Origin of the sequence: Achromobacter mucicolens (assembly GCF_902859725.1) — a bacterium.
Lineage (GTDB): Bacteria > Pseudomonadota > Gammaproteobacteria > Burkholderiales > Burkholderiaceae_B > Achromobacter > Achromobacter mucicolens.
Genome location: NZ_CADIJP010000008.1, coordinates 54,797 through 110,816, shown reverse-complemented (window position 1 = coordinate 110,816; position 56,020 = coordinate 54,797). Strand labels below are relative to the sequence as shown.

Below are 56,020 nucleotides of genomic sequence, written 5' to 3'. Positions count from 1 at the left end.
CGGTGGCGCTGGCGCGCCATCCCGATGCGCGGGGCCGCGGCCCGCTCGTCGTCATGAACGAAGACATCCATTACGCCCGCGAAATCCAGAAGATCGCCAGCGCCGGCCTGTGCGCCTTTGCATCGCCCAATCGCGGCCGCGCCGGCGTCATGCACGGCGGCGTGCCTTGCTTTTACTCGCGCAATGCCACTACCTATGGCGCACAAAGCGAGTTTTCACTCGCATTGTTGGAAAAGGCTGGCTGGCCGCGTGTGGACATCGTCTATGCGTATGCCAACCTGCAGGCCGACCTGATCGATTTCCTGGCCAGCGCCGCCGACGGCATCGTGCTGGCGGGCGTGGGCGACGGCAACGCCACCGACCTGGCCATCGAAGGCCTGCGCCGTGCCGCCGACGACGGCGTGGCCGTCGTTAGGTCCAGCCGCACGGGCAGCGGTTTCGTGGCGCGCGATGTCGAAGTCGACGACGCCAGCTTGGGCTTTGTCGCCGCGCGCGACCTGAATCCGCAGAAGGCGCGCATCCTCCTCATGCTCGCGCTGACGATCACTTGCGATCCGGATGCGTTGCAGCAGGTTTTCGACCGTTATTGAACCGTGGGCGGCGGCTCCGTCGCCGCGCCTTGCTGCGCAAGACCCAGGTTGGTCCGCAGCATGTCGTACACCTGCCGCGTCAGCGGATTGATGAGATCACGCCTTATCCACAGGAAGTAGGTCACGTCCGGCAGGGGCGGCAGCCCTTCCTTTTCTCCCAACACCCGCATCTCCGGCCCCAGCAGTTCCACGCTGCGCGCCGTCACGCCCAGGCCCGCGCGCAGCGCGGCCTTGATTCCCACCAGATTCGGCGCCACGTAGTTCGTGTGCCAACGCACCTGCGCCTGCTCCAGCGCATTGAGCGCCAGTCGGCGAAAGATGCTGGGTTCGTCCGCCAGCACAAGCGGCACGGGCGCATGGGAATCATGCACGTAATCGGCGGATGCCAGCCAGACCGTCGGCGACGTACGCAATGCCACGCCCTCGAAGTCCTGGTCAAAGCGCGTGGAGATCGTCAGGTCGATCTCGCCTGCACGCAGGGCATCCATCAGGAAAGGACTGCGATCGACCCGGATCTCCAGCTTCACGCGGGGCGCCACGCGCGCGATGTGCGTGAGCAGGGTGGGCAGGATCGTGTCCGCCACGTCCAGGGGCGCACCCAGGCGCAGATCGCCTTCCAGCGGCCCGTCCTGCAACGCCCGCAGCGCTTCATCGTTGATGGCCAGCATGTGCCGGGCGTATTCGACCAGCCGCCGGCCATGCGAGGACAGCACCTTGTTGCGGCCCTGCTTTTCAAACAGCGGCAGACCGATCATCGCCTCAAGCCGCTGCATCTGCTGCGTGATGGCCGACTGTGTCTTGTGCAGCCGGTTGGCGGCCTCGGAAAACGTTTCATGCTGCGCGATGGCCGTCAGCGTGCGAAGCAGGTCCAGGTCTAGATTGCGCATCCGTTCAGCGGGAAATGGGTTCAGGGATAACCCGACACATTAGCAGTCCTAATGGAATGTTCAAGCAATTTAAATTGTTGGCATTCACACCGGGCGATACAGTAAGTGCAATAACTCATGAAACAAGAGGGAACAACGACGTGAGCACTGAACATCCCCAACAGGCCGGCATCGACAGCGCGGTCGAAAATATTAAAAAAACTGTAGGAAATAAGGGCCTGAACCGCGACAGCCTTCAGATCGTCCTGGATGAGCTGGTGGCGTTGGCCGGCAATACCGCCTGGTGGGGCGCCGACCGCTATCCGCCGCCCGAGGGCGACGAACGCCAGGCCCGCTATCTGATCGCCGAAGACGCCGACAAGAGCTATGCGCTGTACTTGAACGTCATGCGCCCGGGCAAGAAGATCGTGCCGCACAACCACACCACCTGGGCGTGTATCGCGGCGGTCGAAGGCGTCGAATACAACTACGTGTATGACCGCCTGGACGATGGTTCGCAGCCGGGCGTCGGCAAGCTGGCGCAGATCGATACCGTGGTGGTGGGCCCTGGCACCGGCATCGCGCTGATGCCCGACGATATCCACGCGGTGGAAATCCAGGGCGACAGCGTCATCCGCCATCTGCACATGTACGGACGCGCGCTGGAAACGCTGGACCAACGCCTGGGCTTCGACCTGGAGACCGGCACCTGCAAGATCATGCCGATTGGCGTGCAGACGCGGCGCTGATCATGAGCAAGCCCTTCCGGTCCGCAACGCGCCTGCTGCGCGCAGGACGTCCTCATCAAGGCTGGGTCAACACGCCGGTCACGCGCGCCAGCACGTATGTCTTTGATAGCGTAGAAGCGTGGCGCGACACACGGGCGCGCCGCGAACAGGAGCGTCTGCCGTCCTATGGCGCGCGCGGCACCGACAGCACGCACGCCCTGGACGACGCGCTCGTCGAACTGGAAGCGGGCTATCGCGCCAAGCTTTATCCCACGGGCCAGGCCGCAATCGCCACGGTGCTGCTTGCGTATCTGCGCGCGGGCGATCATGTGCTTGTGACAGACGCCGTGTATGAGCCGGTGCGCCGGTTCTGCGCCGAACACCTGACGCGCCTGGCGATCGAATTCACGTACTACCGGCCGGATGCCGCGGGCATCGAGGCGCTGATCCGGCCCAATACCCGCATGATCTACGCGGAGTCGCCGGGGTCGCTGACCTACGAAATGCCGGACCTCACCGAGTTATCCACAACCGCGCGAAAACACGATTGCTGGCTGGCTGTGGACAACACGTGGGCGTCCGGTCTGGTGCAAAAACCGCTCGCATTGGGCGCCGACATCTCCATTCTGGCCGCGACCAAGTATCTGGGCGGCCATGCCGACGTGATGATGGGCGCCGTCGTCACGAACGAGCGCGCATGGCGGGCGCTGGAACGCGCAACCATCGATTTCGGCCAGACGGTCGGCGCCGACGATGCCTTTCTGGTGTTGCGCGGCATGCGCACGCTGCCCCTGCGCATGGCGCAGCACGCCCGTAGCGCGCTCCTGATCTCCCAGTGGCTCAAGGCGCGTCCCGAAGTCGCGCGCGTTTTGAACCCTGCGCTGCCAGGCGATCCCTCCCACGCGATCTGGCGGCGCGATTGCAGCGGCGCCAACGGCCTGCTGACGCTGGAACTGTCTGACACCTATACCGAGGCCGACGCCGAACGCTTCATCGACAGCCTGCAGCTTTTCGGCATCGGCGCCTCGTGGGGCGGCTTTGAAAGCCTGGTGATTCCGGTGAACTTGCAGGCTGCGCGCTCGCTGCCGGGCCGTGAGGCGCGCGGTCCCATGCTGCGCCTGCACATCGGCCTGGAAGATCCTGACGACCTGATCGCCGACCTTGACCGCGGCCTGGCCGCACTGACTCAACCTATCCGTTCCCTCCGAATCTCATGATGCAGCCGTATAACGACCCCACCTTCGCCGACGTCGATTCGCACACGCTCAAGCAGTGGTTGCACGACGGCCGCGAGATCGCGCTTCTGGACGTGCGCGAGCATGGCCAGTATGGCGAGTCGCATCTGTTCTACGCCGCGCCGGTCCCGTACAGCCGCCTTGAAGTCGACATCGTCCGCCTCGCGCCTCGCCGCGGCGTGCGCGTCGTGGTCTACGACGAGGGCGGTGAGGACGACACCGCGGCCCGCGCCGCGCGCGCCCTTGGCGTGCTGGGCTACACGGATGTGCACCGCCTGGCCGGCGGCATCGCGCAATGGCAGCGCGACGGTTATGCCGCATTCGCAGGCGTGAACGTTCCCAGCAAAACGTTTGGCGAACTCGCCGAAGAGGTTTTCCACACCCCGCGCATCGGCGCTCGCGAACTGGCCGAACGCCAGCGCCGGGGCGACGACCTTATCGTGCTGGACGGCCGGCCCTTCGCCGAATACCAGAAGATGAGCATTCCCGGCGGCATCTGCTGCCCCAATGGCGAACTGGCGCTTCGCGCCCACACGCTGGCTGCGCGGCCGGACACCACCATCGTGGTGAACTGCGCGGGCCGCACGCGCAGCATCATCGGCGCGCAGACGCTCATCAACCTGGGTGTGCCCAATCCGGTCTACGCCCTGGAGAACGGCACGCAGGGCTGGTACCTGGAAGACCTGCAGCTCGAGCATGGCGCGCGCCGCCGGTATCCGGATGACGTCACGCCCGAAGACGTGCCGGCGCTGGCGCAGCGTTCCGCGCAACTCGCCCAGCGTCACGGCGTGCCGTCGGCCAACGCCGCGCAGGTGCAGGACTGGCTGCGCGACCCGCAGCGCACCACGTTCCTGTGCGATGTGCGCAGCGCCGAAGAGTTCGCGAAGGGATCGTTGCCCGGCGCGCAGCATGCGCCTGGCGGTCAACTCATTCAGGCGACGGACCAGTACATCGCCGTGCGCGGCGCCCGCATCGTCGTGTTCGATGGCGAAGGCGTGCGCGCGCCGGTCGTCGCCAGCTGGCTCCGTCAGATGGGATGGGACGCCTGCACGCTCGAAGAAGGCACGGGCGCCGTCCTGGCCCACGCTCCGGCCCAGCCCGAGGCGCCCGCGCTTGCTCTGCTGTCCGATGCGGCCTTGGCCGATGTGCTGAAGCAGGGCGCCCAGATTGTCGACATTCGGCCCAGCATGCGGTACCGCGCGAGCCACGTGGCCGGCGCCCGCTGGTCCATCCGTCCGCGGCTGCATCGTCTGGCCCTCGATCCCGCGCGTCCGGTCGTGCTGCTGGCCGAAGACGCCGCATTGGCGGCGTGGGCGGCACGCGATCTGGCTGCCTTGGGCATCGATGACGTCAAGGCCAATACGGGCACGCCGAACAGCTGGTCCGCTCAAGGCATTTCGCTGGAGACGACGCCCGCCGATCCGCCGGACAGCGATTGCATCGACTACCTGTTTTTTGTGCACGACCGCCACGACGGGAACAAGGCCGCCGCGCGGCAGTACCTCGCCTGGGAAACCAATCTCGTCAAGCAGATCGACGACCGGGAACGCGCCGCGTACCGGTTCCCGGCCAGCTGACACCGCCGCCGCGCGTTTGCGCGGCGACACCCGCTTCAACCTGATCAGTACGCCCTGGCGGCAATTGCCGCCGGGGTGCGGACGGTTCATGGCGAACCGGAATGCAAAGGACGGCCGAGTATCCGGCCGCCATCTCAAGGGGAAATCCAGATGAAGCAACACGCATTGCAAGCTTGCAAGACGGCCGCGGTGGCAGCGGCAGCCCTCGCGTGGGGGTTCGCCGCCCATGCCCAGACGCCGGCGCCGCTGGCGGACTATCCGAAGCAGGCCATCACCGTCGTCTCACCGTTCCCGCCGGGCGGCGGCAACGATGGCGTCGCACGCTTGATCGCACAGGAACTGGGCACCATCACGGGTCAAAGCGTGGTTGTCGAAAACCGCTCGGGGGCGGGCGGCAATGTCGGCACGGCGCAGGTGTCCCGCGCCAAGCCTGACGGCTACACCCTCGTGATGTCGCAGACCAGCGTCATGGCCGTCAATCCGCGCCTGTACAAGAACGTGGGCTTCGATCCGCTGAAGGACTTCGTGCCCATTTCGCAGATCACCTCGGCGCCACTGGTGCTCGTCGCGCGCGCGGATGGCCCGTACAAGACGCTGGACGATTATCTTGCGGCCGCGCGCAAGCAGCCTGGGGTCATCACCTACGCGACGCCGGGCAACGGCACGATGAGCCATCTGATGGGCGCGCTGGTTTCCCAGAAGGCCAACGTCAAGCTGGTGCATGTGCCGTATCGCGGCGCGGCGCCGGCGGTCACGGACCTGCTGGGCGGCACCGTCGACATGCTGATCACCTCGCCGGCATCGGCCGAACCCATGGTGGCGGCCGGAAAACTGCAGATTCTCGCGATGAGTCACGGCGATGGCGTGGGCATCTTCAAGCGCGCGCCCACGTTGAAGCAGGCCGGTCTGGAAGGCATCACCGCGGATGACTGGTATGGCTTGTTCGCGCCTGCGGGAACGCCGCCCGAGCGCATCGCTTATCTGGCTCAGGCCGTGGAGCAGGCCATGAAGTCGCCCGCCGTGATCGCCAAGATCAACAGCGGCGGCAGCCAACCCGTAGGCAGCGCGCCCGCGGCCTTCAAGAGCCGGCTACAGCAGGACACCACGTATTGGGCCGACATGGTGAAGACGGCGGGCGTGTCGCTCGATTGAAAGGCATGTTTGCCAACGCGGGGCAAGGTGTCTAGACTGGAAACGCCTGCGTGCAGGCGTTCCGTCGGCGCACTGATCCTCCGCGCGCCCCTCCTGGAGGGCATCGATGCAGACTTCCTCGGCCTTGTCGGCGCCGCAGCTCGCGGCGTATGCCGCGTTCGCGCAGTCGCTGGCGGATCGCGCCCGGCCCCTGTCGCGCAAGTGGTTCCGGCATCCGCTTGACGTCGACAGCAAGGCCGATGACAGTCCCGTCACGCAGGCAGACAGGCAGGTCGAGGCGGCGCTGCGCGAGGCCATCGCCACGCATCATCCCGGCCACGGCATATTCGGTGAAGAATTCGGCGCCTCTCATGCCGATTCCGAATTCGTGTGGTCGCTCGACCCCATCGACGGCACCCGCGCCTTCATCTCGGGCAATCCGCTGTGGGGCACGCTGCTTGCGCTGCTGCACCGCGGCAGGCCGGTGTTGGGGGTGATCGACATTCCCATGCTCGACGAACGCTGGATCGGCGTGGCGCACGCGCCATCGCAATTGAACGGCAAGCCGTGCACGACGCGCGCATGCACCGACCTCGACAGCGCCATCCTGTATGCCACCGCGCCTGACATCTTCACGGGCGCCGAGCTGGCCGCTTTCGACCACTTGGCAGCCAAGACACGCATGCGCCGTTATGGCGGCGACTGCTACAGCTATGGGCTTCTCGCCAGCGGTCACGTCGACCTCGTCGTGGAGGCGGGGCTGCAACCCTACGATTACCTTGCCCTTGCGCCCGTGATCGAAGGCGCGGGCGGCGTCATGACGGATTGGGCAGGGCAGCCGCTCGGTCTCGCATCGAACGGCCGAGTGATCGCGGCCGCCACGCCTGCGCTGCATCGCCAGGCGATGCAGGTGGTGGGGGCGGCCATGGCCTGACCGGCGCGCCGCCCGCCCGCAGTTCCACGCAACGCTTCAGCCATAAGGTGAACGAGCATGCATGCACTAGGGGTAGCAACGGTGGAAGACGCAGAGCGGCTGGTGCAGGCCAGCCCGCTCTCGCATATCAAGATCGGCCTGTCCGATGTGGACGGCGTCATGCTGGGCAAGTACCTGAGGCGCGACAAATTCCTGGGCGCGCTGCGTTCCGGGCTCGCGTTCTGCGACGTGGTGCTGGGGTGGGACCTGGACGATCAGCTCTACGACAACACCCGGTACACCGGCTGGCACACCGCATACCCCGACGCAAAAATGCGCATCGTGCCGCAAAGCGCGCGCCGTCTCACGCTGGAACAAGGCCCCGGCGGCGAAGACATGCTGCTGTTCCTGGCGGAATTCGAGGGCGATGCCGCCGCCATCTGTCCGCGCCGCCTGCTGCACCGCGTGATCGATCGCGCGGCGGACATGGGATTCGATGCCTATGCCGCGCTGGAGTACGAATTCTTCATGTTCCGCGAGACGCCGCACTCCGTGCGCGCCAAGCACTACCGCAACATGGAGAACTGGACGCCCGGCAATTTCGGGTATTCGGTTCTGCGCAGCACGGTCGAGGGCGACTTCTATCGCAAGCTGCTCGACATGTGCGAGCGCATGGACATGCCCATCGAAGGCCTGCACACCGAGACCGGGCCGGGCGTGCTGGAGGCCGCGCTTGCCGTGGACCATGCGGCGGCGGCCGGCGACAAGGCGTTTCTGTTCAAGACGTTCGCCAAGGCGCTTGCGCAGCAGAACGGCCTGATGGCCACCTTCATGGCGAAATGGTCGCATGACCACCCGGGCCAAAGCGGCCACATTCACCTGTCTCTGCGCCACCGCAAGACGGGGCGTTCGGCCTTCTACGACGCGTCGCAGCCGCATGGCGTTGGCCACCTGCAGGCCGCCTTCATGGCGGGCGTGCAGCGATACCTGCCCGAGTTCATGGCCTTGTACGCGCAAACCATCAACAGCTATTCGCGCCTGGTGCCCGGCTATTGGGCGCCGCTGGACGCCACGTGGGGGATGGAGAACAGGACGACGGCACTGCGCCTCATCCCGGGCAGCGACAAATCGCAGCGTGTCGAGGTGCGCATCGGATCGGCCGACGCCAATCCCTATCTGGCGCTGGCCGCGGCGCTCGCCTCCGGGTTGTACGGCATCGAGCAAGGGCTGTCGCCCGAACCCATGGTGCAGGGCAATGCCTATACGCAGGAGTTTCCCGCGCATCTGCATCTGCCCACGACCTTATGGGAAGCCGCGCAGCGTCTTCGCGGCTCCGACGCCGCGCGTCGGCTGTTCGGCGACGCATTCGTCGAGCACTACGCCGCGACGCGCGAATGGGAAGAACGGCAGTTCCGGCGTCATGTGACCGACTGGGAGCTTGCGCGCTACTTCGAAATCATCTGAACCCGTCCATTGCCATCAGGGTAGCCATGACCCACGAACTCATCACCATCAGCCCCATCGACGGACGTCCGGTCGTGCGCCGTGCCTACGCCAGCGAAGCGCAGATCTCGCAGGCACTGGCCAACGCGCAGGGCGCGCAGCTGGCGTGGCATGCGCTCGGCATCCAGGCGCGGGGGCGCATCGTGGCGGCTGCCGTGGACCATGTCGTGGCGGCCAAGGACGAGATCGCGCGCGCGATCACCATTCAGATGGGCCGTCCGCTGCGCGACGCACCCGGCGAAGTCGACGGCTTCGCCGCCCGCGCGCGCCACATGATCGCAATCGCCGACGATGCCCTCGCGCCCATTGCCGCGCCCGCGCAGCCAGGCTTTACGCGCTTCATCAGCCGCGAGCCCATCGGCGTGGCGCTCACCATCGCGCCGTGGAACTATCCGCTGCTGACCGCGGTGAACAGCATCGTGCCCGCACTGATGGCGGGCAACACCGTCATTCTCAAGCATTCCGACCAGACGCCGCTGTGCGCCGAGCTCATCGATCGCGCATTCCGAGACGCGGGGGCGCCAAGAGGCGTCTTTCAGTACCTGCACGCCAGCCACGACATCACGCAACGGCTTATCCGCGCGCCGGAGATCGGCTATGTGTCCTTCACGGGCTCGGTGCGGGGAGGGCGCATCGTCGAGGAAAGCGCGGCGGGTCGCTTTATCGGCGTCGGACTTGAGCTGGGCGGCAACGATCCGGCCTATGTGCGCGAGGATGCCAACCTGGACGCCGCGGCAGAGACGCTCGTCGACGGCGCCTTCTTCAACGCCGGCCAGTCCTGTTGCGGCATTCAGCGCATCTACGTGGCGCGTGGCGTGCACGACGCGTTCGTCGAGCGCGCCGTTGCCCTGACGCAGCGTTATGTGCTGGGCAATCCGTTGCAGCCGGGCACGACGCTTGGCCCTGTCGTGCGCGCCCGCGCGGCGGCCGATATCCGGGAAGTGATCGCGCAAGCCGTCGGCGCCGGCGCCGTAAACGTGATCGATAACTCGCATTTCAAGAAAGCGAGTGAAAGCTCACTTAACGCGAGCGAAAGCTCGTGTTATGTCGCTCCCGCGTTGCTGACGCAGGTCGACCACCGCATGCGCATCATGAGCGAGGAGTGTTTCGGTCCGGTTGCCGGCATCATGCCGGTAGACAGCGACGAACAGGCCATCGCGCTGATGAACGACAGTCCGTACGGATTGACGGCTGCCGTCTTCACGCAGGACGAAGCGGCCGCCCTGCACATCGGCGGGCAGGTGCGCGCCGGCACATTCTTCATGAACCGATGCGACTACCTCGACCCGGCGCTCGCGTGGACGGGCGTCAAGCAGTCGGGCCGCGGCGTGTCCTTGTCCAAGCTCGGCTACGAACCGCTCACCCAGGCCAAATCCTTCCATTTGCGCAGCCTCTGAGCGCGGCGCCACCAGGAACCGAATCATGACCGTCCCCCACGTCAACTGGAACTATCCCACCGCCATCAAGGTGGGTCCCGGACGCATCAAGGAACTGCCCGCGTGCTGCCGTGAGCTGGGCATGTCCCGACCTTTGCTCGTGACCGATCCCGGACTGGCCGCGTTGCCCATGGTCCGCGATGCCGTGGGCATGTGCCACGATGATGGCGTCGATTGCTCGGTCTTTCACGACATCAAGGGCAATCCAACCGGGCGCAACGTTGACGACGGCGTGGCGGCGTTCAAGCGCGGTCGTCATGATGGTGTCATTGCGTTCGGCGGCGGTTCGGCGCTCGATGCGGCGAAGGCCATCGCATTGATGGCGGGGCAGAGCAGGCCACTGTGGGATTTCGAAGACATCGGCGACAACTACCTGCGCGTCAATGCCGCCGGCATGGCGCCCGTCGTGGCCGTGCCCACCACCGCAGGCACCGGCTCCGAAGTCGGGCGCGCATCCGTCATCACCGACGAGGCCGCGCACATCAAGCGCATCATCTTTCACGCCCGCATGCTGCCGTCCATCGTGATCCTGGACGCCGAGCTCACCGTGGGCCTGCCGCCCAAGATCACGGCAGCCACGGGCATGGACGCGCTGTCGCACAACCTGGAAGCCTACTGTTCGCCGTTCTTTCATCCCATGGCGGCTGGCATTGCGCTGGAGGGCATGCGCCTTATCAAGGCGTATCTGCCGCAGGCGGTTGCCGATGGCGCCGATCTGCAGGCGCGCCAGCAGATGCTGACGGCATCGTGCATGGGCGCCACCGCCTTCCAGCGTGGCCTAGGCGCCATGCACGCGCTGGCGCATCCGCTCGGCGCGCTCTATGACGCGCATCACGGCCTGCTCAACGCGATCTTGATGCCCTACGTGCTCAAGGCCAACGAAGAAGCGGTGGCGCCCCGGCTTGAAGCGCTTGCGCGTTATCTCGGGTTGCCGCGGCAAAGCCCGGGCGCGGTGCTCGACTGGGTGTTGGCGCTGCGCGAGGCCGTGGGCATCCCACATACGCTCGCCGAGATCGGCCTGGATGACGGCCAAGCCGAGCGGGTGGGGCGCATGGCCAGCCAGGATCCTTCCGCCGCCACGAACCCCGTCAATTTCTCCGCCGAAAAATATTCTCAGCTTTTTCGTGCAGCAATTCGCGGAAACCTGTAAGCTTCGCCCCCTCTGCGCGGAAACGCGGCGGAGGTGGAACTGAAATTATGAATTTTTCATCCGAATGGTTTGACAGCGGATTTGAAAGTGTTCATAATCTCAAGTTCTCCGCTGGAGGGGTGCCCGAGTGGTTAAAGGGGGCAGACTGTAAATCTGTTGGCCTTGCGCCTACGTTGGTTCGAATCCAACCTCCTCCACCAGAGACCCATACCTAAATCCAGGCGCGGTTGGCCTGGATTTGCAATGTAAGGCCCGGTGGCCTTGTGCAGCCTTCGCAAAGAAGGTGGCAAGGTTTCCCCGGCCTTCATTTCGAAGGGTTGGGATGAGAGAAGGTGAAAGGGTTTGCCGCGGGTGTAGCTCAATGGTAGAGCAGAAGCCTTCCAAGCTTACGACGAGGGTTCGATTCCCTTCACCCGCTCCAAGATTTTTAAATGCCCATGTGGCTCAGTGGTAGAGCACTCCCTTGGTAAGGGAGAGGTCGCGCGTTCGATCCGCGCCATGGGCACCACAAATTCCAAATTCTTTTCTTCAGTCAGAAGCGCAATCCAGGTCAGGAGTCAGCCATGGCAAAAGGCAAGTTTGAACGTACCAAGCCGCACGTGAACGTGGGTACGATTGGTCACGTTGACCACGGCAAAACGACGTTGACGGCGGCGATCACGACCGTTCTGTCGACCAAGTTCGGCGGCGAAGCCAAGGGCTACGACCAGATCGATGCAGCTCCTGAAGAAAAGGCACGCGGCATTACCATCAACACGGCACACGTCGAGTACGAAACGGAAACGCGTCACTACGCGCACGTTGACTGCCCGGGCCACGCCGACTACGTCAAGAACATGATCACGGGCGCTGCCCAGATGGACGGCGCGATCCTGGTCGTGTCGGCCGCTGACGGTCCCATGCCGCAAACGCGCGAGCACATCCTGCTGAGCCGCCAGGTTGGCGTGCCGTACATCATCGTCTTCCTGAACAAGGCTGACATGGTTGACGACGCCGAGCTGCTCGAGCTGGTGGAAATGGAAGTTCGCGAACTGCTGTCCAAGTACGACTTCCCGGGCGACGACACCCCGATCGTCAAGGGTTCGGCCAAGCTGGCGCTGGAAGGCGACAAGGGCGAACTGGGCGAACAGGCCATCCTGGCGCTGGCTGCTGCGCTGGATTCGTACATCCCGACGCCTGAGCGTGCCATCGACGGCGCGTTCCTGATGCCGGTTGAAGACGTGTTCTCGATCTCGGGTCGCGGCACCGTGGTGACCGGCCGTATCGAACGCGGCATCATCAAGGTCGGCGAAGAAATCGAAATCGTCGGTATCGTTCCGACGGTCAAGACGACCTGCACGGGCGTGGAAATGTTCCGCAAGCTGCTGGACCAAGGTCAAGCTGGCGACAACGTGGGCATCCTGCTGCGCGGCACCAAGCGTGAAGACGTCCAGCGCGGCCAAGTGCTGGCCAAGCCGGGCTCGATCACCCCGCACACGGACTTCACGTCCGAGGTGTACATCCTGTCCAAGGAAGAAGGCGGCCGCCACACCCCGTTCTTCAACGGCTATCGTCCCCAGTTCTACTTCCGCACGACGGACGTGACGGGCACGATCGACCTGCCGGCCGACAAGGAAATGGTTCTGCCGGGCGACAACGTGACGATGACCGTCAAGCTGCTGGCCCCGATCGCCATGGAAGAAGGTCTGCGTTTCGCCATCCGTGAAGGCGGTCGTACCGTCGGCGCCGGCGTCGTCGCCAAGATCCTGAAGTAAGCAATACCCGGATGGGTAGGGTGGGCATTCATGCCCCTCTATCCATCTTTGCTGTAAAAGTAGTACTATGTATGGTTCCGCGAGCCGATGCAGGGCGGAACAAGATTTTGATGTGTTTAGGGGCATAGCTCAATTGGCAGAGCGTCGGTCTCCAAAACCGAAGGTTGTAGGTTCGATTCCTACTGCCCCTGCCACCGCCAGGATAAACCCGCGGGAGATCATCGCGAGTTACGCATTCACGGCGGCTCGCGTCGCAATATGTCTAATACCAGCGTAGAAACCGTAACCAGTACCGCCGACCGGGTCAAGCTCGGGCTGGCGGTTCTCGTCGTTATTGCTGGCATCGTCGGGTTCTCCGTGCTTAGCGCGCAGCCGATGCCCGCTCGGATCGGTGTGTTCGTCGGCGGCCTCGTGATCGCAGCCGCGATCGCCTGGTTCAGCGAACCCGGTCGCCGTACCCTGAGCTTTGCCAGCGAGTCCTACAACGAAGTCAAGCGTGTCGCATGGCCCACTCGCAAGGAAACGACCCAGATGACGGGTATCGTTTTTGCCTTCGTGGCGGTCATGGGCATTTTCATGTGGGTGCTCGACAAGGGCATCGAATGGATTCTCTACGGCCTGCTGCTGGGCTGGAAATAAGGACGGCAAATGAGTAAGCGTTGGTATGTCGTCCATGTGTACTCCGGCATGGAAAAAAGCGTACACAAGGCCCTGAATGAGCGCATCGAGCGCGCGGGCCTGCAAACGTCTTTTGGCCGCATCCTCGTGCCCTCCGAAGAAGTCGTCGAGGTCAAGGGTGGCCAGAAGTCGATCACCGAGCGCCGCATTTTCCCCGGTTATGTCCTGGTTGAAATGGACCTGACCGACGAAACGTGGCACCTGGTCAAGAACACCAACCGAGTCACCGGCTTTTTGGGTGGCTCGGGCAATCGTCCGACCCCGATTTCCGAAAAGGAAGTCGAAAAGATCCTCTCCCAGATGGAAGAGGGCGTCGAGAAACCCCGCCCCAAGATCCTGTTCGAGGTGGGCGAGATGGTTCGGGTCAAGGAAGGTCCGTTTGCGGACTTCAACGGCAACGTCGAAGAAGTCAACTACGAAAAGAGCAAGGTGCGTGTGTCCGTCACCATTTTTGGTCGCGCCACGCCCGTCGAGCTCGATTTCAGCCAGGTCGAAAAGACCTGAATATAACCCCCGGGGAGCCCTGTCCTTATCGGCCAGGGCGATATCACCCGCAAGGAGCAAAGCATGGCGAAGAAGATCGTCGGCTTTATCAAGCTGCAAGTACCGGCTGGTAAGGCTAACCCCTCCCCCCCGATTGGCCCGGCCCTGGGTCAGCGTGGCCTGAACATCATGGAATTCTGCAAGGCGTTCAACGCCAAGACCCAAGGCATGGAGCCTGGTCTGCCGATTCCGGTGGTGATCACCGCTTTCGCCGACAAGAGCTTCACCTTCATCATGAAGACCCCGCCCGCGACGGTCCTCATCAAGAAGGCCGCCGGCGTGCAAAAGGGTTCGGCCAAGCCGCATACCGACAAGGTCGGCACGCTGACCCGCGCGCAAGCTGAAGAAATCGCCAAGGCCAAGGGTCCCGACCTGACCGCCGCCGATCTGGAAGCCGCAGTGCGCACGATCGCTGGCAGCGCCCGCAGCATGGGCATCACGGTTGAGGGGATCTAATCATGGCAAAGTTGTCCAAGCGCGCCGCCGCTATTGCACAAAAGATCGACCGCACCAAGCTGTACCCGGTCGCTGAAGCCCTGACCCTGGTCAAGGAAACCGCCGTCGCCAAGTTCAATGAATCCATTGACGTGGCCGTGCAGCTCGGCATCGACCCGAAGAAGTCGGACCAACTGGTCCGTGGCTCGGTCGTTCTGCCCGCCGGCACCGGCAAGTCGGTCCGCGTCGCCGTGTTCGCCCAAGGCGACAAGGCTGAAGCCGCCAAGGCCGCTGGCGCCGACATCGTTGGTCTGGACGACCTGGCCGACAGCATCAAGGCCGGTCAAATGGACTTTGACGTTGTCATCGCCTCGCCCGACACGATGCGTGTCGTCGGCGCCCTGGGTCAGATCCTGGGCCCGCGCGGCCTGATGCCGAACCCGAAGGTCGGCACCGTGACCCCCGACGTCGCAACCGCTGTGAAGAACGCCAAGGCCGGTCAGGTTCAGTACCGTACCGACAAGGCCGGCATCATCCACGCAACGATCGGCCGCGCGTCGTTCGGCGTGGAACAGCTGCAAACCAACCTGGCCGCTCTGGTCGACGCCCTGCAAAAGGCTCGTCCCGCAGCTGCCAAGGGCATTTACCTGCGTAAGCTCGCCGTTTCGTCCACGATGGGCGGCGGAGCGCGTGTGGAAATTGCCTCGCTGTCGGCTTCCAACTAAGCCAACAGCAGTAAACGTACTTTGGGCTGCATCCGGACCCCTCCGGATGTTGCTGTCAAAGACCGCTGGAGCAGGGCAGTGGAAGGGATTGTTCCTTCCGCAAGGAAAGCAGCATCGCCGCTGCCCCGCTTAATCCCGGAGCTCACCTAGTCCGGATCCAGCGTAGACGGCGTCCCCAGGAAGAATTCTTTACCCGAAGAACTCGTCCAGGCGCCGCATTCGGTTGACGCGCAAGGCTCCGGCCCCAGGCGTCTTTTGATGGAGTGTTCAAACCGTGAGTCTCAATCGTCAAGAGAAAGCGGTGGTAATCGAGGAAGTCTCGGCGGAAGTCGCCAAGGCCCAATCGATTGTTATCGCTGAGTACCGTGGTCTGGACGTCGCCTCTGTCACCGTACTGCGCAAAACTGCGCGTGAATCGGGCGTGTATCTGCGTGTTCTGAAGAACTCGCTGGCCCGTCGTGCTGTTGCTGGCACGGCTTTCGAGCCGTTGGCTGAGCAACTGACCGGTCCGCTGATCTATGGCATCAGCACTGATCCGGTAGCGGCGGCCAAGGTCATTGCTGGTTTCGCGAAGAGCAACGATAAGCTGGTCATCAAGGCGGGCGCTCTGCCCAACAACTTGCTGAACCAAGAAGGCGTGAAGGCCCTGGCCACCATGCCCTCGCGCGAAGAGTTGCTGTCGAAACTGCTTGGCACCATGCAAGCCCCCATCGCGCAATTCGTGCGTACGCTCAACGAAGTTCCGACCAAGTTCGCCCGTGGCCTCGCTGCCGTGCGCGACCAGAAGGCAGCGGCCTAATCGCCCTGTTGTCCGGAATTCGCTGAACGACGAAGCGACACCCAAACCCTGGCATTACCAAAATATTTGGAGTTCTGAAAAATGGCACTTAACAAAGCTGAAATCCTTGACGCCATCGCTGGCATGACCGTGCTCGAGCTGTCCGAGCTGATCAAGGAAATGGAAGAGAAGTTCGGCGTGTCGGCTGCTGCCGCTGCCGTCGCTGTTGCTGCTCCCGCCGCTGGTGGCGCTGCTGCCGCTGCTGAAGAGCAAACCGAGTTCACCGTCGTCCTGCAAGAAGCCGGCGCGAACAAGGTCAGCGTCATCAAGGCCGTGCGCGAGCTGACCGGTCTGGGTCTGAAGGAAGCCAAGGACCTGGTCGACGGCGCTCCGAAGCCCGTCAAGGAAGCTGTGGCCAAGGCTGACGCCGAAGCCGCCAAGAAGAAGCTGGAAGAAGCTGGCGCCAAGGTCGAAGTCAAGTAAGACCTGCGTCAACTGCCCGGGGACAGCACAGTTTGCAGTCCCCGGGCTTTTGCGTTTCCAGGAAACCCCTACTGGGGGTATGCCCATTCAGTGGGGTTTCCTGGAGTCGTATCACCTGGGGCCGTGGTTGACGGCCCATGCAACCTCGAGTCGGAGTGCTCATGCCTTACTCGTACACCGAAAAAAAGCGCATCCGCAAAAGCTTCGCCAAGCGTGAAGACGTTCAAAACGTTCCTTTCCTTTTGGCGACACAGCTTCAATCCTACCTAACTTTCCTGCAGGCGGATACCGCCCCGTCCGAACGCGTAGCCGACGGTTTGCAGGCGGCGTTTACGTCGATTTTCCCGATCGTTAGTCACAACGGTATGGCGCGCTTGGAGTTCGTGAGCTATGTGCTCGGCGAACCGGTGTTCGATGTCAAGGAATGTCAGCAACGTGGCCTGACCTATGCCTCGCCCCTGCGAGCCAAGGTCCGCCTGGTGCTGCTTGACCGCGAAGTCAGCAAGCCCACCGTGAAGGAAGTGAAGGAACAGGAAGTCTACATGGGCGAAATTCCGCTCATGACGGGCACGGGTTCCTTCGTCATCAACGGCACGGAGCGTGTCATCGTTTCGCAGCTGCACCGCTCGCCTGGCGTGTTCTTCGAACACGACCGCGGCAAGACGCACAGCTCCGGCAAGCTCCTGTTCTCGGCCCGCGTGATTCCTTACCGCGGCTCGTGGCTGGACTTCGAATTCGACCCGAAGGACGTCCTGTTCTTCCGCGTCGACCGCCGCCGCAAGATGCCTGTCACGATCCTGTGCAAGGCCATCGGCATGACGCCGGAAACCATCCTGGCCAACTTCTTCGACTTCGACAACTTCGAACTTAAGAGCGAAGGCGCGATGATGGAGTTCGTGCCTGAGCGTTGGAAGGGCGAAATGGCCCGTTTCGACATCGCCGACCGTTCGGGCAAGGTGATCGTCGAGAAGGACAAGCGCATCAACGCCAAGCACCTGCGTGACCTGGCTGCCGGCGGCATCCAGCGCATCTCCGTGCCGGAAGATTTCCTGTACGGCCGCGTGCTGGCCAAGAACATCGTTGACGAAGATACCGGCGAAGTCATCGCCAACGCCAACGACGAGATCACGGAAAGCGTGCTCGGCGCCCTGCGCGCCGCCAACGTGCACGAGTTCCAGGCGCTCTACACGAACGACCTGGACCGCGGTCCGTACATCTCGCAAACGCTGCGCACCGATGAAACCGCCGACCAGATGGCCGCGCGCGTTGCCATCTACCGCATGATGCGTCCTGGCGAGCCGCCCACCGAAGAAGCGGTGGAAGCGCTGTTCCAGCGTCTGTTCTACAGCGAAGAGACGTACGACCTGTCGCGCGTCGGCCGCATGAAGGTCAACAGCCGTCTGGGCCGTGGTGAGGACATCACCGGCCCGATGACGCTGACCAACGAAGACATCCTTGAAACCATCAAGGTGCTGGTTGAGCTGCGTAACGGCCGTGGCCAGATCGATGACATCGATCACTTGGGCAATCGCCGCGTGCGTTGCGTGGGCGAACTGGCCGAAAACCAGTTCCGCGCCGGTCTCGTGCGCGTCGAGCGCGCCGTCAAGGAACGTCTGGGCCAGGCCGAGACCGAAAACCTGATGCCGCACGACCTGATCAACTCCAAGCCGATCTCGGCTGCCATCAAGGAGTTCTTCGGTTCGAGCCAGCTCTCGCAGTTCATGGACCAGACCAACCCGCTGTCGGAAATCACGCACAAGCGTCGTGTTTCCGCACTGGGCCCGGGCGGTCTGACCCGCGAGCGCGCCGGCTTTGAAGTCCGCGACGTGCACCCGACCCACTACGGCCGTGTCTGCCCGATCGAAACGCCGGAAGGCCCGAACATCGGTCTGATCAACTCCATGGCGCTGTACGCTCGCTTGAACGAGTACGGCTTCCTGGAAACGCCTTACCGCAAGATCATCGACGGCCGCGTCAGCGAGCAGATCGATTACCTGTCGGCCATCGAAGAAAGCCACTACGTCATCGCGCAGGCCAACGCCGCGCTCGACGAAGAAGGCCGTTTCGTGGACGACCTGGTCGCCTGCCGTGAAGCTGGCGAAACGATGCTGACCGCCCCGGCCAACGTGCACTACATGGACGTTGCCCCGTCGCAGATCGTGTCGGTCGCTGCCTCGCTGATTCCGTTCCTGGAACACGATGACGCGAACCGCGCACTGATGGGCGCCAACATGCAACGTCAGGCCGTGCCTTGCCTGCGTCCGGAAAAGCCGGTCGTGGGTACGGGTATCGAGCGCACCGTGGCCGTTGACTCGGGCACCACCGTGCAGGCGCTGCGTGGCGGTCTGGTCGACCACGTCGACGCCGAGCGCGTCGTGATTCGCGTGAACGACGAAGAGAACGTCGCTGGCGAAGTGGGCGTCGACATCTACAACCTGATCAAGTACACGCGTTCCAACCAGAACACGAACATCAACCAGCGTCCGATCGTCAAGCGTGGCGACCGCGTTGCCAAGGGCGACGTGCTGGCTGACGGCGCATCGACCGACCTGGGCGAACTCGCCCTGGGTCAGAACATGCTGATCGCGTTCATGCCCTGGAACGGCTACAACTTCGAAGACTCGATCCTGATCTCCGAAAAGGTCGTGGCGGATGACCGCTACACCTCGGTGCACATCGAGGAACTGACCGTTGTCGCTCGCGATACGAAGCTCGGACCGGAAGAAATCACCCGCGACATCAGCAACCTGGCTGAAACGCAGTTGAACCGTCTGGACGATTCCGGCATCACCTACATCGGCGCCGAAGTCAGCGCCGACGACGTGCTGGTCGGCAAGGTCACGCCCAAGGGCGAAACCCAGCTGACGCCGGAAGAAAAGCTGCTGCGCGCCATCTTCGGTGAAAAGGCGTCCGACGTTAAGGACACCTCGCTGCGCGTGCCCTCGGGCATGACCGGCACCGTGATCGACGTGCAAGTGTTCACGCGTGAAGGCATCGTGCGCGACAAGCGCGCCCAGTCCATCATCGACGATGAACTGCGCCGCTATCGCCAGGACCTGAACGACCAGCTGCGCATCGTTGAAAACGACCAGTTCGATCGTATCGAAAAGATGCTGATCAACAAGACCGTCAACGGCGGCCCGCGCAAGCTGGCCAAGGGCGCGACGATCACCAAGGCCTACCTGGCCGATCTGGATCGCTGGCAGTGGTTCGACATCCGTCTGGCCGACGAGCCGCACGCCGTCGTGCTGGAACAGGCCAAGGAATCGCTCGAGCAAAAGCGTCACCAGTTCGATCTGGCCTTCGAAGAGAAGCGCAAGAAGCTGACGCAGGGCGACGAGCTGCCCCCGGGCGTGCTGAAGATGATCAAGGTCTACCTGGCCGTGAAGCGTCGTCTGCAACCTGGCGACAAGATGGCAGGCCGTCACGGCAACAAGGGTGTGGTTTCGCGCATCACCCCGGTGGAAGACATGCCCCACATGGCTGACGGCACGCCGGCCGACATCGTTCTGAACCCGCTGGGCGTGCCCTCGCGGATGAACGTCGGCCAGGTGCTGGAAGTTCACTTGGGCTGGGCTGCCAAGGGTGTTGGCCATCGCATCGCCGACATGCTGCGTGACGAGCGCACGGCGCAGGTCAAGAACGTCCGCGCCTACCTGGACAAGGTCTACAACACGACCGGCACCGGCGCGCGCATCGACGAGCTGACCGATGACGAAGTCATGGAAATGGCCCAGAACCTCAAGAACGGCGTGCCGTTCGCGACGCCCGTCTTCGACGGCGCGACCGAAGAGGAAATCACCAAGATGCTGGAACTGGCCTATCCGGACGACGTCGCCGAACGCATGGCGCTGACGCCTTCGCGCACGCAGGCATGGCTGTTCGACGGCCGCACGGGCGAGCAGTTCGAACGCCCCGTGACGGTCGGCTACATGCACTACCTGAAGCTGCACCACTTGGTCGACGACAAGATGCACGCCCGTTCCACCGGCCCGTACTCGCTGGTCACGCAGCAGCCGCTGGGCGGCAAGGCGCAGTTCGGCGGCCAGCGTTTCGGGGAAATGGAAGTGTGGGCGCTGGAAGCATACGGCGCCGCCTACACCCTGCAGGAAATGCTGACGGTGAAGTCGGACGACATCAACGGTCGTACCAAGGTTTACGAGAACATCGTCAAGGGCGACCACGTGATCGATGCCGGCATGCCGGAATCGTTCAACGTTCTGGTCAAGGAAATCCGCTCGTTGGCCCTGGACATGGATTTGGAGCGTAACTAATGAAAGCGCTACTCGACCTCTTTAAGCAAGTCTCGCAAGACGAGCAGTTCGATGCCATCAAGATCGGCATCGCCTCGCCCGAGAAGATCCGTTCGTGGTCCTACGGCGAAGTTCGCAAGCCCGAGACCATCAACTACCGCACGTTCAAGCCTGAGCGTGACGGTCTGTTCTGCTCCAAGATCTTTGGCCCGATCAAGGACTACGAGTGCCTGTGCGGCAAGTACAAGCGCCTGAAGCACCGTGGCGTGATCTGCGAAAAGTGCGGCGTTGAAGTCACCGTCGCCAAGGTTCGCCGTGAACGCATGGGCCACATCGAGCTGGCCAGCCCCGTCGCGCACATCTGGTTCCTGAAGAGCCTGCCGTCGCGTCTGGGCATGGTGCTCGACATGACCCTGCGCGACATCGAACGCGTGCTGTACTTCGAAGCCTGGTGCGTGATCGAACCCGGCATGACGCCGCTCAAGCGCGGCCAGATCATGTCGGACGACGATTTCCTGGCCAAGACCGAGGAATACGGCGACGACTTCCGTGCCCTGATGGGCGCCGAAGCCGTGCGTGAACTGCTGCGCACCATCGACATCGACCGCGAAGTGGAAACGCTGCGCGGCGAGCTGAAGGCCACCAGCTCGGAAGCCAAGATCAAGAAGATCTCCAAGCGCCTGAAGGTGCTGGAAGGCTTCCAGAAGTCCGGCATCAAGGCCGAGTGGATGGTCATGGAAGTGCTGCCCGTGCTGCCGCCGGACCTGCGTCCGCTGGTGCCGCTGGACGGCGGCCGCTTCGCGACCTCCGACCTGAACGACCTGTACCGCCGCGTCATCAACCGCAACAACCGCCTGAAGCGCCTCCTGGAGCTCAAGGCGCCTGAGATCATCCTGCGCAACGAAAAGCGCATGCTGCAGGAAGCTGTCGACTCGCTGCTGGACAACGGCCGCCGTGGCAAGGCCATGACGGGCGCCAACAAGCGCCAGCTGAAGTCGCTGGCCGACATGATCAAGGGCAAGAGCGGTCGTTTCCGTCAGAACCTGCTGGGCAAGCGCGTCGACTATTCGGGCCGTTCGGTCATCGTGGTGGGTCCGCAGCTCAAGCTGCATCAATGCGGCCTGCCCAAGCTGATGGCCCTGGAACTGTTCAAGCCGTTCATCTTCAATCGTCTGGAGATGATGGGCTTGGCCACGACCATCAAGGCTGCCAAGAAACTGGTCGAAAGCCAGGAACCGGTGGTCTGGGACATCCTGGAAGAGGTCATCCGCGAACACCCGGTCATGCTGAACCGTGCGCCGACGCTGCACCGTCTGGGCATCCAGGCGTTCGAGCCGGTGCTGATCGAAGGCAAGGCGATCCAGCTGCACCCGCTGGTTTGCGCGGCGTTCAACGCCGACTTCGACGGTGACCAGATGGCTGTTCACGTGCCGCTGTCGCTGGAAGCCCAGCTGGAAGCGCGTACGCTGATGCTGGCCTCGAACAACGTGCTGTTCCCCGCCAACGGCGAACCGTCGATCGTGCCGTCGCAGGACATCGTGCTGGGTCTGTACTACACGACCCGCGAGCGCATCAACGGCCGTGGCGAAGGCATCTTCTTCATGGACGTCGCTGAAGTCCAGCGCGCCTACGACAACAACGAAGTCGAGCTGCAAAGCCGCATCACCGTGCGCCTGAAGGAACACGAGCGCGACGAGAACGGCGAATGGCAACCGGTCATCCGCCGTCACGAGACGACGGTCGGCCGTGCGCTGCTGTCCGAGATCCTGCCCAAGGGCCTGCCCTTCACCGTTCTGAACAAGGCGCTGAAGAAGAAGGAAATCTCGCGTCTGATCAACCAGTCGTTCCGCCGCTGCGGCCTGCGCGACACGGTGATCTTCGCCGACAAGCTGATGCAGTCGGGCTTCCGCCTGGCCACGCGCGGCGGTATCTCGATCGCCATGGGCGACATGCTGATCCCGACCGCCAAGGAAGGCATCCTGGCCGAAGCCAGCCGCGAAGTGAAGGAAATCGACAAGCAGTACTCGTCGGGTCTGGTCACGTCCCAAGAGCGCTACAACAACGTTGTGGACATCTGGGGCAAGGCTGGCGACAAGGTCGGCAAGGCGATGATGGAACAGCTGGCCACCGAGCCCGTGACCAACCGTCACGGCGAGGAAGTGCGCCAGGAATCGTTCAACTCCATCTACATGATGGCTGACTCGGGCGCCCGCGGTTCGGCCGCCCAGATCCGCCAGCTGGCCGGCATGCGCGGCCTGATGGCCAAGCCGGACGGCTCGATTATCGAAACGCCCATTACCGCGAACTTCCGTGAAGGCCTGAACGTACTCCAGTACTTCATTTCCACTCACGGTGCGCGTAAGGGTCTGGCCGACACGGCACTGAAGACCGCGAACTCGGGTTACCTGACCCGCCGTCTGGTCGACGTGACGCAGGATCTGGTCATTACGGAAGACGACTGCGGCACTTCGCAGGGCTACAACATGAAGGCCCTGGTCGAAGGCGGTGAAGTCATCGAACCGTTGCGCGACCGTATCCTGGGCCGCGTGGCTGCCGTGGACATCGTCAATCCGGACACGCAGGAAACGGCCATCGTCGCCGGCACCCTGCTGGACGAAGACCTGGTCGACACCATCGACCGCATCGGCGTGGACGAAGTCAAGGTCCGCACGCCGCTGACCTGCGAAACGCGTCATGGTCTGTGCGCGCATTGCTATGGCCGTGACCTGGGCCGCGGTTCGTCCGTCAACCAGGGCGAGGCTGTCGGCGTCATCGCGGCGCAGTCCATCGGTGAACCGGGCACGCAGCTCACGATGCGTACGTTCCACATCGGTGGCGCGGCGTCGCGTTCGGCTCTGGCCAGCGCGGTGGAAACGAAGTCGACCGGTACGGTCGGCTTTGCCAGCACGATGCGTTACGTCACGAACGCCAAGGGCGAACGTGTCGCGATCTCGCGCTCGGGCGAACTGGCGATCTTCGACGACAACGGCCGCGAACGCGAACGCCACAAGATCCCGTACGGCGCGACCGTGCTGGTGGGCGATGGCGAGGCCGTGAAGGCCGGCGCGCGTCTGGCGACGTGGGATCCGCTGACCCGTCCGATCGTGTCGGAATACGGCGGCGCCGTCCGCTTCGAGAACATCGAAGAAGGCGTGACCGTTGCCAAGCAGGTGGACGAAGTCACCGGCCTGTCGACGCTCGTCGTCATCACGCCCAAGACCCGTGGCGGCAAGATCGTCATGCGTCCGCAGATCAAGCTGGTCAACGAGAACGGCGAAGACGTCAAGATCGCCGGCACCGATCACTCGGTGAACATCTCGTTCCCGGTGGGCGCCCTGATCACGGTGCGCGACGGCCAGCAGGTTGCCGTGGGTGAAGTTCTGGCGCGTATTCCGCAAGAATCGCAAAAGACCCGCGACATTACCGGCGGTCTGCCGCGTGTGGCCGAACTGTTCGAAGCCCGTTCGCCGAAGGACGCCGGCATGCTCGCTGACGTCACCGGTACGGTGTCGTTCGGTAAGGACACCAAGGGCAAGCAGCGTCTGGTCATCACCGACCTGGAAGGCGTGAGCCACGAGTTCCTGATTCCGAAGGAAAAGCAGGTTCTGGTGCACGACGGCCAGGTGGTGAACAAGGGCGAAATGATCGTGGACGGCCCGGCCGATCCCCACGACATCCTGCGCCTGCAAGGCATCGAGAAGCTGGCGACGTACATCGTCGACGAAGTGCAGGACGTTTACCGTCTGCAGGGCGTGAAGATCAACGACAAGCACATCGAAGTGATTGTTCGTCAGATGCTGCGCCGTGTGAACATCGTCGATGCGGGCGATACCGAGTTCATCCCGGGCGAGCAGGTCGAGCGCTCCGAGCTGCTCAACGAGAACGACCGCGTCACGGCTGCCGACCTGCGTCCGGCCACGTACGACAACGTGCTGCTGGGTATCACGAAGGCCTCGCTGTCGACCGACTCGTTCATCTCGGCCGCCTCGTTCCAGGAAACCACCCGGGTCCTGACCGAAGCTGCCATCATGGGCAAGCGCGACGACCTGCGCGGCTTGAAGGAAAACGTCATCGTCGGCCGCCTCATCCCGGCGGGTACCGGCCTGGCTTACCACCACGCACGCCGCGACAAGGAATTGCTGGAGGCCGCGGAACGCGAAGCCGCCCGCCAGCAGGCCAACCCGTTCGAGGACGCGCCGGTCACGGTGGGCTCGGACGCCGAGACGCCTGCTTCCGACGTGGGTACCGAGGATTCCGCCGAATAAGCGGAAGTCTCCGGCAGGCTTGCCGCGCGAGGTTCGCGGGCAAGCCTGAAAATCAAAAGGCCGCTGATGAGAATCAGCGGCCTTTTTACTTGCGAAAGAAAGGGTGCGGCAGGACTATTTGGCCGCCTGGGCGCGGGCGCGCTGGAAGGCCGGTCCCCATACGGGGTGGCCAGCTTCGTTGGGCGCTAGTTCGAAGGCCGGATCCAGAAACAGGATGCGCGCGAAGCTGTCCTCGCAGAGCTGCGTATATCGCGTGACGCAGTAGCTGAAAGCCTGAAGCTTGTAGGCCTCGATGCGTACCGCTTTGGATGAGGTGGCCAGGGTGTCGGAACGGGCGACGCCGCGGATGACTTCTCCGTAGCGCCCGGCGCTGTACTGGTCGCGCACCTGCTGCAGTTCGGCCAGGGCTTCGGCCGTTGGAGGGCTCTCGGGTTGCAATTTGGAGATGCCCGTGCAACCGGCCAACAGGGCCGATACGCCAAGCAGACTGCTCAGGATGCGAATTTTCATGGCTTCCAAAGATGTAGGATGGTGACGCGGTACGCTATCGTGCCACAGCCTGATGCGCTCGGACATTTTCGGCAATGTCCTGCCGTTGCGGATTGGATAATATTCCGCCTAAATAGCCCCTGAACCTGTTATTGGCGCATCTGCGCAGCTTCGATGATGTCTACACCCGCCGGCTTGTTGACGCCGCGTGGCCCCTTTTCAGGCGCTGCGCCGTTGGCGCTTCGCCCATTGAGCGCCATTGCCGCCAGCGCGGCGGGCGGGGTGCCGGAATCGCGCATCAAGCGGCTCCTGTCCGATCTTCTGCCTTCGCTTATCGCATTGCATGCGCAAGGGGAAATCTGCGGCGACATCTCGCTCGAAACCGTGGGCATGGATGAAGGGGCGCGGGCGCATCTGCTGCCCGAGCTGGTGGTGGCGCGCTCGCGCCGGGCCAGCAGGACGCCGGCAGCCGGCTTTGCGCCGTTCGAGCTGTACACGGATTCCGTGGAATGGCCGCGCGGACCATGGACCGACATCTATTCCTTGTGCGCCGTGGCGTACGCGCTTGTGATCGGCAGCCGGCCCCCGCCGGCGCCCGAGCGCCGCGCCCACGACGAATACGAAGCGCTGGCGGACATGGGACTGCCCAAGTACGGACAGGATTTCCTGCGGGTCATCGATGCCGGCCTGGCGATGGACACCAAGGCTCGCCCGCAGTCGTTGGCGGAGCTGGCCAGCCTGCTTGGCGTCGCCGCCTACGACGAACCGGCCGAGCCGGAAGACGAATCGGTCGAGACGGCCAAGCCCCCGCCTGTGGCCGGTTTCGCGCAACGGCGCGAGCCCGCCCGCCGGCGCGGTCCGCTGCTGTTCTGGCTGCTGATCCTCGCGCTGATCGGCGCGGGCATCTATGCGTGGTTCCATTGGGGCAAGGGCAGTCCCAATGCGCTGATTACCCGCTCGGAAGTCGTACAGCCCAATCCGCCCGTCGTGCATCCCTTGCCGCAGCCTGCCGCGACAGTGCCCGCGCCCACGCCTACATCCACGCCTAAACCCGCGCCGGCGGCATCGCAAGCGCCCGCCGACCTGCCGCCCTTGACGGCCGGCGCCGCCGCTGGGGGCCAAGCAACCGCGACTGGCCCGGCCGCCGGGCAGGGTTCGCCGTCTGCGCGCACGCAGGCGGATTCGCCAAGTGCCGCCGAGCCGCCGCCCGCGCCCACGGCGCAGGAAACCGCGCCGGCAGCTTCGGTTGCCGAAGAGGCGCCCAAGCCCAAACCGGTGCCGGTTACCGTGCGGGTGGACATCCGCCCCTGGGGCGAAGTCTGGATCAACGGCGTGGCGAGGGGAATCAGTCCGCCCGTGAAGGAGCTCAAGCTGATTCCGGGCAAGTATCAGGTGGTCGTGCGCAACGCAGACCTGCCGCCCTTTCGTATGACGCTCGAGGTCAGACCGGGCAAGCCCGCGGTCATCTCGCACACCTTCCAATAGGATCGCGACCTACGCCTTTGGCAGGTGCAGGATGAATTCGGAGCCTGCGCCGAGCTCGCTCTGCACTTCGATTCGCCCGCCGTGCCGTCCGGCCACGGTATGCACGAATGCCAGTCCCAGCCCCGCCCCGCCAACGTCGTCGCGATTGTCGGCGCCGACACGGGCAAAGGGCTCGAACAGCCGGGCCACGTCCTGCGCCGCGATGCCCTGGCCCTGGTCCTTGATGCGCACGCACCAGAAGCCGTGTTGCTCATCGATGCTGCAATCGACACGCGTGCCGCTCGCGCTGTATTTGATGGCGTTGTCGACCAGATTGCACAGCGCGCGCATCAGCAGCGTCTGCTCGCCGCGCGTGTAGGCGACCGGTAGCGGCGTGCTGGCTTCCAATGCGATGCCGCGCTTGTTGGCGGACGGCCAGAGATCGTCGACGGCGTCCTGCAGCAACCCGCCCAGATCCAGTTCGATGGTGCTGATCGGCATCGATTCGGCGCGGGTCAGATGCACGAAGTCGTCGACCAGCATGAGCGTGCGGTTGGCCAGCAGCGCAATGCGCGAAAGCGTGTCGGGCGGAACTTCCTGTTGCCCGCCTTCCTGCGCCAGTTCCACCAATGCGAGGATCGAGCTTTGCGGCGAGCGCATGTCATGCGAGATGAAGCGCAACGTCTCTTCGCGCTGCCGCTCGGCCTGACGGATATTGGAAATGTCGGTCAGCGTGGCCACCGTGCCCGCGAACTGGCCCTCGGCCGTGTGGATGGGGGCGCATTTCAGGATCAGGTCGCGGCCTGCCCGGTCGCGCACTTCGAGGTCGGCGCTCCAGGGGGAAGCCGAATCGGCTGGCGGACGGCCGCTCAGCGCGTCGGCCACGCGCGCCCGCGCAGCGTCGTCGGCAAAGGTGTGTTCAAGCAGATGCGCCGCCGGCCGGCCGATGCGCGGCGGACGAATGCCCAGTTGCTGGAAGAACATGATGGCGGCCTGGTTGCGAAATCGCACGCGGCCTTCCTGGTCGAACACCAGCGTCGCATCGGGCATGCCGTCGAGCCCGTCAGCCAGGAACCGCCGCAGGTTGCGCACCCGCGCCAGTGCGCGCCGAAGTTCGCCGACCCGGCTCTCCAGCGAGGCGCTGGGATTGGCAAGCTGCACGCGGGCTTCATTCAGGATCGGCGGGTACTCGCGCTGCAAACGCTGCAACTCCGTGTCCATATAGCGCAGCGCGGCTTCCTGGTTACGCCAGCTCCAGAGCGGATAGCACAGCGCCACGCCCGCCAGTGCCGCAGTGGGCGCGAACCACAGATAGGCGTGGGCCAGCAACAGCCACGCTGCCGCGGGGATCACGGCAAGCAACCCAAGGGTGACGAGCAGCGCCTTCTTGGGCGCCAGGCGCCACAAGGCCAGGCAGGCCAGCAACACCGGCAACGCCGCGAACAGCGCGCTCCACGCAGCCGGCGGCCGCTGGAATGCGATGTCGTCGCGCGCGGCCTGCAGGACGTTGGCGACGATCTCCACGCCCGATATGCCGTTGGCGTCGTGCGACACCGGCGTCGGGTAATCGTCGCCCAGGCCGGTGGCCCAAGCACCCACGAGCACATACTTGCCGCGCAGATCTTCCGGCCGCAAGTCGCCGCGCAGCACGGAAAGGTACGACACCGTCCGCACATGGCCTGGAGGACCCGCATACGGAATCAGGATGCGGCCGTCGGCATCGGCGCGCTTGAGCAGACGTTGCGCCTCGTCGGCTTGGCCGCCAACTTCCAGCATCGAGATGGCCAGGTGGTTGCGGCGATCTCCGGCAAACTGCGCGGTGAGAGCGGCTTCGCGCACGACGCCATCCGAGTCGATGACCGCATTGATGAAGCCTGTGGAAGCGGACGTTTGCGCCAGTTCCGCAATGGGCAATCCGATGGCCGTCGGGTTCTTCAGGCGGTCCAGCACCACCGGCAGCACGGTATGCCCATTGCGACGGATGCTGTCTGCAAGGATTGCATCGTCGTCGGCATTGATCTTGTCGGGTTCGGCAAAGATGAGATCCAATCCCACGGCGCGCGCGCCGGTCAGCCGGTCGAGCAGGGCGGCGTGGATGGCGCGCCGCCACGGCCAGCGGCCCAGCGCGTCGATGCTGGCGTCGTCGATCGCCACGATCAGGATATCCGGGTCGGCGGGCCTGCCCGTCAGCATGACCGCGCGGTCATAGAAGACCTGGTCCAGACGGCCCAGGCCGTTGAACGCGCCAAGAAACGCCGCCAACGCTGCCAGCGCCAATGTCAGCCACAGGCCGGACCGCCAGGACCGGTCGAGCGAGTCGGCGGCGTCGGGCATGGCGGGTGCCTTAGTACGCGGTCAGCGTCACAAGGCCGCCGGAGCCGCTGGCCACGCCCAGCCCGTACGACGTCATCAGCATGTTCGCGCCCTCGAACGACTGGACCGAATCCGTTCCGTGAAGGCCGATGGCATCGACGGCGCGCACCGACACGTAGAACGTGCCGGGGCCGGGGGCGGAAAAGCGGATGTCGGGGGTCGGAAAGCTGGCGGAAGAAACGGGCAGCAGGCCTTCGGCGTCGCGCGAGACGCGCACCAGATAGCTTTGCGCGCCTTCGACGGGGGCGAAGGGGATCGACCACGTGCCGCCTGCGCGAACCGGCTCGCCCAATTGCGGCGCAGCCAGCAGCGGACGTACGCCCGACATGGCGCCGTCGGCGCCCACCGCGGCGCCGAACCCTTGCGCCACCGCAACCGGTTTGGCGGGCGCGTCGCCGGGCGCATGCGCCTGCAGGCGCACACTGCCTTGCAAAACTTCGCTATGCACGCCCTGCGCGCTGCGCTGCACGCGAAAGCGCGTTCCGCGCACACCCGTCACTGCAACCGGCGTGCGGATCTCGAAACGGCCTACGCCCTGACCCGCGGGCGCGACGCTGGATTCCACGCTGCCGCGGCGCACGTTGATCACCGAATCCGTCAGCGCGGTGCCCTCGAACTGCCGCAAGCGCGTAAGGTCCACGGCGCCGCTGGACGGCAGCGTGAGGCGGGATCCGTCGGCAAGTTGCAGCGTGACGAAGCCGTCGGGGGCGGTCTCCAGCGTGCTGCCTTCGGTCACAGGCGTGCCGGGCTGCACGGGCTTGCCATTCAGGACTGCGCGGCCACTCACGTGCACCACCTGCGCCTGCGCGTCGCGCACTGGAATCATGGCCAGCGGGATATGCAGCTCCAACCCGATGGGCAGCGTTTCGGGCGTGACGATCTTGTTCAGCGTCTGCAGCCGGTTCCAGTTGGTCGGGCTGTGCGTGTACCGCGAGGCCAAATCAATCAACGTATCGCCGGGACGGACCCGGTGGATGAAGTCGTCGCCCAATGCGCCCGCCGGCTGGCTGCGCGCGGGGGCGGCGAGCGTGATGCAGGAAACCAGGACAAGCAAACAAAGCGCGCGGAAGCGGCTCATGGCAAACGATTCTCCAGGGAGTCGGGCAACGCAGCTATAGCGAAAGGTTCTGGCCGTCGTCGGTCGGGCTGACCAGTTCAAGCCGGTAGCCAAGTGCATAAGAGGAGGTCAGCCGCACACCGTGCTGCGGACGAAGCTGGAGCTTTTGCCGGATGTTCGACAGGTGGGTGTCCAGCGTGCGCGAGGTGGCGGGGATTTCTCGGTTCCAGACGCACTCGGCCAGCACATCGCGCGACATCAGCCGCCCAATGTTGCGAAAGAACAGCAGCGCCAGTTCGAATTCCTTCGGCGCCAGCGTAATGGCCACGTCGTCCAGCGTAATGACGCGTGCGGCGGGATCGACACGGTATCGCGCGACTTCGATGGTCTGGTCCACGGGCTCGGCGATCTGGCTTCGGCGCAGCAGCGCCGCGACCCGGGCCAGCAGTTCAAGGGGACGCATCGGCTTGACGATGTAGTCGTCCGCGCCCGCGCGCAGACCCTCGACCAGGTCATCTTCGGCCGATCGGTTGGTCAGGAAAATCACAGGGATGCGCGCGCCGATATGGGTGCGCAACCAGCGGACCACGTCGTCGCCGTCGATATCGGGCAGGTGCCAGTCCAGCAGCACCAGGTCGAACGCTTCGGTACGCAAAGCCGCGAGCAGATCGCGGCTCTGGTGATAACTGGTGCAAGCATAGCCGGCGGCGGTCAGAACCTGCTGGATGCGCCGAGCCTGATCCAGGTCGTCTTCCAGCGACGCGATTTTCATTAGACGAGTTCTCGCGAAAGTTGGCTGCGCAGGCGCGCGTGTGGCGACCTAGCAAAACGAAGGGGACGGATTTATGTAAACGAATGATAACTCGGGAAAACCCTTCCGCGGCTACGTTATGGCAAGAACTGTCAAACATTGCAAAGTTGACGAATCTTGACTGGAGTTGTTGCGTTCGCGAGCGCCACACTGTTCCAACGATGTCACCAGCCGCGACACAGCAGGCGGTGCAAGGGGAGGGAACGCAGATCGGGACAGATATGAATCAATTGCGCATACTTGTGATGTCTCCGGACGAAGCCGTACGGGGTTCGTCCGTATCCACGCTGCTGCAGGCCGGCATCTCGGCCCGCGGCTGCTCCACTACGCTGGAATTGTTCGGCCTGCTCAGCGGCGGGCACTTTGACGCCGTGGTCCTGGACATCGGCGCATCCGGTGAAATCGGCTACGCCCTTGTCGCCCGCCTGCACGGCTCCGCGCCGCTAGGCATTGTGGTCGTCGGCAAGAACATGTCCGTGGATAACCGCCTGCGCTGTCTTCAGAGCGGCGCCGATGCGTGTCTGCCAGACCCCCAGGATCCACGCGAACTCGTCTGCATCCTTCTCGCCCTTGCGCGCCGGCTGCCCGCCACCGCTGAGCCGGCCGACGCGCACGAGACGGGCAGCGGGCGATGGGAGCTGCGCGACCAGGGTTGGACGCTAGTGGCGCCGACTGGCGTGACGCTATCCCTGTCTGCCAACGAACGTCTTATCGTGCGGGCGTTGCTGAACGTGGCCGGCAAGGCCGTGGGCCGCGACGTGCTGGGCAGTGAGTTGCAGGCGGAAGGGGGCGGAGCGCGCGCCAGCAGCGCACGCAGCATCGACGTCATCGTCAGCCGATTGCGGCGCAAGGCTGAGCACGCAGGCGTGGTGTTGCCGATCCGCACCGTCTACGGCAGCGGCTATCTATTTACTGATCGCTGAGCGCGCAAGGGGGTACACTCCTCCAATCCAGAACGTGGGGCAGGGATTGCTCGCAGGCCGCGCCGCGAGCACTGCGGTATCAAGCACCGCGGATGGCCGCTGGGTCTGCTCGCCGGGTTTGTCCGCCGGGTTTGTCCCTTACATGGCCCCATTTTTCGTCAGCCGCAGCCAACAGCCCGGTTTTTGCCGGCAACGCGCGGCTTGGCGACACTTACAAAAAACTTTGACAGCAGCCCTTCATCTCAGTTATGCTAAAGGGCTTACTGCTTTATTTCGCGCGCAAAATCAGCACGTTTAGGCAGACAGTTCAGGGTCATAGTCGAAGGTGCGTCACGAGCCTTTTGTCCTTTGGTCCAGCTAGTAGTAACTGTTTTTCTGGCTGCCCCCGATTTTGTGCGTTTGTCATGGTTTGTTGGCAAGCCCGCTCTTTTACGTATTTGAACGTTTGAGGCGGTTTTGCGCGAACTGCCTTCTCCGAAAGCTCACCCGCTCCAGGAGACGAGTACGTAAGTACTTACCAGTGGTACGTAAAAGGGATTTCAAAGGTCATGCCTACCATTAGCCAACTCGTGCGCAAGCCGCGCGAAGTCAGCATCATCAAAAGCAAGAGCCCCGCGCTCGAAAACTGCCCGCAACGCCGCGGCGTGTGCACCCGCGTGTACACCACCACCCCCAAGAAGCCGAACTCCGCTCTGCGTAAGGTTGCCAAAGTGCGTCTGACCAACGGTTACGAAGTCATTTCGTACATCGGCGGTGAAGGCCACAACCTGCAAGAGCACTCGGTGGTTCTGGTGCGTGGCGGCCGTGTGAAGGACTTGCCCGGTGTGCGTTATCACATCGTGCGCGGTTCCCTTGACCTGCAAGGCGTCAAGGACCGTAAGCAAGCCCGCTCGAAGTACGGCGCCAAGCGCCCGAAGAAGGCTTAATTACAAGTCAGCAGTACCCCCACGTGACGGAAGTCCGTCACCCGGGAAGTGCGACCGCGCCATCCAGATGATGGGAAGGTGCGCGGCACGTAAGGGGTCGTCCCAATGGGCGGCCATGGCCGTGTAATGAAACACGGTTCAACTGAACAGACACAAGGAAGCAACAATGCCCCGTCGTCGCGAAGTACCCAAGCGCGAGATTCTGCCCGATCCCAAGTTCGGCAGCGTCGAGCTCGCCAAGTTCATGAACGTCGTCATGCTGGACGGCAAGAAGGCCGTCGCCGAGCGCATCGTTTACGGCGCCCTCGAGCAAGTCGCCACCAAGACCGGCAAAGAGCCGATCGAGGTGTTCAGCCTGGCGATCAACAACATCAAGCCGATCGTCGAAGTGAAGAGCCGCCGCGTTGGCGGTGCCAACTACCAAGTGCCGGTTGAAGTGCGCCCCGTGCGCCGCCTGGCCCTGGCTATGCGTTGGCTCCGTGAAGCCGCCAAGAAGCGTGGCGAGAAGTCGATGGATCTGCGTCTTGCTGGCGAACTGATCGACGCCTCCGAAGGTCGTGGCGCCGCGATGAAGAAGCGCGAAGACACGCACAAGATGGCAGAGGCCAACAAGGCCTTCAGCCATTTCCGCTGGTAATTTAAGGATTAATCCACCATGGCCCGCAAAACCCCGATCGAGCGCTATCGCAACATTGGTATCTCTGCGCACATCGATGCAGGGAAGACCACCACGACCGAACGTATCCTGTTCTACACCGGCGTCAATCACAAGATTGGCGAAGTGCATGATGGCGCAGCCACCATGGACTGGATGGAGCAGGAGCAAGAGCGTGGCATCACCATTACGTCGGCTGCTACGACGGCGTTTTGGCGTGGCATGGCCGGCAACTACCCCGAGCACCGCATCAACATCATCGACACCCCGGGACACGTGGACTTCACCATCGAGGTGGAACGTTCCATGCGCGTCCTGGACGGTGCTTGCATGGTCTACTGCGCGGTGGGCGGTGTTCAGCCCCAGTCCGAAACCGTGTGGCGCCAAGCCAACAAGTACGGCGTGCCGCGTCTGGCCTTCGTCAACAAGATGGACCGCACCGGCGCCAACTTCTTCAAGGTCTATGACCAGCTGAAGAACCGCCTGCGCGCCAATCCCGTGCCGATCGTCATTCCCATCGGCGCCGAAGACACGTTCCAAGGCGTGGTCGACCTGGTCAAGATGAAGGCGATCATTTGGGACGAAGCCAGCCAAGGCACCAAGTTCGACTACAAGGACGTTCCGGCCGAGCTGGAAGGTCTGGCGAACGAATGGCGCGAAAAGCTGGTTGAGGCTGCTGCCGAGTCGTCGGAAGAGCTGATGAACAAGTACCTGGAAACGGGTTCCTTGGACGAAGCCGAAATCAACCTGGCCATTCGTCAACGCACCATCGCCGGCGAAATCCAGCCGATGCTGTGTGGCACCGCCTTCAAGAACAAGGGCGTGCAGCGCATGCTGGACGCGGTCATCGACTACCTGCCTTCGCCCGTGGACATTCCCCCGGTCGACGGTCAGGACGACGATGGCAACGCCATCCAGCGCAATGCCGACGACTCCGAGAAGTTCTCGGCCCTGGCATTCAAGCTGATGAGCGATCCGTTCGTGGGTCAATTGACCTTCGTGCGTGTGTACTCGGGCGTCCTGAAGTCGGGCGATACGGTCTACAACCCCATCAAGGGCAAGAAGGAACGTATCGGCCGCATTCTGCAGATGCACGCGAACAACCGCGAAGAAATCAAGGAAGTGTTGGCTGGCGACATCGCCGCCGTGGTCGGCCTGAAGGACGTGACCACCGGCGAAACGCTGTGCGACATCGACTCCCACATCCTGCTCGAACGCATGATTTTCCCGGAGCCCGTGATTTCGCAGGCCGTCGAGCCGAAGTCGAAGGCTGACCAGGAAAAGATGGGTCTGGCGCTGTCGCGTCTGGCTCAGGAAGATCCGTCGTTCCGTGTGCGCAGCGACGAAGAATCCGGCCAAACCATCATTTCCGGCATGGGCGAGCTGCACCTGGAAATTCTGGTCGACCGCATGAAGCGCGAATTCGGCGTGGAAGCCAACGTCGGCAAGCCGCAGGTGGCCTACCGCGAAACGATCCGCAAGGTCTGCGAAGAAGTCGAAGGCAAGTTCGTCAAGCAGTCGGGCGGTCGCGGCCAGTACGGTCACGTGGTCCTGAAGGTCGAGCCCCTCGCTCCTGGCGGTGGCTACGAATTCGTCGACGCCATCAAGGGCGGTGTGGTTCCTCGCGAATACATCCCCGCGGTGGACAAGGGCATCCAGGAAACGCTGCCTTCGGGCATCCTGGCCGGCTACCCGGTCGTGGACGTCAAGGTCACCCTGTTCTTCGGTTCGTACCACGATGTGGACTCGAACGAAAACGCGTTCAAGATGGCCGGTTCGATGGCATTCAAGGAAGGCATGCGCAAGGCTAGCCCCGTGCTGCTGGAACCGATGATGGCCGTCGAAGTCGAAACGCCGGAAGACTACGCTGGCACCGTGATGGGCGATCTGTCCTCGCGTCGCGGCATGGTCCAAGGCATGGATGACATGGTCGGCGGTGGCAAGACCATCAAGGCCGAAGTGCCCCTGGCCGAGATGTTCGGTTACGCCACGAACCTGCGTTCGCTGACGCAAGGCCGTGCCACGTACACGATGGAATTCAAGCATTACTCCGAGGCCCCCAAGAACGTCGCTGACGAAGTCATCGCCGCTCGGGCCAAGTAAATAACCCTTGCCGGGTCCGTCCAACCGGACGGCCCCGGCAGATATCAAGTTTCCTTGAAAGTCAAAGGATAGAGATCATGGCAAAAGGCAAGTTTGAACGTACCAAGCCGCACGTGAACGTGGGTACGATTGGTCACGTTGACCACGGCAAAACGACGTTGACGGCGGCGATCACGACCGTTCTGTCGACCAAGTTCGGCGGCGAAGCCAAGGGCTACGACCAGATCGATGCAGCTCCTGAAGAAAAGGCACGCGGCATTACCATCAACACGGCACACGTCGAGTACGAAACGGAAACGCGTCACTACGCGCACGTTGACTGCCCGGGCCACGCCGACTACGTCAAGAACATGATCACGGGCGCTGCCCAGATGGACGGCGCGATCCTGGTCGTGTCGGCCGCTGACGGTCCCATGCCGCAAACGCGCGAGCACATCCTGCTGAGCCGCCAGGTTGGCGTGCCGTACATCATCGTCTTCCTGAACAAGGCTGACATGGTTGACGACGCCGAGCTGCTCGAGCTGGTGGAAATGGAAGTTCGCGAACTGCTGTCCAAGTACGACTTCCCGGGCGACGACACCCCGATCGTCAAGGGTTCGGCCAAGCTGGCGCTGGAAGGCGACAAGGGCGAACTGGGCGAACAGGCCATCCTGGCGCTGGCTGCTGCGCTGGATTCGTACATCCCGACGCCTGAGCGTGCCATCGACGGCGCGTTCCTGATGCCGGTTGAAGACGTGTTCTCGATCTCGGGTCGCGGCACCGTGGTGACCGGCCGTATCGAACGCGGCATCATCAAGGTCGGCGAAGAAATCGAAATCGTCGGTATCGTTCCGACGGTCAAGACGACCTGCACGGGCGTGGAAATGTTCCGCAAGCTGCTGGACCAAGGTCAAGCTGGCGACAACGTGGGCATCCTGCTGCGCGGCACCAAGCGTGAAGACGTCCAGCGCGGCCAAGTGCTGGCCAAGCCGGGCTCGATCACCCCGCACACGGACTTCACGTCCGAGGTGTACATCCTGTCCAAGGAAGAAGGCGGCCGCCACACCCCGTTCTTCAACGGCTATCGTCCCCAGTTCTACTTCCGCACGACGGACGTGACGGGCACGATCGACCTGCCGGCCGACAAGGAAATGGTTCTGCCGGGCGACAACGTGACGATGACCGTCAAGCTGCTGGCCCCGATCGCCATGGAAGAAGGTCTGCGTTTCGCCATCCGTGAAGGCGGTCGTACCGTCGGCGCCGGCGTCGTCGCCAAGATCCTGAAGTAATTCGGATCTACTAAGCAGCACCCAACCAGCGAGGGCGTGATCCCGCCCTCGCATCTCGTTCTTTAGGAAACGCCATGAAAAACCAAAAGATCCGCATCCGCTTGAAAGCCTTCGATTACAAGCTGATCGATCAATCGGCCGCCGAAATCGTCGACACCGCCAAGCGCACGGGCGCTGTCGTCCGCGGTCCGGTGCCGCTGCCCACGCGTATCCGTCGCTATGACGTCCTGCGTTCGCCGCACGTCAACAAGACGTCGCGTGACCAGTTCGAAATCCGTACCCATCAGCGCCTGATGGACATCGTTGATCCCACCGACAAGACCGTTGACGCCCTGATGCGTCTGGACCTGCCGGCCGGCGTCGACGTCGAAATCGCGTTGCAGTAAGACGCTCCGAGCCTGCTACCTTCGCCGGCAGGTTCGTCAAGAATGGCCGCACTCCCTCGGGATTGCGGCCATTTTGTTTTGCGGCTGCAGTGGCAGTGGCAGTGGCAGAGGTGAGCAGGCACTCACTCTCGTGCAATGTGCGCCGCCGGGCCATGCGCGTATCTGGCCGCAGAACCGGGCGCGCAAACCGTGGCAAAAATGCCCACCGCCGCATGCCTTGAATCCGCTAAGTGCTTGTGCCGCTTAGAAAAAACATGCTAATATGCGAAGCTTGCCATTTTGTGGCAAGTCTAACTATGGATAAAGCGAAAACCGCCCTGCAGTTTGAGGTCGGCGCGCCAAGTCCAGGTTGAACATAGTCGTAGGGCAAAGGCCGTTACCTTTTGCCTGATTAGCCCCGACCAATCGCAGTCGGGAATGGAGAAAACGATGTCGAATTCGACACCCACGCCCGCCGCTCACCGGCTGGGGCTGGTGGGTCGCAAGGTCGGCATGACCCGCATTTTTACCGAGGAAGGTGAATCCATCCCGGTGACCGTGCTGGACGTGTCCAACAACCGCGTGACCCAAGTTAAGTCGCTGGAAACCGACGGCTACGCCGCTATCCAGGTGGCTTATGGCACTCGTCGTGCCTCGCGTGTGGCTCAGCCGCAAACGGGCCACTACGCCAAAGCCGGCGCTGAAGCCGGTAGCATCCTCAAAGAATTCCGCCTTGATCCCGCTCGCGCCGCTGAATTTTCGGCCGGTTCCGTGATCGCCGTGGAATCCGTGTTCGAAGCCGGCCAACAGGTCGACGTCACGGGCACGACCATTGGTAAGGGCTTTGCCGGTACCATCAAGCGTCACAACTTCGGTTCGCAGCGCGCGTCGCACGGTAACTCCCGTTCGCACCGCGTTCCCGGCTCGATTGGTCAAGCTCAGGATCCGGGTCGTATTTTCCCGGGTAAGCGCATGGCTGGTCACCTGGGTGACGTCACCCGCACCGTTCAAAACCTCGACGTCGTTCGCGTTGACGTTGAGCGCGGCCTGCTGCTGGTCAAGGGCGCTGTCCCCGGCCACGCTGGCGCCGACATCGTTGTGCGCCCGGCCATCAAGGCCCCGGCCAAGAAGGGAGCGTAAGTAAATGGATCTCAAGCTCCTGAACGACCAAGGTCAGGCCGCTGCTACGTTCAGCGCGCCCGACACGATCTTCGGCCGTGACTTCAACGAAGCGCTGATTCACCAGATCGTCGTGGCTTTTCAAGCCAACGCGCGCTCCGGCAATCGTGCTCAGAAGGACCGTACGGAAGTCAAGCACTCCACCAAGAAGCCCTGGCGTCAAAAGGGTACCGGCCGCGCTCGCGCCGGTATGACTTCGTCGCCGCTGTGGCGTGGCGGTGGTCGGACTTTCCCGAACTCGCCCGAAGAGAACTTCAGCCAGAAGGTCAACAAGAAGATGTACCGCGCCGGGATCCGTTCGATCCTGTCGCAGCTCGCTCGCGAAGACCGCATCGCCGTCGTCGAATCGTTTGATCTGGAATCGCCCAAGACCAAGGCAGCCGCTGCAAAGCTGAAGAGCCTGGGTCTGGACTCGGTCCTGATCATCACCGACAGCGTCGATGAAAATGTTTACCTCGCCACCCGCAACCTGCCGCACGTTGCCGTTGTCGAGCCCCGTTATGCCGATCCGTTGTCGCTGGTCCACTACAAGAAAGTGCTGATCACCAAGCCGGCCATCGCTCAACTCGAGGAGATGCTGGGATGAACGCTGAACGCTTGATGCAAGTCATTCTGGCTCCGATCGTGACCGAAAAGGCCACGTTCGTCGCTGAGAAGAATCAGCAAGTCGCTTTCCGTGTCGTGGCTGACGCTACCAAGCCGGAAATCAAGGCTGCCGTCGAACTGCTCTTCAAGGTGCAGGTCGAGTCCGTGCAGGTCCTCAACCGTAAGGGCAAAGTCAAGCGCTTTGGCCGATTCGTTGGCCGTCGCCGTAATGAGCGCAAGGCCTACGTCTCGCTCAAGGACGGCCAGGAAATCGACTTTGCGGAGGTGAAGTAAATGGCCCTCGTAAAAGTTAAGCCGACTTCGGCTGGCCGCCGCGGCATGGTGAAGGTTGTCAGCCCGAACCTGCACAAGGGTGAGCCCTACGCGCCGCTGCTCGAAAAGAAGACCCGTGGTTCTGGCCGTAACAACAACGGTCACATCACGATCCGTCATCGTGGCGGTGGTCACAAGCAGCACTACCGTATCGTCGACTTCCGTCGCGATAAGGACGGCATCCCGGCAAAGGTCGAGCGTCTGGAATATGACCCCAACCGTACGGCGCACATCGCTCTGCTGTGCTACGCCGACGGCGAACGTCGTTACATCATCGCTCCCCGTGGCCTGGAAGTCGGTGCAACCGTGCTGTCGGGCACCGATGCTCCGATCCGCGCTGGCAACACGCTGCCGATCCGCAATATCCCGGTCGGTACGACGATCCACTGCGTCGAAATGCTCCCCGGCAAGGGTGCCCAGATGGTCCGCTCGGCCGGCGCTTCCGCCGTCCTGCTGGCTCGCGAAGGCATCTACGCTCAGGTGCGTCTGCGCTCGGGTGAAGTCCGCCGTGTGCACATCGAATGCCGCGCCACCATCGGTGAAGTCGGTAACGAAGAACACAGCCTGCGCCAAATCGGCAAGGCCGGTGCAATGCGTTGGCGCGGTGTCCGCCCGACCGTTCGTGGCGTTGCCATGAACCCGGTGGATCACCCGCACGGTGGCGGTGAAGGCCGTACCGGTGAAGCACGCGAGCCGGTCAGCCCGTGGGGCACTCCGTCGAAGGGTTACAAGACCCGTCGCAACAAGCGGACGAACAATATGATCGTCCAACGGCGCAAGCGCAAGTAAGAGGCGAACACTATGTCACGTTCGATCAAGAAAGGCCCGTTTGTCGATGCTCACCTGATCAAAAAGGTGGACACGGCCGTCGCGGGCAAAGACAAGAAGCCGATCAAGACCTGGTCGCGTCGTTCCACGATCCTGCCCGAGTTCATCGGTCTGACGATCGCTGTGCACAACGGCAAGCAGCATGTTCCCGTGTACATCAACGAGAACATGGTCGGTCACAAGCTGGGCGAGTTCGCGCTGACCCGTACGTTCAAGGGTCACGCCGCGGACAAGAAGGCGAAGAGGTAAGCGATGGAAACTACTGCCATTATCCGTGGGGTTCACATCTCCGCACAGAAGACCCGTTTGGTTGCGGACCTGATCCGTGGCCAGAAGGTCGGCCGTGCCCTGGAAATCCTCACCTTCTCGCCGAAGAAGGCTGCCGTCATCCTGAAGAAGGCTGTCGAGTCCGCCATCGCCAACGCCGAGCACAACGACGGCGCCGACATCGACGAACTGAAAGTCACCACGATTTTTGTGGACAAGGCTCAGTCGATGAAGCGCTTCTCCGCTCGCGCCAAGGGCCGCGGCAACCGTATCGAGAAGCAGACCTGCCACATCACGGTCAAGGTCGGAGCTTAAGGAGTCACGATGGGTCAGAAAATTCACCCCACTGGGTTCCGTCTCGCGGTCACCCGTAATTGGTCCTCGCGTTGGTTCGCCGACGACAAGGCCTTCGGCTCGATGCTGGCCGAAGACATTCGCGTTCGCGAGTACCTGAAGAAGAAGCTCAAGAGCGCCTCCGTTGGTCGCGTGATCATCGAGCGTCCCGCCAAGAATGCCCGCATCACCGTCTACTCGGCTCGTCCGGGTGTGGTGATCGGCAAGCGCGGCGAAGACATCGAAAGCCTGAAGGCTGATCTGCAGCGTCTGATGGGCGTGCCCGTGCACGTCAACATCGAAGAAATCCGCAAGCCGGAAACCGATGCTCAACTGATCGCCGACTCGATCTCGCAACAGCTCGAGAAGCGCATCATGTTCCGCCGCGCCATGAAGCGCGCGATGCAGAACGCCATGCGTCTGGGTGCCCAAGGCATCAAGATCATGAGCTCGGGCCGTCTGAACGGTATCGAAATTGCTCGCACCGAGTGGTATCGCGAAGGCCGTGTGCCGCTGCACACCCTCAAGGCCAACATCGACTACGGCACCTCCGAAGCCCACACCACGTACGGCGTGATCGGCATCAAGGTCTGGGTCTACAAGGGCGACATGCTGGCCAACGGCGAATTGCCGCCGGAAACCGCAGCCCCGCGTGAAGAAGAACGTCGTCCGCGCCGCGCTCCGCGTGGCGATCGTCCGGACGGTGCTCGCACCGGTCGTCCGGGTGGTCGTGGCCGCGCTCCCCGCAAGGCGGATGCTGCTCCGGCGCCTGAAGGAGAATAACCATGCTGCAACCCTCCCGCAGAAAGTATCGCAAAGAGCAGAAGGGCCGCAACACCGGTCTGGCGACCCGTGGTACCCACGTGTCGTTCGGCGAGTTCGGCCTGAAGGCTACCGGCCGTGGCCGTCTGACCGCTCGTCAGATCGAAGCTGCTCGTCGCGCCATCAATCGTCACATCAAGCGTGGCGGCCGTATCTGGATTCGCATTTTCCCGGATAAGCCCATCTCGCAGAAGCCTGCCGAAGTCCGTATGGGTAACGGTAAGGGCAACCCGGAGTACTGGGTTGCTGAAATCCAGCCCGGCAAGGTGCTCTACGAAATGGAAGGGGTTAGCGAAGAGCTCGCGCGTGAAGCTTTCCGCCTGGCCGCTGCCAAGCTGCCGATTTCGACCACGTTCGTCGCGCGTCATATCGGTGCTTAAGGAGTACTAACATGAAAGCTAGCGAACTCCGTTCGAAAGACGCCGCCGAGCTCGGCAAAGAGCTCGAAAGCCTGCTGAAGGCACAATTCGGTCTGCGCATGCAGAAAGCCACGCAGCAACTGGCCAACACCAGCCAGCTGCGCAACGTGCGCCGCGACATCGCTCGCGTCCGCACCTTGCTGACCGAGAAGGCAGGGAAATAAAGATGAGCGAAACTCAAAACACTCAAGTGGCCAAGCGCCAGCGCACGCTGGTTGGCAAGGTCGTCAGCAACAAGATGGACAAGACTGTCGTCGTTCTGGTTGAGCGCCGCGTCAAGCACCCCATCTTCGGCAAGATCATCATGCGTTCCGCGAAGTACAAGGCGCACGATGAATCGAACCAGTACAACGAAGGCGATACGGTTGAAATCGCTGAAGGCCGTCCCATCTCGCGCTCGAAGTCGTGGCGTGTGGTGCGTCTGGTTGAAGCCGCACGTATCATCTAAGTGAAAGCTGCACCTCGGAACGGTTCGCCGTTCTGATATAAAACGGCAAGGGCCAAAACCCTTGCCGTTTTTTTATGTCTCGCACTTGGGAAACCTGAAAGTAAGCATGCTCAGCGTCAGCAAATCAGCCCGGCTTGCCGGTGTGGCCCTGTGCTGGATGGTCATGACCTCCGGCGTGGCGATGGCGCAGGAGCGCGCCGCGCCCGTGCAGCCCGACCTGCCGCCGCCGGCGCCGGCGCCGTCTCCGAAGCCGTCGCCATCCCCGGCGGACGCCACGACGCTCGGCCAGCAGCTGCTGAACGCCGGGCCGGACCCTCGGGTGGAGCTGGACGGCAGATCCCGCGACCATGCAGCCATCTTTGGCACCGATGACCCTGATGAGCGGGCCTTGCTGGATCAGGAACGCGCGCTGCAGGCGCAGCGCGACCAGCTCAAGGTGCTGGAACGCGTGCTGAACGCGCCGCCGCCGGGCGCCGATTCCCATCCGCCCGCGATGATTCCCCTGACTTCCGGGCGTCCCATGAACGTGCCGCAGTTGCTGCCCGCGCCTTCCGGTTCGCAACTGGATCAGCATCGCAGCGAGACCCGGCGCAGCGTCGACGACATGCAGCGGCGCGTCGACGGACTGAGACGCGAGGCCGATGCGCTGAGGCAGGGTGGCAAATAGCCCAAGCCTGGGTCAAGGACAAGCGCCTGGGTAGCGCAAGTAAGTTGTACCGCAAGCGCGCGATCGCCTGCGCACTACGTGCGTCTTGCAAGCTCCCTGAGCCTTCCGGCGACACCGGTCGGAAAGTAGTACACCGACAGCACGAACAGAATCCCAAGCCACAGCAGCCAGCGATCCGGTTCGAACAAAAGCGCCAGCGGCGGGATGCCGGAGACGACCTCGTGCACGGCGTGCAGGCCGTCCTGCAGGTAGCTCTGGGCGAAGACGAACAGGGTGGCGCCGACCACCGCGCCGTACATCGTGCCCATCCCGCCAATCACCACCATCAGCAGGATGTTGAGCATGATCTCGAACGACAGCGTCGTATCAGGGCCGTTGTAGCGCAGCCAGAGCGCGTACAGCGCGCCGGCCAGCGTCGCGAACGCGGCCGCAAGCAGGTTCGAGAGGCTGCGGTAGAGCACGGTGCGATAGCCGATCGCCTCGGCGCGAAAGGGGTTTTCGCGGATGGCTTGCAGCACGCGGCCAAAGGGCGAGTTCACGATGCGCAGCAGCATCAGGAACAGCACCACGCAGACCGCTGCAATCAGGTAGTAGGTGATGATCCGCCCGTCCACGGTGACGCCGAACAGGGGCTCGGACAACGGGCGAAACGCGGGCCGCAGCATCTGCGGGACCTTGAAGTTCAAGCCGTCCTCGCCGCCCGTCAGTTCAGATAGCTGCGATACCAGCGTCTGAAACGCCGCGGCTACAGCCAGGGTGATCATCGCGTAAAAGATGGCGCGCACGCGCAGGCTGGCCAGACCGATCACCAACGCGAAGGCGAGCGACACCGCCAGGCCAGCCGCGGTGCCGGCAAGCACTGCGGTCCATCCCGGTTCCATGCGGATGCTGGCAATTGCCACGCCGTAGGCGCCGATGCCGAAGAACATGGTGTGCGCGAAGCTGACGATGCCCGTGTAACCCAATAGCAGGTCGTAGCTCGCAACCAGGACGATGAAGACCAGGACCTTCGCCGCGACCGCCAACGCCTTGGGGCCGGGGAACAGGAACGGCGCCGCGGCCAGCGCGGCCACGATTGCGACAAGCAGCAGCGCCAGGATCGCGCTGCGCGGAGGATCGCCGGAAAGCAGACGAAACGACATGTCGGCGGCTCCTAGCGGTTGGTGACCGGATACACGCCTTGCGGTCGCCACAACAAAATGGCGACCATCAGCGCGATGTTCGAGAACAGGGCGGCCTTGGGCATCAGAAAGCCCGTGTAATTGGCCATCAACCCGACCAGCAGCGCGCCGATCAGGCAACCCACGGTGGAACCCAGGCCGCCGATCATGATGACGATGAAGATCAGCACATTCACCTGTGCGCCCAGCTGCGGCACGATCGACTGCTGATACATCCCCCACAGCACGCCGCCCAGGCCGGCCAGCATTGACCCGGCGACGAACACGCCGACAAACAGATGCCGGATTCGGTAGCCCAGGCTTTCGACCATTTCGCGGTCCTCGACGCCGGCGCGGATCAACAAGCCGAGCTTGGTGCGGTTGAGCACCCACAGCATGCCGCCCAGCACGATGAGGCCCACCGCCAGCGCTACGACGCGGTATTTCTCGATGGCTGCGTCGCCCAGCAGGAATGCGCCACGCAACGACTCCGGCAAGGGCAGCGTGATCGCCTGCGGTCCCCACATCATCTTGATGATCTCTTCGCCGATGATCATGCCGCCCATGGTGATGAGGATCTGCTTGAGGTGCTGACCGTAAACCGGGCGCACGATCACGCGCTCGAAAGCAAGGCCGACGGCGCCGGCGACCAGCATGCCCACGATCATGGCTGGCAGCACCGCGGCCAGATTGGTCCAGAGGCTGCCCGACTGCGTCCAGTCCGCCATGGAACCCAGCACGGTCGCCGCCATGTAGGCGCCGATCGCGATGAAAAGGCCATGCCCGAAGTTCAGCACGTCCATCAGCCCGAAGACGAGCGTCATGCCCGACGCCACGATGAAGATGATCATGCCCATCGCCAGGCCGGCGAAGGTGAGCGTCACCCAGGTGGAAAACGAACCGACCAGCGGCAGCGCGATCGCGGCCAGCGCCAGCACCAGCAGCACGGGCATGAGATCCGCGCGCGCGCGGGGCAGGGGAGCTTCGATGTCCAGCGTGCTCATTGATGGCTTCCCAATGACAGGCCCAAGAGGCGCGTCTGCAGCGCCTCGTCCTCGGCCAACTCGGCCATCGTGCCCGCGTGCACGACCTGGCCGTTGTCCATGATCGCCGCGAAGTCGCCAACGCGGCGGGCGAAGTTGAAGTTCTGTTCGACCAGCAGGATGGTGGTGCTGGACTGCTTGAGTTCGATGAACGCGTCGATCATGTTCTGGATGATGGCCGGCGCCAGACCCTTGCTGGGTTCGTCGACCAGCAGCAGGCGCCGCGGTTCGATGATCGCGCGCGCCATCGCCAGCATCTGCTTTTGCCCGCCCGACAGCTTGCCGGCAGGATGCAGCCAGAACTTCTTGAGCGCGGGGAAGAACCCAAAGATCCATTCCAGCCGCGCGGTGTCCAGTTGCGCGGCATTCCTGGCCATGCGCGCGGCCAGAAGGATGTTCTCCTTCACGGACAGGTCGCCGAAAATGCCCATGTTCTCGGGCACGTACGCCATGCCCATGCGCGCCATGTCGGGCGGAGAGGTGCGCGTGCCGGGACCGCCGATTGGTGTGCCGTCCAGGCAGACCTGGCCCTGCGTCGCGCGCCACAATCCCATGATGGTGCGCAGCGTCGTTGTCTTGCCTGCGCCGTTGCGCCCGAGCAGCATCGTCACGGCAGACGCCGGCACCGACAGGTTTACGCCGTGCAGGATGTGATACGCGCCGATGTGCGTATGGACGTCCTTCAGTTCCAGGAGAGGCTGCACGGTCATGACGCCTCCGGCGCGCTGATGCCCAGGTAGGCCTGCTGCACGATCGGCGATGCGATCACGGTGGCCGGGTCGCCATCGGCCATCAGCCGGCCGTTGTGCAGCACGACGATCCGGTCGGCCAGTTCGCGCACGACGTCCATCTTGTGCTCGACGAGCAAGATGGTCTTGGACACGTCAGCCTTCAGTTCGCGGATGAGGTCCAGCACGATGGGCACATCATCCACGCTCATGCCGGCGGTGGGTTCGTCGAACATGAACACCGCCGGTTCCAGTGCGATGAGCATGGCGATTTCAAGCTTGCGCTGATCGCCATGCGGCAGGTCGGCGGCGGGCTGGTCGCGGCGCGACGCGAGCCGCGTTCGCTCGAGCAGCGCGTCGGCGCGATCCATGAGGCCGCGATCGTCGCGCCACGTGCGCCAGAACCGGATGTGGCGCCAACCCATGCCCTGCTGCCGCGACTGCAGCGCCAGCCGCACGTTCTCGTGAACGCTCAGCCGGGGGAAGAGCTGCGTGAGCTGAAACGCGCGTCCCAGCCCCGCGTGCATGCGCGCCGGGGCCGACAGCGTGGTCAGGTCTCGTCCGTTCAATGCCACGGTTCCGGCGCTGGCGCGCAGCTGGCCCGAGATCAGGTTGAAGTACGTCGTCTTGCCAGCGCCGTTCGGGCCGACGATGGCGGTCAAGGTGCCGGGCGCGTAGGCGCAGCTGACATCGTTGACCGCCACGTGGCCGCCGAACCGCACCGTTAGCGATTGGGTCTCAAGCATGAGTGCGGGGCATCAGCGCTTGTTCTGGATGGGAACGGCCATCTGGTCCGGCGTGATTTCCTTGACCAGGTCCTGCACCGCCCACGGCACCGACGGGTCGTTCTTGATCCGGAAGTGGTACATCGATTGCATGGCCTGGTGATCTTCCGGCCGGAAGGTCATCTTGCCCTTGGGCGTGTCAAAGCTCATGCCCTCCATCGCCTTGATCAGCGTGTCGGTGTCCGATTTGCCGCCCGTCTTGTTCAAGGCGGCGACGATGGCGATGCCCGATGCCATGCCGCCGGCCGTGAAGAAGTCGGGCGGCTGGCCGAAGCGCTTCTGGTGCTCGGCCACCAGCCAGTCGTTCACCGGATTCTTGGGGATGCCGTAGTAGTAATAGGTGGCGCCTTCCATGCCCGCCAGCGACTTGAGCGGGGTCATGGCCGTCAGCGTATTGCCGCCTGTCGCGATCTCGATGCCGTAACGCTTGGGATCCAGATCGGCGATCTTGAACGGGTTGCCGGCGCCGGCCCACAGGATGAAGATGATCTTGCGGCCGGGCTTGTCCTTGAGCGCATCGAACAGCCGCTGCGCGCCGGCGGTGAAGTCTGTCGCGTTGGCGGGCAGGTATTCCTCGTGCACGATCTTGGCATTCTTGAGCGCACCCTTGAATGCCTTCACGCCGTCGCGGCCAAAGGCATAGTCCTGCGCCAGCATCGCGATCGACGTGCCTTCCTGGTCGAATGCCACGGCGTTCGCGATGGCGTCCTGCGAGGAATTGCGGCCGGTGCGGAAGATGTACTTGTTCCATTTTTCGCCTGTGATCGAGTCCGCCACCGCCGGCTCCACGAGCAGGATCTTTTCATACTCTTCGGCGATGGGCAGCATGGCCAGCGCCACGCCTGACGACGTGGGACCGACGGCGATGTCGGCGTTGTCGTCGGCATAGGCGGACGCCAGCTGCGCGCGGGCGACGTCTGGCTTGCCCTGGTTGTCCTTCTCGATGACGCGGATCTTGCGCCCGGCCACCGTCATGGTGCCCTGCGTGGCGTACTCGAGTCCCAGCATCAGCCCATTCTGCGTCTGCTTGGCGTAGGCCTCCAGCGGGCCGGTCTTGTCATAGACATGCGCGACAACGAAGTCCTTTGCCGCCAGCGCTGAACTCATGCACAGGCTGGCCATTGCGGCGAGCAGAATGCGTTTCATGGAAGTCTCCTGGTATCAGTGGGCGCGCGTGGCCGTGTCGTCCGGTGCGGCAAGGAATTGGCGGATGGGGTCGATCTGGGATGCCACATTCAGGGCGGGGGCGTGGCCGCAGCCGGGAAAGTCGATGCGGTGCGCGCGGGGACCGCGCTGCGTCATGGCGTGTGCGACCTCCGGCAGCAGCAGGTCCGAATCGGCGCCGCGCAGCAGCAGGGTCGGCATGCGCAGCGTGTCGTATCCCGCCCACCGGTCGTAGTCATGGGGATGATGGCTGAATTGGCCGACGATGGCCGGGTCGTAGTGGGCGGTGACCTTGCCATCGGGCAGACGGCGCACGGAGGTCTCGGTCATGCGGCGCCATTGTTCGTCGCTTTGCCAGCCGTAGGGCTTGTAGGCGGCGCGCAGCCAGGCTTCCAGTTCCGTCACCGTGTCGAAGGCGGGCGGGTTGCCGGCATACGCCAGGATGCGCTCGATGGCTGGCTGTGGCAGTTCCGGTCCGATGTCGTTGACGACCAGGTGCGAAATGCGATCGCGCAACGTGGTTGCCGCGGCGTGCATGCCCGTGGCGCCGCCCATGGAGGTTCCCACCCAGCGCACACGCGTGAGCGACAGACCGTCCACCAATGCGCGCGCCAGCGTGACGTAGAAGTCGAGCCGGTATTCGGCCACCGGATCGGGACTCCATTGCGACAGGCCTCGGCCGATCGCATCGGGACAGATGACGCGGTAGTCCCCGGCAAGGGCCCGCGCCAGTTCGTCGAAGTCGCGGCCCGTGCGGGCCAGGCCGTGCCACATGATGATGGGGGGCGCTTCGGCATGGCCCCATTCGGTGTAGTGCAGCTCGCGTCCCGCGCAGCGCAGATAGCGCGACGCCGGCGTGGGGGGCGCGCCTGCCGTCCCTGCCTCGTCCATGGGTCTCCTCCCGGGTTGGCCAGGTTGTGTGCTTATCGGGCTGAATATAGACTTGCGACACGCGCGCCCACAATGCGCCGTCCACCCCACAGCAGGGTGAGTCAACAATATGTAGACGCAAGATCAATTTGCGCGCCCGTGCACCAGGAGACGTGCCATGCCAGATACCGAATTCGCCATTTCGGCCAGCGCCGGCGCCGACCGGCGCGATCAGTGGCGCGCCGCGCTGGCCGATGCCTTCGGGCCGTTCGAGGTGCACGGCGGCAAAGCCGGTCAGTTTGCGGGCCACGTCCGCTACGCCCGCCGCGCCAGCCTGCAATTCAACGACCTGCATTACCAGGGCCAGCGGTTGGAACGCACCGCGGGCAATGTGTCGCGGCTGGACCAGGAGTTCTACACGTTTGGCCTGCCGCTGGCCGGTCCGCTGGCGGTGCGTCAGCAGGGCCGGGAATTCCAGGTGGAACCGGGTTGCGTGTACCTGATGAACCAGAGCCTGCCCTACCAGGCCACCGCCAACGGCGCGACGGGCTATCGAAGCCTGAGCGTCTCGTTTCCCCGTAGCGCGTTGTCGCAGCGGGATTCGCGCATCGGCGCCTTCTACAAGCTGCGCACCGACGACGGATCGCCGCGCGGTGCGCTCCTGGCCGGCTACATGGATCACCTGTTCAAGGGCATGGAAGGCTGGTCCGATACCGAAGCGGCCGAACTGGGCGAGCGGTTGATCGATCTCATCGTGCTCTTTCTGGTGCAGCCCGGACACGGGCAGGTGTCGGAGGCGGACAGCAGCGTCACGGTGGCGCATCGCGCGCGCGTGCTGGCTTACATCCGCCAGCACCTCGCCGATCCGGATCTGTCGCCCTCGCGGGTGGCGCAGAGCTGCGGCGTTTCCGTCGCCTATCTGCACCGCATCCTGCGCGCGGGCGGACTGTCCGTGGAGTCATTCATCTTCGAGCAGCGGCTGGACCGGTGCCGCGAACTGCTCCTGGACGCGCGGCATCGTCATCGCGGCATCGCCGAGCTGGCGTATCAGGTGGGCTTTTCTCATCCTTCGCATTTCAGCCGACTGTTCAAGCAGCGCTTTGGCGTGACGCCCCGGGATCTGCGGGCAGGCGGACGTGCCACACAGGATTGAGCACGAATCGCCAATGCACAACGGCCCGCCGGATCAGCGGGCCGTTCGCCTTTCAGGGCAGGTGAAACCCGCTCAGAACGGCGAAGGCTGGTTGGACAGGTTGACGATGCTGTTGGTGGTCAGGTCCAGGCGGATGTGCTCGGACGGCGCGCCGTTTGCCAGCTTCAGCATGATCGCCATCAACGGCTTGAAGCGCGCCTTGAACAGATCGGCCGGCGTGTTGGCGTTGCTGACGTTGTTGCCGTTCATCTGCACGGCGGCGTTGGTCTGGTTAAGCGCCTGGGCCAGCAGTTTGTACTGGCTGGCGCGCTGCGCCGGAATGTCCGTGAACGCCAGGTCGCCCGCATTGGCAAGTCGCACGAAGTCGCCCGCCATTTCCAGCGCCGTCCACTGCGCGAAGTCCGACAGCTGCATGCCGTTGGCCTGGGCCAGGGCTTGTGCGCGCGCCTGCGCGTTGGCCGCATCCGCGGCATAGGCCGCATTGCTCGCGCCGGTGCCTCCGCCGTCAGACAGGCACGCGAAGAATGCGGGCGTCAGGTTGTTCTGGTTGCCGGTGTTCGCCAGTTCCTTCAGCGTCACCGTCGTTTGCAACTGGGACAACGCCAGCAGGTCTGCGCCGGTCAACGGGCTCTTGACCAGTTCGCGCATTTCGCAGCGCCAGTCGTCGTTGAGCAGACGCAGGCGCACCAGCTCGCTCATGTAGCGGTAGGTGAAGTCGCCGTAGTCCTTGGCGTCCAGGATCGACACGTCCCAGCGCGGCGGCACGGTGTAGGCGTTCTCGGCGCGGTAGAGGTCGAACAGTTCATCAAAGCGCGGCACCTCGTCCAGACGGATGGTCTGCACTTCGATCTCGTCGGCGCTCTGCAGCGTCATGAGTTTGTACGCGGGCACGTAGGCCGCCATGGAGGGCGCCTGGATGTTGAAGAGCGCGTGTTCGCCGCCGTAGTTGCGCAAGGCCATGTCATTGAAGTGCATGTGGCCGCCCACGTGCACCTTCAAGCCGGTCTCGGCCAGCGCGCGGGTGGTGTTCTCCGCGGGGCGGCGGATCATCTGCATCTTGTTGGCGCCCAGCAGCGCCTCGATGTCGTCGGACGCGCCATTGAAGAACTCGGACATCGGGAAGTGGCTGAAGGCGATGACCTGCTTGCCCTGCGCCTTGCCGCGCGCGACCACGTCGGCCAGCCACTTGATGACGTGGGTCTTGTGGGTCAGCATCTTGTTGTAGCCCTGGTCGCCTGAACCGGTGAAGTCGTTTGCGCCCGGGCCCGTGGGCACGTAGACGTTGGCGTCCAGGCCCACCAGCCACACGCCCTTGACGGGTTCGACCACGTAGGACGTGTCGGGCACCATCTTGCACAGCGTGTAGTTCTGCGGCTTGTTCGGGCCGCCCGTGCCTTCGGCACAGATCTCGTACTGGCGGTTGATCCAGTTGGCTTGCGCCGCCGCGGTCGCGTAGTCATAGTCTTCGTACTTGTAGGTGCTGTAAGGCGTCTCGTAATACACGTTTTGCGGCTGGGGCATGAAGCCGTGCTGCTCGAGCGCGGCCGTGATGCCCGAGTAGCCCATGTGCAGCACTTCCTCGGTGCAGTACGTATTGCCGATCCGCGTCCAGTCGCCGCTGTAGGACGTGTTGCACGCATTGGCGCCGCGGCTGTAGATCGGTTGCGAGAAACCGATTGCGCCCGTCACGGGATCCAGGCCCAGATAGTCGCTCTTGCCGGCCGGCTGGTTGAAGGGGCGGTTGGGATCGTGGTTGCCCGGTGCGGCGAAGAACTGGATGCCGTGCTTCTTCGAATAGTCATCCATGATCTTGACCAGGCCGCGCATGTGCACAGGCTGGCCGTCGTCCGAGAAGTCGCCCGGCAGCGCGATGTACTTCACGCCGCGCTTTGCGGCATCGTCCAGCGCGGCCAGGAACGCAAAGTAGTTCTCGTTGAACAGGCGCGTGGACGTCAGTTGCGCGTACATCGTGCGGATGGTCGCGTTGTCACCGGCCTTCGGGTTCGGAATGCCGGGGAACGAGCCATCCTTGAAGTCCGCGTAGACGTCATGGAAGTGGATGTCGGGCATGAATGCAACCTGCACGGGGGCGGGCGGCTGCGCGGGCGTTTCGGTCGGGGGCGGCGTCTCGGCAACGGGCGGCGTCGTGTTGTCGTCGTCCTTGTCGCCGCCGCATGCGGCGAGTAGGGCAACGAGCAGCAGCGAGGCTGCGGCGCGGACGGGGCGGTAAGGGCGAAGCGTCATCGGGCTTGGATATCCTGGATAGTTCGGTGCGGCGGCGTTCGGGCAGCAGTGTTGGCCCTGCCGAGCTGGCAGCCGCTGGTCAGCTGCCTGGGTCAGTTTTTTGGGTCAGCTACTTGTAAGCGGGCCCAATGCTCACTGACCCGCATGACAGCGTCATGAATTCCGAACCGGTCCGCGTCACGCAACAGGCAAAAAAAAAAGCCCCGCACCTGACGTGCGGGGCTTTGCGATGCGAAGGTCGCAGGATCAGACGTGCGTGATGAACTTCGTGACCAGGTAGCCTTCGAAGGTTTCCGTGCCGCCTTCGCTGCCGATGCCGCTGTCCTTGATGCCGCCGAAGGGCGTCTCGGCCAGGGCGCTGCCGAAGTGGTTGATGTTGACCATGCCGGCTTCCAGGCCGTTGGAGACCTTGGTCGCGGTCTTCAGCGAGTTCGTGAACACGTACGAAGACAGGCCGAAGGGCAGGCTGTTGGCGCGGCGCAGCACCTCATCGGTGTCGCTGAAACGAACCACGGGTGCGACCGGACCGAAGGGCTCCTCGGTCATCAGCATGGCGTTGTCGGGCAGGTCCGTGACCACGGTGGGCGCAAAGAAGAAACCCTTGCGGTCCAGCGGACCGCCGCCGACCACCACCTTCGCGCCGTGCTTCCTGGCGTCGTCGATGAAGGCGCTCATGGCGGGCACGCGGCGCTCATGGGCGAGCGGCCCCATCTCGGTGCCGGCTTCCAGGCCGTCGCCAACCTTGATGTTCTTGAGCACTTCCGAGAACCGTGCAAGAAACTGCTCGTACGCGCCGTCCTGCACATAGAAGCGGGTGGGCGACACGCAGACCTGGCCGGCGTTGCGCACCTTGAACTTGGCCAGCATCTCGGCCGCGCGGTCGATGTCCGCGTCGTCGAACACCAGCACGGGCGAATGGCCGCCCAGTTCCATGGTGACGCGCTTCATGTGCGCGCCAGCCAGCGCCGCAAGCTGCTTACCCACCGGCACGGAGCCCGTGAACGACACCTTGCGCACGATCGGCGAACGGATCAGGTAGTCCGAGATCATGGCGGGCTCGCCCCAGACGATGTTCAGGCAGCCCTTGGGCAGACCGGCGTCGTGGAACATGCGCGCAATGGCCATGACCGCGCTGGGCGAATCCTCGGGCCCCTTGAGCACGACCGTGCAGCCGGCGCCGATGGCGGCGGCGATCTTGCGGATGGCCTGGTTGTACGGGAAGTTCCAGGGCGTGAAGGCGGCGCAGACGCCGATGGGCTCGCGCACCACGATCTGGCGGACGTCGGGATTGCGCGGCTGGATAACGCGGCCATAGATGCGCCGGCATTCCTCGGCGTGCCAATCGGCGTGTTCGGCGCAGGAGGTGACTTCGCCCACGGCTTCGGCCAGCGGCTTGCCCTGATCCAGCGTCATGTTGCGGCCGATCTCCTGGGCGCGCTCTCGCGACAGCGTGGCGACCTTGCGCAGGATCGCCGAGCGGTCCATCGGCGAGGATTTCTTCCACGATTCGAAAGCGCGCTGGGCGGCGGCAAGGGCGCGATCCAGATCCGCTTGCGTGGCGTGGGGCAGCTGGCCGAGCACCTCGAGCGTGGCCGGGTTGATGACGTCCTGGGTGCGCCTGCCCTCGCCGGCGACGAATTCGCCGTCGATATACAGCGCCAACTGTTCATACATGCCTGTCGTTCCTTGAGAAATAGGAATGGGTAGCGGAAAGGAGCAGCGGCTGCTGCTGCCCACGGCAGTCTAAACCAGCTTGTCCCGGTCAAACGGAGCCAATCCCCGATGTGAGCTTGGGGCCATTGGGCTCATCGCACGCTTGCGCGCGCGCATCGCCAGGGGCAAAAATAGGGAATCTTCGGCTGTCTTTTCTTCTACCTATGGTGCAACCCGTCGATGCGCGCCCGGCCACCCATCCCAGCCTCTACTCCCGGGTGTTTTTCGGTTTCATCGACTGGCTGCGCCAGCGCATCGCGCAGGCCTCGCTGGTTGGCGACAAACCCATATTCCAGAACAGCCAGTTCCCCTGGATTGCCGCCCTCGAAGCGCGGGCGCCCGCCATCCGCGCCGAACTGACCGGCCTCCTGGCCGACCGCCAGGCCTTGCCTGCCTTCCATCAGATTTCACCGGACGTGGGCATGATCACGTCCGACGACCAATGGAAGACCTTCGTCTTCATGGGCTACGGCCTGCGCTCCGAACGCAATCTTGCGCGCTGCCCGGCTACTGCCCGTGCGCTGCAGGACATTCCGGGCATCCGCACCGCCTTCTTTTCCATCCTTGAGGCCGGCAAGCGTATTCCGCTGCACACGGGGCCGTACAACGGCGTGTTGCGCCTGCACCTGGGCCTGGTCGTCCCCGAGCCGCCCGAGCAGTGCTGGATCGAGGTGGGCGGCGAACGCTATAGCTGGCGCGAAGGTCAGGCTGTCGTCTTCGACGACCTGTATCCCCATCAGGTGCACAACGACACCGACGGCCTGCGGGCCGTGCTTTTCGTGGACTTCGAGCGTCCTTGCCGCGCTCCTGTAAAATGGTTGAATCGCCTGGTGCTCATGGCTGCGCCGTTCACGGACGAAATCCGTCGCGGCAAGGCAAATCATGACGCCTGGGAGAAGGGCTACTACCGCCAGAAATAGGGGCGGATGGCCCGCCAAACCGACCCCCTTGACAGGGGGCGTGGTCTTTTGTGCGCAATCCCAACAAAGTGCTTGCGCTCAAAAATTAACCACGTTAGAATTATCAGCTTTCCCAGATTGTCGATTCATCGAAGCCGAAGGCTAGATGAGCGCGTCGGGGGGAATACCCGCAGGATTTCAACCCAGGGTCGTTGCGTTGCCAACCGGTTGCTGGTCCAAGTAGTTATGGACTTGCCGACATAAAAGCAGGGCGGCTGACCTGACGGGACCAAAACTGGCAGGAATTGCAGTGTTCCCTTGTTGGGAAAACCGTATTTCCAGTTAAGTTGGAACAGGAAAAATCATGATCCAAATGCAGACCACGCTGGACGTGGCCGATAACACTGGTGCGCGTCATGTCATGTGCATTAAGGTGCTCGGTGGCTCCAAGCGCCGTTATGCCGGTATCGGCGACATCATCAAGGTGAGCGTCAAAGATGCGGCTCCGCGCGGACGCGTCAAGAAAGGCGAAATTTACAATGCCGTGGTGGTTCGTACCGCCAAGGGCGTGCGCCGTAAAGACGGTTCGCTGATTCGTTTCGGTGGCAATGCCGCCGTGTTGCTCAACGCCAAGCTGGAGCCTATCGGCACCCGCATCTTCGGACCCGTTACGCGTGAACTGCGTACCGAGAAGTTCATGAAGATCGTGTCGCTGGCCCCGGAAGTGCTGTAAGGAGCCCTACGATGAACAACATTCGTAAAGGCGACGAAGTCATCGTCCTGACCGGCCGCGACAAGAAGCGTCGCGGTACCGTGCTGGCCCGCGTTGGCGCCGACCACGTCCTGGTCGAAGGCGTCAACGTTGCCAAGAAGCACGTGAAAGCCAACCCGATGGCTAACAAC

At 63.5% G+C, this 56,020-nt stretch carries 53 protein-coding genes and 4 tRNA genes (2 of these 57 cut by a window edge); 44 read left to right on the top strand and 13 right to left on the bottom strand.

The annotated features are described in order from the left end of the window. Nucleotides 1-590 carry the 3' portion of an asparaginase gene (locus HV786_RS12055; RefSeq protein WP_128829658.1) on the top strand. 415 nt of this gene lie to the left of the window's left edge, so the window shows 590 of its 1,005 coding nt (coding positions 416-1,005); its start codon lies off the left edge, out of view; the stop codon is at nt 588-590. On the opposite strand, the gene HV786_RS12050 is transcribed toward HV786_RS12055, so the two are convergent. Beyond that, a complete protein-coding gene (locus tag HV786_RS12050; protein WP_056320570.1) occupies nt 584-1,477 on the bottom strand; it encodes a LysR substrate-binding domain-containing protein in 894 nt (297 codons plus the stop codon). The two genes, HV786_RS12055 and HV786_RS12050, sit on opposite strands and share 7 nt — an antisense overlap. Nucleotides 1,478-1,617: 140 nt before the next feature. On the opposite strand from HV786_RS12050, the gene HV786_RS12045 reads away from it, so the two are divergent. The 21 genes from HV786_RS12045 (at nt 1,618) to rpoC (ending at nt 25,043) form a co-directional block, all read left to right on the top strand. After that, a complete protein-coding gene (locus tag HV786_RS12045; RefSeq protein ID WP_128829657.1) occupies nt 1,618-2,205 on the top strand; it encodes a cysteine dioxygenase family protein in 588 nt (195 codons plus the stop codon). A 2-nt stretch (nt 2,206-2,207) separates the two neighbouring features. Then, on the top strand, nt 2,208-3,401 hold the full coding sequence (metC, locus tag HV786_RS12040) for a cystathionine beta-lyase (RefSeq protein ID WP_128829656.1): 1,194 nt from the start codon (nt 2,208-2,210) through the stop codon (nt 3,399-3,401). After that, complete coding sequence (locus HV786_RS12035) at nt 3,401-4,996, top strand: rhodanese-like domain-containing protein (RefSeq protein WP_128829797.1); 1,596 nt, start codon at nt 3,401-3,403, stop codon at nt 4,994-4,996. The genes metC and HV786_RS12035 overlap by 1 nt, the downstream gene beginning before the upstream one ends. A gap of 150 nt (nt 4,997-5,146) precedes the next feature. Continuing rightward, on the top strand, nt 5,147-6,148 hold the full coding sequence (locus HV786_RS12030; RefSeq protein ID WP_128829655.1) for a Bug family tripartite tricarboxylate transporter substrate binding protein: 1,002 nt from the start codon (nt 5,147-5,149) through the stop codon (nt 6,146-6,148). Nucleotides 6,149-6,254: 106 nt separating this feature from the next. Beyond that, on the top strand, nt 6,255-7,061 hold the full coding sequence (hisN, locus tag HV786_RS12025; protein ID WP_128829654.1) for a histidinol-phosphatase: 807 nt from the start codon (nt 6,255-6,257) through the stop codon (nt 7,059-7,061). Between the two features lie 57 nt (nt 7,062-7,118). Further along, on the top strand, nt 7,119-8,504 hold the full coding sequence (locus HV786_RS12020) for a glutamine synthetase family protein (RefSeq protein ID WP_128829653.1): 1,386 nt from the start codon (nt 7,119-7,121) through the stop codon (nt 8,502-8,504). Between the two features lie 26 nt (nt 8,505-8,530). Next, nucleotides 8,531-9,940: an aldehyde dehydrogenase family protein gene (locus HV786_RS12015; protein ID WP_128829652.1), complete on the top strand. Its 1,410-nt coding sequence runs from the start codon at nt 8,531-8,533 to the stop codon at nt 9,938-9,940. A gap of 25 nt (nt 9,941-9,965) precedes the next feature. Next, nucleotides 9,966-11,129, top strand: coding sequence for an iron-containing alcohol dehydrogenase (locus HV786_RS12010; RefSeq protein ID WP_128829651.1), 1,164 nt, complete (start codon nt 9,966-9,968; stop codon nt 11,127-11,129). A 113-nt stretch (nt 11,130-11,242) separates the two neighbouring features. After that, nucleotides 11,243-11,329 (top strand) — tRNA-Tyr (locus tag HV786_RS12005). 147 nt (nt 11,330-11,476) lie between these two features. Continuing rightward, nucleotides 11,477-11,550 (top strand) — tRNA-Gly (locus HV786_RS12000). 12 nt (nt 11,551-11,562) lie between these two features. Continuing rightward, a tRNA-Thr gene (locus HV786_RS11995) sits at nt 11,563-11,637 on the top strand. A gap of 55 nt (nt 11,638-11,692) precedes the next feature. After that, nucleotides 11,693-12,883: an elongation factor Tu gene (gene tuf, locus HV786_RS11990; protein ID WP_062839263.1), complete on the top strand. Its 1,191-nt coding sequence runs from the start codon at nt 11,693-11,695 to the stop codon at nt 12,881-12,883. Between the two features lie 118 nt (nt 12,884-13,001). Then, nucleotides 13,002-13,077 (top strand) — tRNA-Trp (locus tag HV786_RS11985). 64 nt (nt 13,078-13,141) lie between these two features. Beyond that, nucleotides 13,142-13,522 (top strand): preprotein translocase subunit SecE, encoded by a 381-nt coding sequence (gene secE / locus HV786_RS11980; protein WP_046806052.1) that lies wholly within the window; start codon nt 13,142-13,144, stop codon nt 13,520-13,522. A 9-nt stretch (nt 13,523-13,531) separates the two neighbouring features. After that, nucleotides 13,532-14,065: a transcription termination/antitermination protein NusG gene (gene nusG, locus HV786_RS11975; RefSeq protein ID WP_006389586.1), complete on the top strand. Its 534-nt coding sequence runs from the start codon at nt 13,532-13,534 to the stop codon at nt 14,063-14,065. 63 nt (nt 14,066-14,128) lie between these two features. Continuing rightward, a complete protein-coding gene (gene rplK, locus HV786_RS11970) occupies nt 14,129-14,560 on the top strand; it encodes a 50S ribosomal protein L11 (protein ID WP_043542688.1) in 432 nt (143 codons plus the stop codon). 2 nt (nt 14,561-14,562) lie between these two features. Continuing rightward, nucleotides 14,563-15,264, top strand: a complete 702-nt coding sequence (rplA, locus tag HV786_RS11965; RefSeq protein ID WP_056320726.1) for a 50S ribosomal protein L1 — start codon at nt 14,563-14,565, stop codon at nt 15,262-15,264. 274 nt (nt 15,265-15,538) lie between these two features. After that, nucleotides 15,539-16,063 carry a 50S ribosomal protein L10 gene (gene rplJ / locus HV786_RS11960; RefSeq protein ID WP_056320723.1) on the top strand — a complete coding sequence of 175 codons (525 nt, stop codon included), beginning with the start codon at nt 15,539-15,541 and terminating at the stop codon, nt 16,061-16,063. A gap of 81 nt (nt 16,064-16,144) precedes the next feature. Beyond that, nucleotides 16,145-16,525 (top strand): 50S ribosomal protein L7/L12, encoded by a 381-nt coding sequence (gene rplL / locus HV786_RS11955; RefSeq protein ID WP_008157777.1) that lies wholly within the window; start codon nt 16,145-16,147, stop codon nt 16,523-16,525. Between the two features lie 161 nt (nt 16,526-16,686). Then, nucleotides 16,687-20,799, top strand: coding sequence for a DNA-directed RNA polymerase subunit beta (gene rpoB / locus HV786_RS11950; RefSeq protein WP_128829650.1), 4,113 nt, complete (start codon nt 16,687-16,689; stop codon nt 20,797-20,799). Further along, nucleotides 20,799-25,043, top strand: coding sequence for a DNA-directed RNA polymerase subunit beta' (gene rpoC / locus HV786_RS11945; RefSeq protein WP_056320718.1), 4,245 nt, complete (start codon nt 20,799-20,801; stop codon nt 25,041-25,043). The genes rpoB and rpoC overlap by 1 nt, the downstream gene beginning before the upstream one ends. A 114-nt stretch (nt 25,044-25,157) precedes the next feature. Here the strand turns inward: rpoC and HV786_RS11940 are convergent, their stop codons facing one another. Next, nucleotides 25,158-25,553 carry a TssQ family T6SS-associated lipoprotein gene (locus HV786_RS11940; RefSeq protein WP_128829796.1) on the bottom strand — a complete coding sequence of 132 codons (396 nt, stop codon included), beginning with the start codon at nt 25,551-25,553 and terminating at the stop codon, nt 25,158-25,160. 156 nt (nt 25,554-25,709) lie between these two features. Here HV786_RS11940 and HV786_RS11935 point away from each other — a divergent pair, with 156 nt between their 5' ends. Beyond that, complete coding sequence (locus HV786_RS11935; protein WP_175210942.1) at nt 25,710-27,017, top strand: serine/threonine-protein kinase; 1,308 nt, start codon at nt 25,710-25,712, stop codon at nt 27,015-27,017. Between the two features lie 9 nt (nt 27,018-27,026). Here HV786_RS11935 and HV786_RS11930 read toward each other — a convergent pair whose 3' ends face one another. The 3 genes from HV786_RS11930 to HV786_RS11920 are packed head-to-tail and all read right to left on the bottom strand — an operon-like array spanning nt 27,027 to nt 31,198. After that, complete coding sequence (locus HV786_RS11930; protein ID WP_175210940.1) at nt 27,027-29,330, bottom strand: CHASE2 domain-containing protein; 2,304 nt, start codon at nt 29,328-29,330, stop codon at nt 27,027-27,029. A gap of 10 nt (nt 29,331-29,340) precedes the next feature. Beyond that, nucleotides 29,341-30,447: a FecR domain-containing protein gene (locus tag HV786_RS11925; protein ID WP_175210937.1), complete on the bottom strand. Its 1,107-nt coding sequence runs from the start codon at nt 30,445-30,447 to the stop codon at nt 29,341-29,343. A gap of 34 nt (nt 30,448-30,481) precedes the next feature. After that, entirely contained in the window at nt 30,482-31,198 is a 717-nt protein-coding gene (locus tag HV786_RS11920; RefSeq protein WP_128829648.1) for a response regulator transcription factor, read from the bottom strand. A gap of 260 nt (nt 31,199-31,458) precedes the next feature. Between HV786_RS11920 and HV786_RS11915 the strand changes: the two genes are divergently transcribed. The 17 genes from HV786_RS11915 (at nt 31,459) to HV786_RS11835 (ending at nt 43,358) form a co-directional block, all read left to right on the top strand. Next, nucleotides 31,459-32,160 (top strand): response regulator transcription factor, encoded by a 702-nt coding sequence (locus HV786_RS11915; RefSeq protein ID WP_128829647.1) that lies wholly within the window; start codon nt 31,459-31,461, stop codon nt 32,158-32,160. Nucleotides 32,161-32,708: 548 nt separating this feature from the next. Next, nucleotides 32,709-33,086 (top strand): 30S ribosomal protein S12, encoded by a 378-nt coding sequence (gene rpsL, locus HV786_RS11910; protein ID WP_005017264.1) that lies wholly within the window; start codon nt 32,709-32,711, stop codon nt 33,084-33,086. A 166-nt stretch (nt 33,087-33,252) separates the two neighbouring features. Then, the gene (rpsG, locus tag HV786_RS11905; RefSeq protein WP_006389600.1) at nt 33,253-33,723 is read left to right on the top strand and encodes a 30S ribosomal protein S7; all 471 of its coding nucleotides are present in this window, start codon (nt 33,253-33,255) and stop codon (nt 33,721-33,723) included. Between the two features lie 18 nt (nt 33,724-33,741). Further along, the gene (fusA, locus tag HV786_RS11900; protein ID WP_128829646.1) at nt 33,742-35,844 is read left to right on the top strand and encodes an elongation factor G; all 2,103 of its coding nucleotides are present in this window, start codon (nt 33,742-33,744) and stop codon (nt 35,842-35,844) included. Between the two features lie 77 nt (nt 35,845-35,921). Beyond that, a complete protein-coding gene (gene tuf, locus HV786_RS11895; RefSeq protein ID WP_062839263.1) occupies nt 35,922-37,112 on the top strand; it encodes an elongation factor Tu in 1,191 nt (396 codons plus the stop codon). A gap of 74 nt (nt 37,113-37,186) precedes the next feature. Next, a complete protein-coding gene (rpsJ, locus tag HV786_RS11890; RefSeq protein ID WP_003806903.1) occupies nt 37,187-37,498 on the top strand; it encodes a 30S ribosomal protein S10 in 312 nt (103 codons plus the stop codon). A gap of 429 nt (nt 37,499-37,927) precedes the next feature. Beyond that, nucleotides 37,928-38,617 (top strand): 50S ribosomal protein L3, encoded by a 690-nt coding sequence (gene rplC, locus HV786_RS11885; RefSeq protein WP_056327035.1) that lies wholly within the window; start codon nt 37,928-37,930, stop codon nt 38,615-38,617. Between the two features lie 4 nt (nt 38,618-38,621). Beyond that, nucleotides 38,622-39,242, top strand: a complete 621-nt coding sequence (rplD, locus tag HV786_RS11880) for a 50S ribosomal protein L4 (RefSeq protein ID WP_008168948.1) — start codon at nt 38,622-38,624, stop codon at nt 39,240-39,242. Next, a complete protein-coding gene (rplW, locus tag HV786_RS11875) occupies nt 39,239-39,535 on the top strand; it encodes a 50S ribosomal protein L23 (RefSeq protein WP_006216557.1) in 297 nt (98 codons plus the stop codon). The genes rplD and rplW overlap by 4 nt, the downstream gene beginning before the upstream one ends. Continuing rightward, complete coding sequence (gene rplB / locus HV786_RS11870; protein ID WP_056327037.1) at nt 39,536-40,363, top strand: 50S ribosomal protein L2; 828 nt, start codon at nt 39,536-39,538, stop codon at nt 40,361-40,363. A gap of 12 nt (nt 40,364-40,375) precedes the next feature. Further along, a complete protein-coding gene (gene rpsS, locus HV786_RS11865; RefSeq protein ID WP_006216555.1) occupies nt 40,376-40,651 on the top strand; it encodes a 30S ribosomal protein S19 in 276 nt (91 codons plus the stop codon). Between the two features lie 3 nt (nt 40,652-40,654). After that, complete coding sequence (gene rplV / locus HV786_RS11860; protein WP_006227021.1) at nt 40,655-40,984, top strand: 50S ribosomal protein L22; 330 nt, start codon at nt 40,655-40,657, stop codon at nt 40,982-40,984. A gap of 9 nt (nt 40,985-40,993) precedes the next feature. Further along, entirely contained in the window at nt 40,994-41,785 is a 792-nt protein-coding gene (rpsC, locus tag HV786_RS11855) for a 30S ribosomal protein S3 (protein ID WP_008168950.1), read from the top strand. A gap of 2 nt (nt 41,786-41,787) precedes the next feature. Beyond that, on the top strand, nt 41,788-42,204 hold the full coding sequence (gene rplP, locus HV786_RS11850; protein WP_006389610.1) for a 50S ribosomal protein L16: 417 nt from the start codon (nt 41,788-41,790) through the stop codon (nt 42,202-42,204). A gap of 11 nt (nt 42,205-42,215) precedes the next feature. Beyond that, nucleotides 42,216-42,407: a 50S ribosomal protein L29 gene (gene rpmC / locus HV786_RS11845; RefSeq protein ID WP_003806912.1), complete on the top strand. Its 192-nt coding sequence runs from the start codon at nt 42,216-42,218 to the stop codon at nt 42,405-42,407. Nucleotides 42,408-42,409: 2 nt separating this feature from the next. Beyond that, complete coding sequence (rpsQ, locus tag HV786_RS11840; protein ID WP_006216549.1) at nt 42,410-42,691, top strand: 30S ribosomal protein S17; 282 nt, start codon at nt 42,410-42,412, stop codon at nt 42,689-42,691. A gap of 106 nt (nt 42,692-42,797) precedes the next feature. Then, nucleotides 42,798-43,358 (top strand): hypothetical protein, encoded by a 561-nt coding sequence (locus tag HV786_RS11835; protein ID WP_254599476.1) that lies wholly within the window; start codon nt 42,798-42,800, stop codon nt 43,356-43,358. 74 nt (nt 43,359-43,432) lie between these two features. On the opposite strand, the gene HV786_RS11830 is transcribed toward HV786_RS11835, so the two are convergent. Genes HV786_RS11830 through HV786_RS11805 form a run of 6 tightly spaced genes read right to left on the bottom strand, consistent with a single transcriptional unit; the run spans nt 43,433 to nt 49,129 of the window. After that, nucleotides 43,433-44,500: a branched-chain amino acid ABC transporter permease gene (locus HV786_RS11830; protein ID WP_128829644.1), complete on the bottom strand. Its 1,068-nt coding sequence runs from the start codon at nt 44,498-44,500 to the stop codon at nt 43,433-43,435. Between the two features lie 11 nt (nt 44,501-44,511). After that, nucleotides 44,512-45,522 carry a branched-chain amino acid ABC transporter permease gene (locus HV786_RS11825; RefSeq protein WP_128829643.1) on the bottom strand — a complete coding sequence of 337 codons (1,011 nt, stop codon included), beginning with the start codon at nt 45,520-45,522 and terminating at the stop codon, nt 44,512-44,514. Continuing rightward, entirely contained in the window at nt 45,519-46,271 is a 753-nt protein-coding gene (locus HV786_RS11820) for an ABC transporter ATP-binding protein (RefSeq protein WP_128829642.1), read from the bottom strand. Before HV786_RS11820 ends, HV786_RS11825 begins: the two co-directional genes overlap by 4 nt. Beyond that, the gene (locus HV786_RS11815) at nt 46,268-47,035 is read right to left on the bottom strand and encodes an ABC transporter ATP-binding protein (protein WP_175210935.1); all 768 of its coding nucleotides are present in this window, start codon (nt 47,033-47,035) and stop codon (nt 46,268-46,270) included. Before HV786_RS11815 ends, HV786_RS11820 begins: the two co-directional genes overlap by 4 nt. Nucleotides 47,036-47,047: 12 nt before the next feature. Continuing rightward, complete coding sequence (locus tag HV786_RS11810; RefSeq protein ID WP_056327047.1) at nt 47,048-48,220, bottom strand: substrate-binding domain-containing protein; 1,173 nt, start codon at nt 48,218-48,220, stop codon at nt 47,048-47,050. Between the two features lie 15 nt (nt 48,221-48,235). Beyond that, the gene (locus tag HV786_RS11805) at nt 48,236-49,129 is read right to left on the bottom strand and encodes an alpha/beta fold hydrolase (protein WP_128829641.1); all 894 of its coding nucleotides are present in this window, start codon (nt 49,127-49,129) and stop codon (nt 48,236-48,238) included. Nucleotides 49,130-49,286: 157 nt separating this feature from the next. Between HV786_RS11805 and HV786_RS11800 the strand changes: the two genes are divergently transcribed. Then, nucleotides 49,287-50,261 (top strand): AraC-like ligand-binding domain-containing protein, encoded by a 975-nt coding sequence (locus HV786_RS11800; protein ID WP_128829640.1) that lies wholly within the window; start codon nt 49,287-49,289, stop codon nt 50,259-50,261. 72 nt (nt 50,262-50,333) lie between these two features. Here the strand turns inward: HV786_RS11800 and HV786_RS11795 are convergent, their stop codons facing one another. Then, entirely contained in the window at nt 50,334-52,505 is a 2,172-nt protein-coding gene (locus tag HV786_RS11795) for a metallophosphoesterase (RefSeq protein ID WP_128829639.1), read from the bottom strand. 246 nt (nt 52,506-52,751) lie between these two features. Continuing rightward, on the bottom strand, nt 52,752-54,179 hold the full coding sequence (locus HV786_RS11790; protein WP_062838798.1) for an NAD-dependent succinate-semialdehyde dehydrogenase: 1,428 nt from the start codon (nt 54,177-54,179) through the stop codon (nt 52,752-52,754). A gap of 203 nt (nt 54,180-54,382) precedes the next feature. Between HV786_RS11790 and HV786_RS11785 the strand changes: the two genes are divergently transcribed. The 3 genes from HV786_RS11785 to rplX form a co-directional block, all read left to right on the top strand. Next, entirely contained in the window at nt 54,383-55,138 is a 756-nt protein-coding gene (locus HV786_RS11785; RefSeq protein ID WP_218895232.1) for an aspartyl/asparaginyl beta-hydroxylase domain-containing protein, read from the top strand. A 343-nt stretch (nt 55,139-55,481) separates the two neighbouring features. After that, nucleotides 55,482-55,850, top strand: a complete 369-nt coding sequence (gene rplN / locus HV786_RS11780; RefSeq protein ID WP_006216531.1) for a 50S ribosomal protein L14 — start codon at nt 55,482-55,484, stop codon at nt 55,848-55,850. Between the two features lie 11 nt (nt 55,851-55,861). After that, nucleotides 55,862-56,020: the start of a 50S ribosomal protein L24 gene (gene rplX, locus HV786_RS11775; protein WP_008168975.1), read on the top strand. Its footprint extends 162 nt past the window's final position; 159 of the gene's 321 nt are visible here — the first part of the coding sequence; its start codon is at nt 55,862-55,864; its stop codon lies beyond the right edge, outside the window.

Excerpts from the sequence above, each read along its gene's own strand:
- HV786_RS12050 (WP_056320570.1), bottom strand. The coding sequence starts at position 1,477 with ATGCGCAATCTAGACCTGGACCTGCTTCGCACGCTGACGGCCATCGCG.
- metC (WP_128829656.1), top strand. The coding sequence starts at position 2,208 with ATGAGCAAGCCCTTCCGGTCCGCAACGCGCCTGCTGCGCGCAGGACGT.
- HV786_RS12035 (WP_128829797.1), top strand. The coding sequence starts at position 3,401 with ATGCAGCCGTATAACGACCCCACCTTCGCCGACGTCGATTCGCACACG.
- HV786_RS12030 (WP_128829655.1), top strand. The coding sequence starts at position 5,147 with ATGAAGCAACACGCATTGCAAGCTTGCAAGACGGCCGCGGTGGCAGCG.
- hisN (WP_128829654.1), top strand. The coding sequence starts at position 6,255 with ATGCAGACTTCCTCGGCCTTGTCGGCGCCGCAGCTCGCGGCGTATGCC.
- HV786_RS12020 (WP_128829653.1), top strand. The coding sequence starts at position 7,119 with ATGCATGCACTAGGGGTAGCAACGGTGGAAGACGCAGAGCGGCTGGTG.
- HV786_RS12015 (WP_128829652.1), top strand. The coding sequence starts at position 8,531 with ATGACCCACGAACTCATCACCATCAGCCCCATCGACGGACGTCCGGTC.
- HV786_RS12010 (WP_128829651.1), top strand. The coding sequence starts at position 9,966 with ATGACCGTCCCCCACGTCAACTGGAACTATCCCACCGCCATCAAGGTG.
- tuf (WP_062839263.1), top strand. The coding sequence starts at position 11,693 with ATGGCAAAAGGCAAGTTTGAACGTACCAAGCCGCACGTGAACGTGGGT.
- secE (WP_046806052.1), top strand. The coding sequence starts at position 13,142 with ATGTCTAATACCAGCGTAGAAACCGTAACCAGTACCGCCGACCGGGTC.
- nusG (WP_006389586.1), top strand. The coding sequence starts at position 13,532 with ATGAGTAAGCGTTGGTATGTCGTCCATGTGTACTCCGGCATGGAAAAA.
- rplK (WP_043542688.1), top strand. The coding sequence starts at position 14,129 with ATGGCGAAGAAGATCGTCGGCTTTATCAAGCTGCAAGTACCGGCTGGT.
- rplA (WP_056320726.1), top strand. The coding sequence starts at position 14,563 with ATGGCAAAGTTGTCCAAGCGCGCCGCCGCTATTGCACAAAAGATCGAC.
- rplL (WP_008157777.1), top strand. The coding sequence starts at position 16,145 with ATGGCACTTAACAAAGCTGAAATCCTTGACGCCATCGCTGGCATGACC.
- rpoB (WP_128829650.1), top strand. The coding sequence starts at position 16,687 with ATGCCTTACTCGTACACCGAAAAAAAGCGCATCCGCAAAAGCTTCGCC.
- rpoC (WP_056320718.1), top strand. The coding sequence starts at position 20,799 with ATGAAAGCGCTACTCGACCTCTTTAAGCAAGTCTCGCAAGACGAGCAG.
- HV786_RS11940 (WP_128829796.1), bottom strand. The coding sequence starts at position 25,553 with ATGAAAATTCGCATCCTGAGCAGTCTGCTTGGCGTATCGGCCCTGTTG.
- HV786_RS11935 (WP_175210942.1), top strand. The coding sequence starts at position 25,710 with ATGTCTACACCCGCCGGCTTGTTGACGCCGCGTGGCCCCTTTTCAGGC.
- HV786_RS11930 (WP_175210940.1), bottom strand. The coding sequence starts at position 29,330 with ATGCCCGACGCCGCCGACTCGCTCGACCGGTCCTGGCGGTCCGGCCTG.
- HV786_RS11925 (WP_175210937.1), bottom strand. The coding sequence starts at position 30,447 with ATGAGCCGCTTCCGCGCGCTTTGTTTGCTTGTCCTGGTTTCCTGCATC.
- HV786_RS11920 (WP_128829648.1), bottom strand. The coding sequence starts at position 31,198 with ATGAAAATCGCGTCGCTGGAAGACGACCTGGATCAGGCTCGGCGCATC.
- HV786_RS11915 (WP_128829647.1), top strand. The coding sequence starts at position 31,459 with ATGAATCAATTGCGCATACTTGTGATGTCTCCGGACGAAGCCGTACGG.
- rpsL (WP_005017264.1), top strand. The coding sequence starts at position 32,709 with ATGCCTACCATTAGCCAACTCGTGCGCAAGCCGCGCGAAGTCAGCATC.
- rpsG (WP_006389600.1), top strand. The coding sequence starts at position 33,253 with ATGCCCCGTCGTCGCGAAGTACCCAAGCGCGAGATTCTGCCCGATCCC.
- fusA (WP_128829646.1), top strand. The coding sequence starts at position 33,742 with ATGGCCCGCAAAACCCCGATCGAGCGCTATCGCAACATTGGTATCTCT.
- tuf (WP_062839263.1), top strand. The coding sequence starts at position 35,922 with ATGGCAAAAGGCAAGTTTGAACGTACCAAGCCGCACGTGAACGTGGGT.
- rpsJ (WP_003806903.1), top strand. The coding sequence starts at position 37,187 with ATGAAAAACCAAAAGATCCGCATCCGCTTGAAAGCCTTCGATTACAAG.
- rplC (WP_056327035.1), top strand. The coding sequence starts at position 37,928 with ATGTCGAATTCGACACCCACGCCCGCCGCTCACCGGCTGGGGCTGGTG.
- rplD (WP_008168948.1), top strand. The coding sequence starts at position 38,622 with ATGGATCTCAAGCTCCTGAACGACCAAGGTCAGGCCGCTGCTACGTTC.
- rplW (WP_006216557.1), top strand. The coding sequence starts at position 39,239 with ATGAACGCTGAACGCTTGATGCAAGTCATTCTGGCTCCGATCGTGACC.
- rplB (WP_056327037.1), top strand. The coding sequence starts at position 39,536 with ATGGCCCTCGTAAAAGTTAAGCCGACTTCGGCTGGCCGCCGCGGCATG.
- rpsS (WP_006216555.1), top strand. The coding sequence starts at position 40,376 with ATGTCACGTTCGATCAAGAAAGGCCCGTTTGTCGATGCTCACCTGATC.
- rplV (WP_006227021.1), top strand. The coding sequence starts at position 40,655 with ATGGAAACTACTGCCATTATCCGTGGGGTTCACATCTCCGCACAGAAG.
- rpsC (WP_008168950.1), top strand. The coding sequence starts at position 40,994 with ATGGGTCAGAAAATTCACCCCACTGGGTTCCGTCTCGCGGTCACCCGT.
- rplP (WP_006389610.1), top strand. The coding sequence starts at position 41,788 with ATGCTGCAACCCTCCCGCAGAAAGTATCGCAAAGAGCAGAAGGGCCGC.
- rpmC (WP_003806912.1), top strand. The coding sequence starts at position 42,216 with ATGAAAGCTAGCGAACTCCGTTCGAAAGACGCCGCCGAGCTCGGCAAA.
- rpsQ (WP_006216549.1), top strand. The coding sequence starts at position 42,410 with ATGAGCGAAACTCAAAACACTCAAGTGGCCAAGCGCCAGCGCACGCTG.
- HV786_RS11835 (WP_254599476.1), top strand. The coding sequence starts at position 42,798 with ATGCTCAGCGTCAGCAAATCAGCCCGGCTTGCCGGTGTGGCCCTGTGC.
- HV786_RS11830 (WP_128829644.1), bottom strand. The coding sequence starts at position 44,500 with ATGTCGTTTCGTCTGCTTTCCGGCGATCCTCCGCGCAGCGCGATCCTG.
- HV786_RS11825 (WP_128829643.1), bottom strand. The coding sequence starts at position 45,522 with ATGAGCACGCTGGACATCGAAGCTCCCCTGCCCCGCGCGCGCGCGGAT.
- HV786_RS11820 (WP_128829642.1), bottom strand. The coding sequence starts at position 46,271 with ATGACCGTGCAGCCTCTCCTGGAACTGAAGGACGTCCATACGCACATC.
- HV786_RS11815 (WP_175210935.1), bottom strand. The coding sequence starts at position 47,035 with ATGCTTGAGACCCAATCGCTAACGGTGCGGTTCGGCGGCCACGTGGCG.
- HV786_RS11810 (WP_056327047.1), bottom strand. The coding sequence starts at position 48,220 with ATGAAACGCATTCTGCTCGCCGCAATGGCCAGCCTGTGCATGAGTTCA.
- HV786_RS11805 (WP_128829641.1), bottom strand. The coding sequence starts at position 49,129 with ATGGACGAGGCAGGGACGGCAGGCGCGCCCCCCACGCCGGCGTCGCGC.
- HV786_RS11800 (WP_128829640.1), top strand. The coding sequence starts at position 49,287 with ATGCCAGATACCGAATTCGCCATTTCGGCCAGCGCCGGCGCCGACCGG.
- HV786_RS11795 (WP_128829639.1), bottom strand. The coding sequence starts at position 52,505 with ATGACGCTTCGCCCTTACCGCCCCGTCCGCGCCGCAGCCTCGCTGCTG.
- HV786_RS11790 (WP_062838798.1), bottom strand. The coding sequence starts at position 54,179 with ATGTATGAACAGTTGGCGCTGTATATCGACGGCGAATTCGTCGCCGGC.
- HV786_RS11785 (WP_218895232.1), top strand. The coding sequence starts at position 54,383 with ATGGTGCAACCCGTCGATGCGCGCCCGGCCACCCATCCCAGCCTCTAC.
- rplN (WP_006216531.1), top strand. The coding sequence starts at position 55,482 with ATGATCCAAATGCAGACCACGCTGGACGTGGCCGATAACACTGGTGCG.